Origin of the sequence: Pedobacter aquae (genome assembly GCF_008195825.1) — a bacterium.
Classification (GTDB): Bacteria; Bacteroidota; Bacteroidia; order Sphingobacteriales; family Sphingobacteriaceae; genus Pseudopedobacter; species Pseudopedobacter aquae.
On sequence record NZ_CP043329.1, the window covers coordinates 2,767,192 to 2,824,862 of the forward strand.

Sequence of the window (57,671 nt, forward strand, 5' to 3'; positions counted from 1 at the left end):
AGCAATACCAATTTTAGAAGGTCCAGTTAAGGACCCCGTAGAGGTAGTAAAAGTTTTATCTAAAACACCATCAATATACAAATTAACCTCTCCAGAAGTAGCATTTCTAGTTACTGTAATATAATGCCATAAGTTATCATTGATAGATTTTGTGGTGTAGGATGTAATGTCGTTTGCTCCGTTTCCAAAACCTAATTTACCGTTACCCATTACTACTGCATAATCATTAGTACCGCCGGGCATCTCACCTCCAAAAATAGAATAAGCCGTATAAAATTGGCCTGATCCACCCCCAGTCTGACTGGTTTTAATCCAAGCTGCCCAAGTCATATTATCTTGTACTGGTCTGGCAAGAGAGAATCCATTCGTACCATTAAAATTGAAATAACTAGCTGCTCCATTAACTGTGAATGTAGGATTACTTGGATTACTATACATAGTTGCATTATAGGTAGTTCCTCCAGTACCTTTATTTATCCAAGTGGTTCCGGTACCTGCATAGCTGGTTATATCTCCCGCATCTAAATTTAAAATTAGGCTATTGGTAACAATTGAAGGCACAGCGTTTCTTTGTAAAAAACTTATAGGTACTACTTGTGCAGCTCCTAACAATGGGACTAGTAGAAAAAGAAATAAAATACTTGATTTAATATTTTTCATCGTATTAAATTTACAAACCGTATTTAGCCTTGTTAGCATTAAAATTTTGTAGAATTTCTGAGTCGGAGAGCGCTCTATTATAAACTAATATTTGGTAAATCTGTCCGTTTGGCCCCCAAACCTCGCTACCAGTTACTCTATGTCCAATTCTAGCTTCGGCTATACCAGTGTTTATGGAAGCAGAAACACCTGATCCCTGCGAAACACCATTTATCCAAAATTTATGCAGTGTATTAGCATGAGTATAAGTTACTGCAAAAAATAATTTGTTGCAGTAGCAACCGTGGCACCCTGCCCTGGGTATGTGGCCCATGTGTGTGAATTTAATTGGCCATTAGATAATGCTAATCCAAATGTTTGATTGTTAGACGTAGAGCCCCAATGTATAATGTGATTTAAAATAATAAAACTTGTTGGGGTTTTTACAAAAGCAATAATTGTTCTATCGCTAGTACCTATGGGTAGCTTTGATGGATTTAAGCTAACATATTGGCCAGAACCGTTAAAATTAAAATATCCACCATTACTTGAATTGAAAGTAACTCCGTCTATTAAAGTACCATGATTAGCAGTACCACTTAAATCTGTCCAAACAGTACCAGTGCCAAGGTAAGACGCTTGATTACCTGCTTCTAAATGCAAAACCAATCCATTAGTATATGGAGCTTTTGGTATATAGGAGTTATTACTTCGAAATAAGCTTTGTTGGGCTTGTAAGTTTAAGTTAAACACTAAACAAACTAGAAGGGTTAATTTAAATTTCATGGCTGTTATATTATTAAAAAATAACTTCTATACTTAAACTAATCGATAACTTTTTACTATAAAATTGCCCATCTCTAATGATGTAGGATGGGCAATTTGTTTTTAATCTTAATATTTGTTAGCTGTAATTATTAAGATTTCCATTAGAAATTTTGCAAAATAGCTGCGTAATACGTTGTGCCATCATAAATAATGGTTACAATATCAGTTTTACTAGCCCCAGTTGTTATTGTAGGTATAGTACCCCGCTCCATTTCCAATTTGCAGGAAAAGTTACTGTTTTAGAACCAGTTCCGTCTTGTGTAAACTCTATAATGTAAGTTCCGGGAGTTGGATTTGTAAAAGACAGCGTACTAATATTAGTCCCTAAAGTAACTTGAAATAAGTTTCCATCAGATAAATTAAGCGTTGTTGTTGCCGCCGCTGCAACAGTTGGCGCTGTAATGGTATATTTTTTGGCTGTTACGCTACCTGCAACACCTACACCACCATTAACTACTAATGCTCCTGTGGTAGTACTAGTTGAAGCTGTTGTAGGTAAGACTGATACTTTACCAGGCGCAATTTCAAAAATTGAAGGCGCAACATTATTTGCAGTAGCTATACGGAATTTTAGAGTTGATATACGAGCTGGATTAGTAGTACCCTCATCTGGGAAATCATTAAACATCCCTGTATTTCTTGCCCAATCACCTCCTATAAAAGAGAATCCAACTGCCTCATTGTAAGTACTTCCAGCTGCGGCTCTCATTGCAGTCGCTGTTGGCGCCGCCCAAGTAGGCAAACCGCTGGCTAGGGTTAATACTTGTCCATCTGACCCTTTCCCTAATCTTGTTCCTGTACCGCTGGTTCCACCATAGATGATATCGCCTGAAGCAGTCATCGGAGATAAAGCATCAAAAGCAGCCGCTTTAGTAGTTGCATTAGTACCACCATTAGCGATTGATAATGTACCAGTAACACCAGTAGCTAAATTTGTTGCGGCTGCAGCAGGTGCTGCAGTACCATATCCTTGCCCAACATTCCAATAGTATGTAGAGCCATTATAATAAAAACTAACAATATCTACAGCATTACCTGCCGTTGATAAACCAACAGTAGTTGTTGAAGTAGAGCCTAATACTCTATGTGTACCTGAAGGTAATGTTAGAGTAGCGCCACCGCCTGCAGGTTGTGTTACTACTAATGTACCATAGGTACCGCTTGCTGGTGCAGAACTAAAAGCTAAAGTGCTATTTCCTGTTAATGTTACCGAAGCATTTAACCCTTTAGCTGGATCCCATGTAATGGTAGAGCCTGAAGGACTTATTGGGTTTGGCGTTGAAGCATAAATAGGTGAAGTAACCGTTCCGGTAAAGGTTGGTGAAGCTAATGGTGCTTTTGCATCTAAAGCAGTTTGAGTAGCCGTTGAAATTGGTTTACTTAAATCTGTAGTATTATCTACATTACCTAAACCTACCATGGTTTTTGTTATACCTGATACTGTTCCAGTAAAAGTTGGTGAAGCTAATGGCGCTTTTAAAGCTAAGTCTGTATTTGATGCTTTTGCATCTAATGCTGTTTGAGTAGCTGTTGAAATCGGTTTACTTAAATCTGTAGTATTATCTACATTACCTAAACCTACCATAGTTTTTGTGATACCTGATACTGTTCCAGTAAAGGTTGGTGAGGCTAATGGTGCTTTTAAAGCTAAAGCAGGTACTGTTGGAGATTCTGCACTTCCTGCTAAATCACCTGTTAGTTTAATAATGCCTTTAGTAGAACCATCAGCAGTTGGCACCCCTCCTGATGTAAAAGAATTATCTACATACTGTTTAATCGCTTTTACAGTTGGGTATTTATCATCAGAACTAGCATCCTCTGTAATATCGGTTGATTTATTCGATTTATCTTCTTTAGTTAACTCTGCTGCTTTTGCTCTATTCTCTTCAGCCACAATTGCATCGGCATTAGCTTGCTCTGCAGCTCTTGTTATTTCATTTGAAATTGCAGTTGAATTATCAGACTCCGCCAATTTAGCTCTAGTTTCTTCAGCTGCAATTGCATCGGCATTAGCCTGCTCTGCAGCTTTTGCTCTTGTTATTTCATTTGAAATTGCAGTTGCATTAACTTCTAAACCAGGTACCTTTGGTAAATCTGCAGTTCCACCTAAATCTCCCGCTAATTGTATTTTGCCTTTAACTGCAACACTAGCATCCGCTAAAATAGATCCATCAGCACCAGCTGGGCCTTGTGGCCCGATAGGTCCTGCTGGACCAGTTTCCCCTGTTTCTCCTTTGTCTCCTTTTAATCCTTGTGCACCGGCTACTCCATCTGCACCTGCTGGACCTTGCGGACCTGCTGGACCAGTTGCTCCTGTTTCTCCCTTATCTCCTTTCAATCCTTGTGGACCTTGTAGACCGATAGGGCCAGCTGGACCTTGAGGGCCTGTATCTCCTTTTATACCACTTCCTACTGAAGCGAAGGTATTATCTACATAACTTTTAACAGCTTTTTGTGTTGGATACAATACATCGCTTGTTCCTAAAGCAATAGACGAAGACTTATTAGCTATATTCTCTTTAGTATCTAGAGCAGTTTTTGTTGCATTACTTACAGGTTTATTTGCATCACTGGTATTATCAACATTACCTAAACCTACTTTTGATGGACTTATTCCAGATGCTATTTTAACATCTGTTATGGCTCCATCAGCTAATTTAACTGTCGTGATATTTCCATCACTTACTGATGCATTTTCTGAGAATAGCGCATAAGGAACAGACATAAAGGGCTGCTCACTAATCTTCGTATAAGAAGCACATGCTCCTGTAGTATTTAAGCTTACTACCAATTTCTTGTTTCCTAAAGACCAGCGGATTTTATCAAATGCCGATGCATAACCTCCAGTTTTAGTTCCTGTTCCAATCATCAGGTTAACCATACCAAACATATCTGTTGTTGTTTGTATAGATTCTTGATATTCTACTTGTGATGATCCATCAACAATCTCAAAAAGCATACAAATACCTTTATTGGCTAGAGGAGCACTAGGAATATCTGTACCAGGAGCTGATAAACCTTTTGGGTTTAGAATAACCGCTTGGTAGCTAATTCCTTTTTGTTGAGCGTAAACATTAAGTGTTATAAATGTTAAGAAGCTGAGTATAATTCTTTTCATATAAATGGAAGGATTAATTAATGTTGATGCTAAAGCCTAGACTAAGGCTATGGTTATTAAAAGATAGTTTTTGATTACTACTATTGGCTAAGCTATACTGTTTACCGTAATCATAATCTGCAAGAAGGTGAATATCATTGTTGATAGAGAAGCTATAAGATAAACCTAACTGTGTATTTAAGAATAAGCCTTTAAACTCTGTTTCCTTCAACAAGTCGTATCTGCCACCGTTAATTTGCTGACGACCATGTATTAATGTTGCAAAACCCAAACCTCCTTTAACAGCTAGTGAGTTTCTATCTATTTGTAGAAGCTTATAATAACCTAAGCCTTTAAAATTAGCATAGGAGGTTTCCCATACCAAGTTATTAGAAGCGTAAGAACCACTAGCATTGTATTCTTCTAAACCCAAACTAAAGCCGTAGTAGAAACGCTTTTTTTGTGGTATTTTACTGATATATCCAAACTCGTAGCTTTGTCCTATTTCATTCTGTAGGTTTGCAACTTCGTTACCACTACTGCTAAATATATAGTTATTAAGGTTTCTACCAGATTTAATAAATACTGATTGAGCTTTTAAAAATTGCATGCTAAGCAGCAATAAAAGACTCAGAAGGATGATTCTTTTCATTATAGTTTAATTAAAGTTTTAGAATGGGTATAATTTTTAGAGGTTAAGACTAGAATATAGCTCCCTGGGGCTAACTGTTCAAAGTTGAAGTCCATAGTAATTAAGGGAGCGTTATATTCCCTTTTATATACCATTACCCCAAACATATTGTACAAGGCCGCACTCATTTTTTCTGAAATGGTTTCAGAGAATTTGATGTTAAGGGCTGATAAAAATGGATTAGGATAAATAGTAGTTTCTATACTGCTGATATTGTAAACAGGAATGAATTTGGAAACCATACTTTGCTGGAAACCTTGCTGTATGATGATGTTTGATAAACTTGAACTCCCAATAACACTCTGCTGACCCACCGTTTGTCTTACAATCATCCCATTCTTTAAGATATTTGTGCTACCCAAAGAAGATAGCATTTGGTGATGAAGAGATTGAGCCTTTACCTGTAAACCAAAAAAGCCTAACAAGCAAAAGACTAAAATTTTTAATATTCCTTTTTTACACATAAGCTGTCTTAAAATTTTAAATGAAAGTTTTGTGATTATTTTCTAAAATGAATCACACTTTCACTTCAACAGCTTCAAAGCTAAGTGTCTAAAACCTGTGTCTAAAATATTAGCAGTAACCACAGAAATTACGTTGTTACTTTTTATGACGCTTTGGTTATCAACTACTTAAAAAAATCATAAAAGCAAAACGAAACCAAAGACTTATAGTTTTTTACGCTTATTGTTCTACAAATCAAATCCTTTATTTTTATTGCTAAAGCAAAATTAGATTAGGACAACCTTTTTTAACAAACCAACTTTACTTATAAGGAGAGTTCACAAAAATGATATTAAAAATTCTGTGATAAAACCTCTAATTAAAGAAAGTAAAGCATTAACTGCTTAATCTATTTGGTAAAAGGAGACAAAATAAGGTAGAAGAAATATGACTAAAACAATCCTATTTAATTTAGGGGAAGAGATTACTACATATAGTCTAAAGACTTCATAAAATCTGATGGTACACCACCATGAAATTTCTTAAATGGTTTATACAAATGGTGTCTAGAACTAAATCCTGCTAGTTGAGATAAAGCATCTATAGTATAATTGTTATGTTTTTTGCTTTTCACAATATCTATGAAATATCTTACTCTGTTTTCATTTACCAAATCGTTAAACCCAGATTTGTAATTTTTATAGATATATCTGTACAGGGTATCAGAAGAAATTTTTAATTTTTTACTTAAATCATCCATGGAAGCATCTGCATTAAGAAAATATAGATTGTCATAAAAAGCCTCATTAAATGCGATATGATCTATTTCTGAATCAGATTTTTTGTAAAATAATTACTTAAAGAGATACTCAGCTTAGATGTATTTAAAAACTTCGGTCTAAATAAAAGGGCTAAAATGGTTAAAAATAATACTAGGCTATTAAGATATCGGCTGATTTCATTGTTATATCCATTAAATACGCGGTTTACCCCAGATATAAAAATAATTATCACACCTACAATAAAAAAGCAAGCCCAACTTTTAATTCGCTTAAAGTAGATATTATCAGCCTGATATTTCGATTGCATTTTAAAATATAATGACCCACTTATGATTAGAAAAGCTATCATATATCCTAACTTAATATAAGAAACATATCCTCCTAATACATTTTCATCACTTAATGGGATTCCAGTATCTACTGGTTTTATAAAAAGATAATAAACAACAAAAACAAAATAGTTTATAAGGCTAATGGCTGAAAATACAACAACATAACTTTTAACTTTATTATAACATAAAGTAGAAAAAAACGTCATGAAACAGATAGATAATAAAGGAAAAGGGAGTTCTAATAAAATTCTGTTATACCCGTAATAGCTACAATACAAATGACTTGCACTGTACCATAAAACACCTGATGAATACCCTATTAGGATTGTTTTAAGAGATTTGTTTTTTTTAAGCACAAAAATCAACTCAAACAAAACAATTAAAGAGACAACAAAAAGTGCTGAGTAAATATGAACTAAGATATTGAACCCCATAGCTTCTAAATCAAGTTAATCTTAAAATATTTTTACTAACCTTTTTAGAAAAGCAATAATAATGATAAAGAGGACGCGTCTGATGCCTTAAAATAGGGATAGCTATATTTCATTAAAATTAATATTATTACTAATAATATAATTGAATGCTTATGGAGTTAATTTATAGACAAAACCTAGGCCTAGGAAATCTGCCTCGGCTTTATGAACATACATTTTAGCTTGTAGAGCAAGCTTTTTATTTAAGTGATAATCAGAATTTACAGTCCAATAAGTATGCATAGGTTTAAGACTATTAAAGTATAAATAATATCCATATTTAGGTTCTACTTCAAATTTCCCTATTCTAATACTTGGTCCAATAGCTGTACCAAGCCTCCATCTATCTAAGGAGCTTGCATAAGATTGATAAGTACCAAGATTATTATCAGGATGATAAACCTTATGATAATAAACAGCATCAAAACCTAAACTCAAAGCTAAAAAATAATTGAATCTGTAATTATAACCCAGATATAATCCATTTCTATATAATCCTTTTGAACTTTTATACGCTCCCCTTCTCCCTATATTTAAACCTAATTCTAATTCATGCTTATTTAATGTGCTATCTGGAAATGTTGTAAGACTTTCTTTAGATGGCTTAGCCTGATTATTCTTTAATTCTTTTGAAATTCCGAAGCTGATAGATGATTGATTGAAACCCATATTTGGAACACGAGTTGCAGCATTTGAGATATGCAAGAAGTTAATGCCGGTAAGCAATTTTGTTGTTGAAGTAATACTAATCTCGGTTTTAAGAGCTGCTCTTGAATACATATTTACATGGCTACCCATAATTCTGTTCTCATTGGTATAGATAGTTTTATTTGTATAACCCAAGCCAAATGCCGGTGAGAAGTTTAGATTTATATATTTTGTTTTTAACACAGAGAAGTTTAATCCGTAAAGTAGCGCATAAGAATCGCCAAATTGGTTTATATTTTCATTGATTTTAAGACTTCTTAATGTGTTAAATCTTAAAACCCAATCTTGACTTATGATATTTAATTTTCTCTGCAATAAGCTACTTGGTACTTTATGGTAAATAACCTCAGCGCCATAAACTTTACCTGATAAATGATTAGTGGAAGGAAAGTATTTTAAGCTAATCTCAGCATTAAACTCTATACTATTACCTATATTTTGAGCAAACACATGGTTAATTAAAGTCACAAGAATTAAGGAGATTAAAAGCTTTTTAAACACACAGAGCGATTAAAATTAAGGCTAAACAATTCTATTCATCATAGAGCCTGCGCTAAATTAATCTCCAAATACATGCTATTTACCCCTTAAATAAGTAGGTAAAAGCAATCTGGTAATTCTCTAAGAATATAAATTAGTTTCTATAATGGATAAAGTAGAGAGCCTTAAAAATAAGTTAGGTAAACTATTGTATCTCAGCAGACATTAAACCCATATCTAACTTTAAGCCCTTGTTCTTCAATTAAGTTTATAACTCATATTCTTACTTTACAAACCTAAAAAGAATAAATAAAACTAAAAACAACTTGATCTAAACTTCTTGAAAATGTGAATCCCAAATCAAACAAATGAATTAAAAAGATGTATAATATTGAATTATATTTGACCAGATTATAAACTTTAAATTAAACTCATGCAAAAAATTTTATTTTATCTATTGATGTTGACTTCTGTGCTATCATTTGCTCAAGAAGACACCACAGAAGTTGTAGATTATGGCAAATTTGGTGATGCAGAAGGGGTTAAACGTTACTGTAACCAAAAAGTAATTAATCAACTTCCTCAACGTATTATAAGTTTTGGTTATGAGCACCAAGGTGGTTTTACCATGCCAGGCGTTAGGGCATCAGCTTCATCATCAACAGTTCAAGATTTTACGGTAAATCAAGTTTCTTCACTAAGGGCTCAAGTTAACATTCCAGTTATATCAAATACCAAGATTATATGGCAAGTAGGAGCCAATTATTGGGCAAGTAGGTTTAATTTGGATAACCCTGGTAATAATTCATTTGCACAAGCATTAAATAGTAGAGCCTTAACTACCACAGGAATTAATACCACCATTTTTAAGCCTTTAAACGAGAAGAATTTTTTAATTGTTCAGGCTAGCGCCGATGCTAACGGCCTTTTTAAAAGTTTTAGTGATATTTCTAGCGACGCCATTACCATTAGCGGAGCTGCCATTTATGGATGGAAAACATCTGATAGAAATATGATAGGATTAGGTATCTCTCGTACTTATAGAGCAGGGCAACTTTTACATGTTCCTATCCTTTTCTGGAATAAAAGTTTTAACGACCATTGGGGGATGGAACTTTTATTACCTGCCCGCGGTCATGTAAAATATAATTTTTCTACATCCAATATTCTTCAACTAGGTTTTGAACTTGAGGGTAATCAATTCCTAGTAAATTTACCTAATAGCCAAAACGGAAAGGTTTTTTTACAAAGAGGAGAACTTAAACCACGAGTTGCATGGGATAAGAAATTAACTGGCTTTTTATGGATGAGTGCGCAAGCTGGTTATAGACATAATTGGCGTTTTGATGTTATGAACGGATATGATGCTAGAGAAACAAGCCAACGTTATTTCTCTAGCAACTTAGGTAATCCATTTTATTTTAACCTGAGTTTAAACTTGGTATCGCCTTAATTTTTAACAACTTGCTTGGTCCAAACATCTGTTCTGCCAATTAAAGAAACGCCAATATAACCTCTAACTTCAAGAGTGTTAGCATTGAGCATCTTAATAGTGCAAGAATAGGTGTTTCCACTTTTAGGATCGTAAATATTACCTTCATCCCACAAATTTTTCTCTATAAATTTAAAACCCCAAATATTTACCAAGCCTACTACTGGGCGGTTTTTAGAGGTTTCTGTAGGATTATTTTTGTCAAGTTTAGGTTTTCCAGTATCGGGGTCATGAGGTTCTTTTAACCATACAATTTTACCTTGATAGGTTTCCCCATTTTTATAAATACGAACAATTGCATTTCCATCTCCAGTCTTCCAAACACCAACTACCGCATCTGGGTTATTTACAATTGATGCTGCCGTTGCGCTGTTACCTAAAAATACAATCATAGCAGCTATGATGACGAAAAGAAACTTTTTAGTGGCTAAATATTTAGTTATCATATCATTAAAATGGTTAATTGAAAAGATTATAAACAAATATAAAAAAATTATACACTTGCTAAAATTAGTATCATGAAGATTTAATAAGCAAGTAGCTACAGGGCTTACAAAGCGTGAAAAGGCACTTTTGGTAAAAAAGAGCGACACCCAATAGGTATATAAAGTAAAAACACAAAGAAGTTGTCTCACCTACATCCAATAAGACAACTTCCTTGGCTTTGCCTATACTAGTCCTAATTAAAAGGAATCTACATTAATAAAATATAATGATAGCATAAACCTGAATCTACATTATGATATTTTACCATCCTCCACCTAAAGCTTTGTATAAATTTACAGCAGCAATATGCTGTCTTTTATTCACATTTATCAATTCAAATTTTGCTTGAAGAGAGTTTTGTTGAGCTAATAATACTTCTAAATAACTTGCTCTTCCTGTGCTAAATAGCTCAGTTGACATATCAACCGAGGTGTTTAGCACACTATTTTGTTCCTTTTTTAAAACATGCAAATTCTTTAAGTTTTCTAATGCCGATAATTGGTTCATAACTTCAGTATAGCCCGTAAGAATACTTTTTTGATAATGATGCATAGCGCTTAACTGATTGGCCTTTGCATAACTAAAATTGGCCTTTAAAGCGTTCCTATTTATTAGAGGTGTCATTAAACCTCCTAATGCTTGGTAAGTGATAGATGCCGGAGCTAAAAACAAAAACTCTGGCTTAAAGGCCTGAAAGCCTAGCCCAGCAACTAAGTTCATGCTTGGTAGAAACGCAGCTTTTGCAGATTTTAAATCAAACTTACTTGCTTCAAGTAATAATTCTGCCTCGCGGATATCAGGTCTGTTTTCAAGAAGTTGTGAGGGTAAGCCAGTTTTAATTTGACTAGGAACATCAGCTAAAAGGATTTCCTTTACTCTTTCAACTTTTTGGGGAAATCTCCCTAACAAAAAATTTATTCGATTTTCAAATTCTACAATTTGCTGTAATAACTCTTTCTCAATTGCTTGGGTGTTTAGCAGTTGAGCCTGAAATTGCTGCACAGCTAATTCATTTGTTCTACCTGTTTCTTTTTTGAGTTTTATGGTCTCTAAAGCATCTTTTTGCCTTTGAATAGTTTGCTGAATAATTTCTAACTCATGATCTAGCGCAAGCAATTCATAATAAGAAGTGGCAATATCTGAAACTAATGAAGCAGTAACACCTTTAGCCCCCTCTGCACTTGCAAGAAATTGATTAATAGCTGATTTTTGCTTGCTTTTTAATTTTTTCCAAAGATCTATTTCCCAACTTGCCTGAAAACCAAGAAAGATATCAGGTAAGTTAATAGGTACTATCCTACCCGGTGTCATTTCTGTAGCAATATTTCCAGCCCCATCCATAGTATAACGTCCAAAACGACGGATACCGCCATTAGTCCCTGCATTAACCTGAGGAATTAGGCTAGCTTTTGCATTTGTAACACCCGCTCTAGCAATTTCAATTTTTTGAATGGCGATGTTAAGATCATGGTTATTTACTAAAGCAGTATCAATAAGACCGCTTAATATAGGGTCGTTGAAATAGTCTCGCCAATTTATTTTCGATATTTCAGAACTATCTGAAACCTTATAAAAACTAGGAGGCAATGTTTTTTTTTGTATGGATAAATTTGTGTCTAAGGTTTTACAAGCATTAAATATCATACCCGTAAATAAACACAAGCCTACATATATTCCTTTAATTTTCATTTTCAAGGATTTAAATTTTCAGTAAAAGGTTTTTCATCATTTCTATTGGAGCTAAATTTCTCAGCTATTTTTGCGAAAGCAAAATATAATCCTGGGATTAAGATAACACCGCATACGGTACCAAAAAGCATCCCTCCGGCAGCTGCAGTTCCAATAGTTTTGTTTCCAATAGCCCCTGCGCCTGATGCAAGCATAAGCGGAATTAAACCGGCAATAAATGCAAAAGATGTCATTAATATTGGGCGTAAGCGTTGTTTAGAAGCTTCTATTGTTGCTTCTAAAACCGATTTACCTTGGCTATGGCGTTGTGCAGCAAATTCAACAATGAGAATAGCATTTTTTCCTAATAACCCTATTAACATGATCATAGCAACTTGAGCGTATATATTATTTTCTAGCTGAAAAATCATCAGCAACAGCAACGCACCAAATACCCCTGTGGGTAAAGAAAGAATAACGGGTAATGGTAGCAGAAAACTTTCATATTGCGCACAAAGAAGTAGGTAAACAAACAGCAAACAAATGATAAAAATGATGATAGATTCGTTTCCGGCATTTGCCTGATCACGTGATGATCCTGCCCAATCAAAATCATAACCTTTAGGCAATTTTTCAGCGGCAGTTTCTTTAATCGCACTTATGGCATCACCACTACTATATCCATTTGCAGGCTCACCATTTACCAATGCTGAGGAATACATGTTATATCTCGTAATTTGTTCTGGCCCATATATTTTATCTATCGTTATAAAAGAAGCTATAGGAACCATTTCCCCATCCCGATTTTTTACATGTAAATTCATTACATTTTCTGGAAGAGCTCTAAACTCTGGAGAGGCCTGAACCATTACTTTATACATTTGACCAAAACGGATAAAATTGGTAGCATATTCACTCCCTAGGTGAATTTGTAGTGTACTTAAAATATCGTCTACAATTACATTTTTCTGAGCGGCTTTAACATAATCGATATTGACCATCAACTGTGGGAAACTTGCATCAAAAGAAGAAAAGGAGTTATTTATTTCTGGCCTTTTATTAAGTTCTAACACAAAGCTTTTTGCAACCTGCTCTAATTGCTTAGCATCCCCTTTACCTGTTTTATCTAACAATCTTAACTCAAATCCGCTTGAGTTTCCATAACCAGGAACAGGCGGCGGTGTAAAAAATTCAATGCGAGCATCCTTAATTTGTGATGTTTTCTGTTTAAGCAACTCAATAACTTCCTTATCTGTTTTTTCTCTTTCATTCCAAGGTTTTAAACCAATAAGGTTCATTCCGTAACTCGCTCCCGTACCATCTGATAATATACTAAAACCTGCAAGCGTTGAAACTGAAGACACCTCGTCTAAAGACTGGGCAACTTGCTGAATATGATCAACTACTTTTTCTGTTCTTTCAAGGGTAGAGCCAGATGGGCTGGTTATATTGGTATAAATAGTTCCCTGATCTTCATTAGGTATAAAACCGCCAGGAACTATATTGCCTAAAATTCCTGTTGCTAAAAGGAAAAATATTAAGCTACCAAATGTTATAACTCTTCTATTTACTATTTTCTTTATTAACCTAGCATATTTGTTTTCTATACCATTATAGGAATGATTAAACCAATTGAAAAATCTATTCAGCATACCTTTAGAATGCGCTTCCCCATGAGTATTTTTAAGTAGAATAGCACATAATGCTGGGGTTAGTGTTAAGGCAATTATACCAGACAGAACAATAGCAACTGCCATTGTTAAAGAAAATTCTCTGTAAAAAATACCTGTAGGACCAGATATAAAAGATACCGGAATAAAAACAGCAGACATCACTAAGGTGATGGCTATAATGGCTCCAGTTATTTCATGCATAGCCAATTCTGTTGCCAAACGTGGTTTAACATTGCCATTGCTCATTTTAACATGGACGGCTTCTACTACCACAATAGCATTATCAACCACAATACCTATGGCCAGTACTAAAGCAAATAAGGTAATTAAATTCAAAGAAAAGCCCATCAGCTGCATGGCCAAAAGTGTACCTATTAAAGAAACTGGAACTGTTAGAATAGGTATTAATGTAGAGCGCCAGTCTTGAAGAAAAATAAAGACCACAAGCGCAACCAGAATGAATGCCTCAATTAGTGTCTTTATAACTTCTGATACGGAAGCGTCTAAGAAAGCAGAAACATCATAACTTACTGTATATTCCATACCAGCAGGGAAATTTACTTTCAGTTCTTCCATGCGGTTTTTGATGTTGCTAATTACTTCACGAGCGTTACTACCTGGCCTTTGCTTTAGCATAATGGCAGCAGAAGGTCTTCCATTTTCTTTAGAAAGTACATCATACTCTTGCGAATCAAATGCTACAGTAGCAATGTCTTTTAACTTTAGTAATTCGCCACCGCCATTACTTTTGATAATGATATTTTCATATTGCTCTACCGTATTGAATTTTCCGGTATATTTTAAAACATATTGAAGTGCTTGGGCCTTTCTTCCAGAACTTTCACCAACTTTTCCGGGTGCTGCTTCAATATTCTGTTCACGAAGACTATTAACAACATCTTCCGTAGAAATGGCATAGGTTGTCATTTTCGTTGGATTTAACCAAATGCGCATAGCATATTCTCTAGAGCCCATAAGGTCTGCAAAACCTACTCCTTCTATTCGCTTTAGCTCGGCCAAAAGATTGATATCCGCATAATTAAAAAGAAATTTCTCATCGGTTTCTTCATCTTTACTCAGTAGATTTAGGTATAATAACATACTGTTTTGTACCTTTTCTACAATAACACCGGCCTTAATAGCTTCTTCAGGCAGTTCATCCATTACTGATGAGACCCTATTCTGAACGTTTACAGCTGCGATGTTAGGATCAGTTTCTGAACTAAAAATAATTTGGATAACCCCTGTTCCATCATTTCCAGAAACAGAAGTCATGTATGCCATGCCAGGAACCCCGTTGATTGCTTTCTCAAGTGGCGTAATCACAGCTTTCACAACTGCATCTGCATTTGCGCCTGTATATTTTGTGGTCACAGTAACCTCTGGTGGTGCAATATCTGGAAACTGCGTCATAGGCAGTTGAACTAGGGCAAGTAGCCCTAATAAAGTGATAATAAGTGATATTACTATTGATAATACAGGCCTTCTAATAAATAACGATTTCATAATTTTCTGGTTTACCTGTAATTTTTAGTTTTTAAAAGCTTGGGATGCCGAAATCTTTTGGGTATTTATCTTGTCGCCATCTTTTACAAGCTGTATACCTTCATAAAGTATATGATCATTTAATTGAAGACCCGATTCAACCACGTAAAGATTTTCTAACCTAAGCTTAGGTATAAATCGTTTCATTTTTACCATGTTATTGGCATCTACCAAGAAAACGTAAAGATTTTCTTGAATCTCAAATGTTGACTTCTGAGGAATAATCATGGCATTTTTAAGTGCTGTATTGATTCTTATTTTACCACTACTTCCATGCTTTAAGAGATGCTCTGGGTTAATGAATCTAGCTCTAAAGGCAATATTACCGGTACTTTTATCAAACTCACTTTCAGAAGTTTCAATATTTCCCTTGTGCTTGTACACATCGTTATTAGCAAGTATGAGCGTTACCTGGTCCGTTTTACCTCGCTCTTTCGTTTTCGCAAATTCTAGGTAATCTATCTCAGATACATTGAAATAGGCAAAAACTTCCTTATCGTTAGAAATACTTGTTAGCAAAGCTTCTTCATCAACCAAACTTCCTATTTTATTAGGTATCCTATTTATTATTCCATTAAATGGTGCCTTAATTTGGGTGAATGATAAATTTAACTTAGCCTGCAAATTATTTGCTTTAGCTTCTTCAATTTTAGCCTTTACTATTTCAACCTTGGCTCGTAACATTTCAAGCTCGGTTTTTGAAACGATATTCTTATCTGCAAGTCTCCTGGTGTTTTGAAGCTCTATTTCCACAGCTTTTAATTCTGTGATTGAACTTCTTAACATAGCCTGTGCCTTAACTAAATCTTGCTCAAAAGAACTATTACTAATGGTAAACAAAAGTTGACCTTGCTTTACAATTTGCCCCTCATCCACATGAATTTTTTCTATAATTCCATGAATTCGTGAACGTATTTCTACATTTTGAACGGCATTAATTTCTGCAATATATTCCCTATTATATAGGGTATCCTTTAAAATAGGATTGAAAACTTGAAAATTTTGTTCTATTTCTTTTTTTGTATTTGTTGAGCATGCAATAAGAAATGTACATGCAATAACACTCAACATGGAGATTATTTTCATCTTTAATTTAACTTAATAATAATGATAGGTGCAAATAGGCATAAGCATCTTTTTATAAGATGCATGCGAATTAAAAAATAAAGAGCTAAAAAAATCTAACTAAACTTTGGTGGAGGGGGTGTTAGTTCTGGGTAGAAGTGTGCTATATAAAGTTCTTTGTATAATGTCACTTTAGAAATAACAATTTGATGAGAGACAAAAATAAATGACTGAATTAAAGGATCTTCAGGAGATTCATTTACCTCTATTAAAGAAAGATTTTCACTATTATCAGCATCAGAGGTGTGATTTTTATGATCTAAACCTTTATTGTCAAAAAAATCTTTAGCTACCTGCTCAAAAAAATCTGTTATTATATTACACTCATGAAAATTTCTATTGCCTTGAGATTTAGAATCAGAACCTACCAAAGTGTAATTTAAAATTACAATTGACATGATCATCCAACTTAACTGGATAAAGATATGGGTTCTAATAAATCGCATTTCGGCAGTAAATGTAAACATAGCTAAGGCTAGGATAATCAATTAATGCTTGAAAATATAATAATTGACCGTATTTTTACAAAGAGCATAAGGGAGCAAATAAGGCATCTAATTTAACTGGATTAGTAATTTGGAAAAATAAGTGCTAGGCGCCCTAGAAAAAGATAATCATTACAATGACTGAAAAAACGCTAATCAAAAATATAAGCATCGTTAACGAAGGCCAAATAATTGTTACCGATATATTAATTGGTAATGGTGTAATTCTAAAAATAGGACGAAATCATGATGCCTTAGATACAAAAGTAATTGACGGAACAGACAAATATTTATTCCCTGGTATTATAGACGCTCAAGTACATTTTCGTGAACCAGGGCTTACACATAAAGGTAATATTTATTCAGAAAGTAGAGCTGCCGTTGCTGGTGGCGTAACTTCCTTTATTGACATGCCAAATACATTTCCGAATGTTTTGACCATGGACATCTTAAATGAAAAATATCAAATAGCCTCAGAAAAATCTTTAGCTAATTATGGCTTCTTGTTAGGTGTTAATGATGATAATCTGGATTACGTTATTAATCTAGATACATCTAAATTGTTGGGCGTTACTGATGACGGACTTTACTTTACTAAAAAAGGGAACCTATTGGCAGACAATCCTGAAACCATGGAAAAACTATTTGCCAACTGTAAATCTATCATTGCTATCCATTCTGAAAAAGAACAAATAGTTGAAGAGAATGAAAACGTTTATCGTGAAAAATATGGCGATGATGTGCCTATTGCATTTCATCCTCAGATAAGAAGTGAAAAGGCATGTTACGAGGCCAGCAAAAGAGCCATAGACATTGCAAATAAACACAAAGCCCGACTTCATATTCTGCATTTGACCACAGAAGCAGAAACGCATCTCTTTCGAAATGATATTCCTTTGAAAGAGAAAAATATTACAACTGAGGTATCGGTTCATCACTTGTGGTTTTCTGATCAAGATTATCAGCGTTTAGGAACGCTCATAAAATGGAACCCAGCCATCAAAACAGAAAAAGATAAAAAAGGACTATTGAAAGCATTATTAGACGATAGAATAGACATCGTAACCACAGACCACGCTCCTCATACTTTGGAAGAAAAACAAAAACCTTACTTTCAATCCATGTCAGGCGCACCAATCGTTCAGCACTCCTTAAATATTATGCTTGAATTTTATAAACAAGGGCTTATCTCTCTAGAGAAAATTGCTGAAAAAATGTGCCATAACCCAGCAACATTATATAGTATTGAAAATAGAGGTTTTATACGTGAAGGCTACTTTGCAGACTTAAGTATTGTTGACCTCGATTCTGTTTGGACAGTTAGCAAAGAAAATATTTTATCAAAATGTGGCTGGTCGCCATTAGAAGGAACAACATTCCAAACGAAAGTGACTCATTCATTTGTAAATGGCAACTTAGTTTACAACAACGGACAGTTTAATGAAAGCATAAAAGGTAAAGCGCTAACATTAACAAATAATACCCAAAGAAAATAGATTGAGTGATACTTTCCATAGGTTGAAAAACAAATTGAGGTAGATTTTAATAGTGGTCCCCGCGGGAATCGAACCCACATCTAAAGTTTAGGAAACTTCCCTGCCTGCCGTTGAGTAGGTCTGTTTAACGGCAGGTAGATATTCTTATCCGTTGAACTACGTAAGCAATGATTTTAGAAATTCCTTACCAATGCCACTCTTATAGTACTTTTCTTTTTTTCTAGCAGAATCTCTGCCTTGTACCTCCTCAAAATATAATAATGTCCATGGTCTAAATCCCTTTGTTGATTTAGTTTTACCACTGTTATGCTCATGGATACGCTTATCTAAGTCACCACTAAAACCAACATAAATTCTTTTATCCTTTGCACTTATGAGAGCGTAAACAAAAAACTTATCTTCCATAGGTTGAAAAACAAATTGAGGTAGATTTTAATAGTGGTCCCGGCGGGAATCGAACCCACATCTAAAGTTTAGGAAACTTCTATTCTATCCGTTGAACTACGGGACCTAATTTAATATTTGTTTTTTTGTACCCCACAGTCTAAAGTTCAAGAAACTTCCCTACCTAACGGCAGGCAGGCCTACCTAACGGCAGGCAGGCCTACCTAACGGCAGGCAGGCCTACCTAACGGCAGGCAGGTATTCTATCCGTTGAACTACGGGACCTTTCAATTTTTGATTTACGAATTAAATCCAAACTCGTCAATCAAAAAATTACCTAATTACAGAACCGTTATTAATATCACTTTCTGTTGGTGCTACAAAACTAAGTTTTCCTGATGAATTTTCGGCCATTAAAATCATCCCTTGAGATAAAATTCCTTTAATTTCTCTTGGTTCTAGGTTTACAAGTATACTCACTTGCTGTCCAATGATTTTTTCTGCTTCGTAAAACTCTGCAATACCAGATACTACTGTTCTCACATCAATACCGGTATCAATTTTTAGTTTCAGCAATTTCTTTGTTTTAGCAACTTTCTCGGCTTCTAAAATAGTTCCCGTTCTTATATCTAAGCCAGAAAACTGCTCGAAACTGATATTTTCTTTAGCAGGAGCTACAGCACTAGCCTCCTCTTTTACTTGCTCTAAAGATGCTTTTTTTGCTATTAATTTTTGAATTTGGCGCTCTATCACCTCATCTTCAATTTTCTCGAACAATAAAGCTGCTGTATTTAACTGATGGCCGCCTTCAAAAACAATCTCGTCATCAAAAGATAAATTATTTTTAAGATTCAACATAGCAAAAATCTTTTCGGCAGTGTTGGGCAAAAATGCTTGTAAACAGGTTGCAGCATGCGCTATAATATGTAAACAATTATGTAAAACTTCTCTAGCAGCTTCCGGATTTTCCTTATAAGCTTTCCAAGGCTCATGCTCTGTTAAATATCGATTACCCAAACGGGCAATTTCCATGGCTGCTGTTTGTGCCTGTCTAAATTTATAAGACTCAAATGCTTGCTCTACCTCATCATAACAATTACCTATAGCTTCGTTAATAGCTTTATCAGAAAGGTCTATTTTACCCGAGCCAGCAACAATACCATCAAAGTATTTATGCATCAAAATCATGACCCTATTCACAAAATTACCTAAGATAGCCACCAACTCGTTATTTACTCTTGCTTGGTAATCTTTCCAAGTAAACTCGCTATCGCTGGTTTCTGGTGCAATGGCAGTGAGGTAATATCTTAACTCATCAATCTTATGAGGAAAATCTTCCAGATACTCATGCATCTCTATGCTCCAACCTCTAGAAGTAGACATTTTATCGCCTTCTAGGTTCATAAACTCATTAGCCGGAACGTTCTCAGGCAAAATAAATTCGCCCTGGGTATGCAACATCACCGGAAAAACAATACAATGGAAAACAATATTATCTTTCCCTATAAAATGCACCAATTTGGTTTCTTTATCTTTCCAATACAGCTCCCAATCTTTGTTATGGTCTAGCGCCCATTGTCTTGTTGCAGAGATGTAACCTATGGGTGCATCAAACCAAACATATAGTACCTTGCCATCTGCCCCCTCTGCCGGAACTTTAATTCCCCAATCTAAATCACGCGTAACGGCTCTTGGATGTAAGCCGCCATCAATCCAACTTTTACATTGGCCGTATACATTGGTGCGCCAATCATGCTTATGCCCTTCTAAAATCCACTCTTTCAGCCAGCCTTCATATTTATCTAAAGGTAAATACCAATGCTTAGTTTCTTTTCTTACAGGTTTATTTCCGGTTAAGGTTGATTTTGGATTGATTAACTCTTCAGGACTTAAAGAAGTTCCGCATTTTTCGCATTGGTCTCCGTAAGCACCATCGTTTCCGCAGCTAGGGCATGTACCTATAATATATCTATCAGCCAAGAATTGCTTAGCTTCTTCATCATAATATTGTTCTGATGTTTCAACTTTAAAAATCCCTTTTTCGTTAAGATTTCTAAAAAAATCCTGAGCGGTCTCGTGATGAATTGGCTCGCTGGTGCGATGATAAATATCAAAAGATATTCCTAACTTCTCGAAGCTGTGTTTATTAAGCTCATGATATTTATCAATAATAGCCCTGGGTGTAGTTTGCTCTTTCATAGCCTGATTAGCTATGGCTGTACCATGCTCATCAGAACCACATACAAAAACTACATCTCTCTTCTTTAAACGTAAATAACGTACATATAAATCTGCCGGAATATAAGCACCAGCTAAATGGCCAATATGTTTTGGTCCGTTAGCATAAGGTAGTGCAGCAGTAATGGTATATCTTTTAAATTTATCTTGTCCCAAAGCTATATATCTGTATTTCTATGAATTTGCAAAGATATATTATTTAGCATAAAGATGAGTAGTTTATCAGTTTGGAGTTGTTGGTTGTCGGTTATCAGTTGCTAGTTATCAGTTGCGAGTTGTGGGTTGCCGGTTATCAGTTACTTAGTAAGTATTTAAAACAAAAAAACAAATCCACATTTCATCACCTCTTATACTTTACGTTATATTTGATACATGTTACAAGCCCCATTTCTAAAAGCTGGCGATAAAATTGCCATCACTTGCCCGGCGAAATCTTTAATAAAGCCAATGGATGATGCTATAAAATTGTTATCATCTTGGGGATTAGATGTCATATTAGGGGATACTATTCATGCACAATTTCATCAATTTGCTGGCACTGATGAATTAAGAGCTCAGGATTTTCAGCGTTTTATTGATGACCAAGATATTAAAGCTATTATTGCTGCTCGTGGAGGCTATGGCTCGGTTAGGATTATAGATCAGATTGACTTTTCTCCCCTTTTATCCCACCCTAAATGGATTGTAGGTTTCAGTGATATTACGGTATTCCACATGCACTTGCAAAAATTAGGTTTACAAAGCATACATGGGCAAATGCCTGTTACCATTCCTGATAGTACCGCTTTAGGTTTAGAGAGCCTCAGAAAAGCACTCTTTGGAGAAGCTTTACAATATGAATTCCCTAGTCATCCACTCCACATCCCAGGTACTTGTACTGGCGAATTGATTGGAGGTAATCTAAGTATCCTAATTTCTTTACTAGGTTCTGCCAGTGATATCGATTATAGAGATAAAATCCTGTTTATTGAAGATGTTGGAGAGTATTTATATGCTATTGATAGGATGATAAGAGCGCTAGATCGAGCTGGCAAACTATCTCAATTAAAAGGATTACTTGTGGGTGGTTTTACCGATTTAAAGGATAATGACATCCCTTTTGGATTTTCTGTAGAAGAGATTATACATACTGTTGTAAAGAAATATGATTACCCTGTAGCCTTTAATTTCCCTGCTGGGCATATTAAAGATAATTGTGCTTTGAGGCTGGGTGAGGAGGTTAGGGTTGAGATAGGAGAGCTTTGCAAGCTAAGTTTTTAAACAAAAAAAGGAGGTCAAATTGACCTCCTTTTTTTTGTTATAGCTACTTAGTTACTATTGATTAAGTAATGGATTATTAATTACTTCAGCTTGAGGAATTGGAAAAGTTAAATCCACAGAGTTATAAGCAAAAGATTGTCCATCTAAAAATAAATGATTAGGCCCACGTGTTACTGTTGCCTTATTTCTTTTCATCGCTAAATATGATTTACCTTCACCCCAAAGTTCTAACCTAGTTTGTAGATAAATCTCATTTCTTAACGCTTGACCACTTAATGCATCAACATAAGCAGTACCATTTGTTAGTCTTAAATTCAATAATTGTTTTAACCTAGCTCTAGCAGGAGCATCTTGATTCAATTTAGCATTAGCTTCTGCATTTAATAGATAAAATTCATCAACACGCATATAGATATAATCTGTAGTCACATTTAATTGACCATCTAATTGCCTTCCTGGATCAAAGAATTTATTTATAGGTATTAGTCCCGTCAAACCAAATTGAGGTAAATCGTCAAATTGACCTCTTCTTATGTCATCAGGTCTCATAGTGTTATAGAGATTTTCATCTATGACTTTTGTATCTCCAACAGATGGGTAACCATAGGTAAATACATCAAAAGCACCCCACCAAGAAGTAATATCAACATTAGAAGCAATAGTGATATCTACACCCCACATCCAACTTGGAGTAGCAACATTATTGAATCCTGATTGTGAATTTATTACATTACCATTTGCATCAAACCTTGCAACTGTCTCATCCTGATTAGTTAGGCGATAATCGTAATCTTCTATTATATCATTTGTGAGCGTAACCACCTGTTGTAAATCTGCATTAGTTCCTCTTGCAGATAGAGCATAAGCCAATAAGCCTTTTGCAACTGATTGATCAATTTGATCTTTTGATCTCCTATTAAAATCACTTAGATAATCTACAGCCTTAGTTAAATCATCAATTATTAAACTATAAATTTCAGCTGATGTACTTAATGGTACGTTATTAGATACCGTTTTATACAATGGGAGAATTTTTTCATTACCAGTTCCATATCCTTCTCTTGCATATAGCTGAGTTAAGTAAAAATATGCATAGGCTCTCATAGCTTTGGCTTGCCCCATGATATGCTTTTGAGCAGTTGCAGTTGGTACGGCATCTGTTCCACCTAAGGCGTCAATAACATTATTAGCACCGAATATAATCCTGTAGTAATAACGCCATGGCATATAAGCCTCATTTCGAGTAAAATCCCTTGTTGGTTGAAGCTGTGCAATACCAGAATACCAACCATAAGTGACACCTCCTACAGCAACATCGGCAGACAAAATATCACTGAAAAGATCATAAGATTTTTGTCCAAAATCATCATCTCCTGATGTACCACCAGTATATTCTGTATACATTGTTGCATAAAGTCCAGCAATACTTCCATTCAACAAAGATGGATCTTGCTTTGCAGCTTCACTAATTTGCTCAGTAGAAAGGTCCTCATTTGGTAATTTTTCCAAAAAATCCTTTTTACAGCTTACCATTAAAATGGAAAAAACTGTAGTTATAGAAATATAAAATATTTTTTTCATCGTAATGTATTTTTTAAAGTTTAACTCTCAAACCAGCAGAAATAGTTGTTAAAGGAGCATATAAATATCTACTTTGACTACCGGCTCTTGCTGAACTACCTGCTTCTGCAACTGAAGGATTTAAACCATCTCTAGAAGTTGTAATCCATAAGTTGTCTCCTGAAACCCAAAGTGATAATCCGCTCACGCCATATTTACTTATATATTTCGCAGGTATAGTATATCCTAATCTAACATTATTTAAAGCTATATAATTGGCTTTTGTTAAGAAACGAGTTGATAAAGAGTTAGTATTTACATCAAAATCATTAGATAATCTAGGAACTTCTCCATTTCCGGGATTATCAACACTTTGCCATCTATTTAAGATATCAGTATGCCAATTATTACTACCTCCAAAACCACTGTGCATTAAGTCAGCGTAGTTATAATCATATGCATAGCCTCCAAAACTATAAAGAAACTGTACATTAAGTTCTAATCCTTTATACCCTCCAAATAAATTCAAGGCCCCTCTTAAATCTGGGATTGCTGATTTACCTGTATAATCTGAGGTAGCCTCAGAATAAGTTTTAGTAGTAGATTGTAAAATATCATTAGCCTGATTAGGATTTTGAGATAAGAAAAGCGGTAGATTAACAATTTCCTCTCCACTATCAAATGTAGAATTACCATTACCATCTATGTATTTGACAGTCCAAGTTGGTGCACCATCAGCAGGATCGACTCCAGCCCATTCTCTCATGTAGAAGTCAAATATTGACCTTCCTACACCTAAAGCATATGGAGATTGAACATCAATAACCTTTGGAAGACCAGTAGCTGGCTCAATAGGCATTTTTGTTATTTTATTACTAAAAATCTCGCCGTTAATACTAACTCCTAATTTTGCATTGCTTTTTCTGATGAAATTAGATGTTAATTCAAACTCTAATCCATTATTTCTTAGTACTCCATCATTTACTTGTATAGAGGCGTAACCAGCAGAAGGACCAACACCTCTTAAGAAAATTAAATCTTTGGTATTCTTTAAATAATATTCTACAGTTCCTGATAAATATTGCCCTAAGTCAAATTCAAGTCCAGTTTGAAAAATTTGAGATGTTTCCCAAGTTAAATCAGGATTACCAACTCTAGGAGGAGCGATTGCAGGTTGATCGTTCAAATTATCTATAGTAGATAAATTAAGTCCTGGATAAAAACCTACACCAGCTTGATCTCCTATCAAACCATAACTAGCTTTTAGTTTTAAGCTTTCGAAGATATTCTGATTAGCCATAAAGTTTTCCTTCGTGATTAACCATCCAGCACCTATTGATCCAAAAGTTTGCCATTTATCTTTGGTGAATCTTGAAGATCCATCTCTCCTTACAGTAGCTGATAAGAAATACTTCTTATCAAAGTCATAATTTAACTGTCCAAAATAACTTTCTATCGAATATCCCTCTGTATAACCCTCATTTGGATTTGAAACAACAGCATTGCTTAAATTAAGAAGATTATTATCAACTAAATTAAACCCTGAACCTTCAGTAAAATCACGATTCCAATCTGTAGCTTCATGTGCTGCTAGAGCTTCAAAACTATGATTACCTAAAGTTTTATTATATCTCAATAAATTCAATAAATTATATGAAGATAAATCTGTAACCTGTTGAACTATTCTTCCATTAGAAGAAGATGCCGCTCCATAAAATTTATTAAATCTACTTATGCCCTTATTAGTAAAATATTGTACCCCTAACCTGTTTTCAAAGGTTAATCCCTCAGCAATTTTAAAATCTAAATTAGCATTTCCATTAATTTCGTTCCTATTATTTCTTATAACATTATAAGTAGCATCGGCTATTGCATTAGTTAACCCGGCAAAACCTCTACCTGAACCATAATCAAATTGATTACCTCCAAATATTGGATCTGCAACGAAGCCTCCACTAGCATCTCTTAAGAATAGCGGATAAACTGATGGCATATTATCTGCCAACCAAAAAATACTATTTGAAGTCTCTCCTTGACCATTATTATTACTCTCAGATCTAGCATAGTTAATATTTAGACCAGCTTTAATCCATTTATTAACTTGCTGAGTCAAGTTTAAACGAGCAGATAATCTTTCAAAATCTGTATTTATTGAATAACCTTGATCGTTTAAATAGCCGAAAGATGTGTAATAATTAGTTTTATCTGATGACCCACCAAATTTTAAATTGATTTCCTTTCTGTTAGAAGCTTGAAAAGCATAATCTTCCCAATTTTCTGGATCATATTTCCTTGTTATACCTGCTCTTACAGACTTAGTTGCTGGATCAATTAAAGCAGCGGCGTTAGCAGCATTCCATATATTATACGGGCCAATTCCTTGGCTAGTGAACAATCTGGCGTTAGCATAATTCACAGGATTTGCATTATTTATAATCCTACCTCTATTAAAAATACTTTCCCAGCTTAAACCTATATGCTGTTCAGGAGATCTGATAACATCATATCTTGGCAATTCAGCGCTATTAGTTCCAAAGTTTGCATCAACTTCTATAAAAGATTGCTGACCTAACCCATTTTTTGTAGTTATAACAACAACACCATTTGAACCTCTAGCACCATAGATAGAGGTTGCGGCAGCATCTTTTAATACAGTTACAGATTGAATATCTGAAGGATTAATTGAATTTAATCCTCCGGAAAAAGGGACCCCATCAACAACATATAATGGATCTCTATTTCCATTAACAGAACCAAGCCCTCTAATACGAATTGTAGCTACCGTTCCTGGCTGACCACTAGTATTAATAACTCTTACACCGGCAACTTCACCCGCTAATGCTTGAGAAACATTTGAAACATTTTTTCTATCTAAAGCTTCTCCGCTAACTACTTTAGCAGAACCAGTAAATGCTTCTTTTGTACTAGTTCCATAACCAACAACAACGACTTCACTTAATTCTGAAGAACTTGCTTTTAGACTAACATTGATTAAACTTAATGTAGAAACATTTACTTCTTTAGTTTCTGTTCCTATAAAAGAGAAAACTAATACCGCAGAAGAAGAAGAAGAAATACCAATACTGTATTTACCATTGGCATTCGTTTGGGTAGCTGCACTACCTCCTTTAACTTTTACACTTACACCAGGAAGAGGCAGTCCATCCTCAGTGGAAGTTACTGTACCAGTTACGGTACGCTCTTGCGCAATTACATTTACTGCAAAAAGCAACAAGATGAATAAACTCTGTACAAGTTTTTTCATACGATTTGAAATAAGTTAGTTAATAAAAAGTGTTAATTAATGTTAAATATAATGTTATTTTTTATTTTTTATAATGTTATTAAAAAAAAAATATTGATATCATAATAAAAGAGGCTTAACAATACAATAATTTTATTATTAAGGTTTAACATATTTAAGGTAAATTAAAAAAGTCCTTTAGAATTAAATTCTAAAGGACTTAAGCTTTAATATAAATAACTATTAAGGATTTTGCTGTCCTACTAAACCAGTATTAGATTCCATTTCTCTTCTAGGAATTAAAAACTGCCATTGATTAGTTCCGGCAGGTTCTGAAATTTTATTTAGAAATGATGCAGAAACAAAATTAGGAAATGCAGTTGCTGATCTATCCAATGGTAAGTTTAGTCTTTTTAAATCTAAGAATCTAAATCCTTCACCCCAAAGTTCAACTCTTCTATTTAAAAGAATCTCTTCGATTAAAGCATCTCCGGTATTTGTAGACTTAACTGTACTAGCTTCTCTCCTTGATGTTAATACAAATAGAGCATCTTGTGCTAAGGAAGTTTGCGCAGGAGTAGATCTTGCATACGCTTCTGCTAAAATTAAATGCAACTCAGCAGATCTCAATAAAGGTACATCACCTAAAGTTGGCTGCCCTACCACTTTTACAGAGAATTTTCTACTCATGAAAGGAGCTCTTGAAAAAGTAGCTGCTGGTAAAGGAAAATTTGTAGCAGTTGCCACTGGCTCCCACATTCTCCTTCTAACATCAGTTGAAGACATTCTATTGTAGGTTGCAGAATTGATACTTTTTGGATTCCCTCTCATGTAAGTTGTATTGGCATTAAAAGCAATTTGAGAAAAGAATGAACCAAAAGTATCGGCTTGATCTGCTGATGGCATTGATGCCCACATCCATTCAGAAGAAGCAGTTGCATCATTAAAACCAGATTGATAAACAGCGCTAGTCATTAAAGGAAAAAGATTAGCATCAATAACTTCTTTAGCAAATCTAATGGCATTAGGATAGTCTTGCATAGTTAATGCAACCCTTGCTCTTAGACCTTTAGCTACATTAACATTAATATGACTTTTATTTACTCTAGTAGAAACATTTAAAGCAATTACATCATCTAAATCCTTTACTATTTGAGCATAAACTTCTTCAACAGTTGCTCTTGGTTTATTAGATTCAGTTGAAGAAATCATTAAAGGAACACCTAATTGAGTATTTGGCTTAGCAGAAGCATCATATCTTTTGCCATATAATTGCACTAAAAAGAAGTGAGCATAAGCTCTTAATGTCAAAGCTTCCGCTTTAATTCTTGTTTTTTCACTATCAGTACCTGTTGCCCCATCAATATTATCAATGATATAATTGGCATTACCAATTACACGATAAAAGAAACGGTAACAATAGCTAGTAAAAGCGCTTATTTCATTTCTATGAGAAACCCAAGAACCAGAGTCGTTCGAATACCAAGCTGCACCTGGCTGTGTAATATCGTCACCCATAAAATCCATGTGTAGCATAATACCTCCAACCCCTGGTTGATTTTGAGCATCATATCTTTCGAACATATATCTCAAAATTCCATTTAGAGCAGTATTTGCATTAGTAGTTGTTGTAAATACTGATGCATTATCAACCTGATTCGTAGGTGTTGTTTCTAAATAATCTTCTTTACAAGAAGCGAGCGAGAGGATTAAAGCCCCCGCAACTGTAACAAATATTTTATTTTTCATAATTATCTTTTATAAATTAACACTTAACCCAAATACAACAGTACGGCTTGGTACATACGTAGTACTATTAACACCTGTGAACGCCTCTGTTGGGTTTAATCCTTTTCTTTTAGCAAATAATGCTAAATTTTCTCCAGAAGCAAACACTCTTACATTACTTAAATCTAACTTACTGATGTACTTTTTAGGTAATGTATATGATAAGTTAACATTACTAATTGATAAATAAGAAGCATCTATTAACCATCTTGAAGATTGAGCTGTAAAGAAAGTGGAGCTACTAACATCCAGTCTTGGGAAAGGAGAATTAGTATTTGTCTCCGTCCATGCGTTTAAAGCGTCTGTATGTAAAGATTTACCATAAGTATTGATAGCCATTAAACCTGCGTACTGGCCATCATAAAACTTGCCACCAATTTGGTAATTAATCAACACAGATAGTTGAAGATTTTTGTAATTAAAGGTATTAGTTACAGCACCAAACAAGTCTGGTATAGCAGAACCCATATAAGCAAATTCAGCATTATTAAAATTTGTGGTATACGTTTTTCCATCAATTGTTCTTAACTCTGTTGTAGCAGTTGCTGTAGGGATAAATAAAGCCGAACCATCCGAAGGATCTACCCCAGCATACTGACGTAAATAGAATTGATAAAGATCTTGACCTACCTCATAACGCTTAGTTCCAGCTGTTATGGTTGGAGTCTCAGCTGGTAGCTTGGTAATTTCATTTCTAATAATAGAAGAATTAGTTAAAATATTCCAAGTAAAATTTTTCTTTCTTATAAGATCACCACCCAATTGTAATTCAATCCCTTTATTACTCATGTTACCCACATTTTGCCTTATTGAAGTAACAGGATTAGACAAAGGTAGTGGAACAGAAAATAATAAGTCTGTAGTAGCTCTATTAAATACTTCTAACTCCCCTGTCAATCTACTTTTAAATAATGAAAAAGCTACGCCAACATTCAAAGTTTGAATAGTTTCCCACTTCAAATTAGGGGTAGGTAAGCTACTTAATAGATAACCTGGTTCTGTATTATTATTAAATCCTAAATCATATAGCGCTTGATAATTATAATAGCTATCTAAATTATCATTTCCTACTTCTCCAAATGATGCTTTTAATCTTAAATCATCAATCCATGTAGCTTTCTCCATAAAACTTTCTTTATTGATTGACCATGAACCGCCTAAAGAAAAGAATGTTCCAAATCTTGCATCTTTAGAAAATCTAGAAGAACCATCTCTCCTTAATGAAGCATCAAAAAAGTATTTCTCATCGTAGTTATAAGAAGCTTTACTTAAATAAGACTCTATTCTATAAGTATCCCTAAAACCACCTGTACTTAGAGGAGTTACGAAATTTGCAAACTCTGTATTACCAGCAGATGCCTGATTTACTTTTGAAGCATCATTTCTTTGAAAGAGATAATCATAATTTTCATGTCCTGCTAAAACATTTATATTATGTTTTCCAAAAGATTTATCATAAGTTAAAATTTGGTTAAATGTATATGAAGTTGTTAAATCATTTCTTCTAAATACAAAACCATTACTCCCGTTTCCATCACCTACAATTGGATTTCTAAATTCTGTAGAATTAGATTGACGCAAATCAATATTAACACTAGGTCGAAATGTAAAATCTTTTAAAAATTTAATCTCGGCATAAGTTCTTGCATTTAATGCTACACGTTTGTTTAACACATCATTTAATAAGGTTTCATAAATTACATGTCTACCCGGACTTGCACCAGCAGGTCTATTAACAGCGCCTGGATGTTGTCCATAATCATAAAAATGTTGACCTGTAGGAGTTAGAACTGGCTGACCAGTTGAATTATACGCTCTTACAGGATATATTGGTCCCATGTTCCTAGAAAACTGAAAAGGGTTCACAAAAGAAGCTGCATTATCTGTAGAAGCATCTTGTGCTAAGCTAGCATCAGAAAGATTACCGGCTAAATTTAAACCAGTTTTAAACCATTTCTTAACCTGCGTATTAACGTTCATACGAGCGTTAAATCTTCTAAAATCAGACTTTTCTAAATAACCCTTATCATTCAAATAGCCTAATGATACGAAGTAATCAGATTTCCCGTTGCTACCACTATAACTTAAATCAGCATTAGTTCTAGAACCAGTTCTTTCTAATGGGGCAAACCAATCGAAATCATTGTATAGTAGAGTTGCATTAGGGTTCATTTTACCACTAGCATCTAATATTTGATTAGCTGGAACATTAAACGGATTATATACCAACTGTGTTGGTGTATTATTAGATGCGAAAGTAGCTGCTGCTGCCGGCGTTAAGGCTGTATTACCTGGTCTTGGATAAACTCTACTATTTCTTAAAGCTTGCCAATACAATGGATAATAGTCGTAAGCACCAACAGTTTCATATTCTTCTATTCCTCTCTCAGAGAAACCTTGAGTAACATTAACATTTAGCTTACTTTCACCTAATTTACCTCTCTTAGTATTAATAATGATAACCCCGTTTGCACCTCTTGCCCCATATAACGCAGAAGACGAAGCATCTTTCAATAAGGAGACACTTTCAATATCGTTTGCATTAATATCTCCAATATTCCCATCATAAACAGAACCGTCTAATACGTATAATGGAGAATTGGAGGCCGAAATTGAGCCAAATCCTCTGATTCTCACAGCAGAACTAGTACCAGGTTGCCCGTTTGTTGCGCCAATTTGTATACCCGGAGCAACACCTGCTAGAACATTTGTAATATTAGTTACAACACGGTTTTCTATAGCACTTGCATTAAGTGTTGCAACAGAACCCGTAATAGCTTCTTTCTTGGCAGATCCGTAAGCTACAACAACAACTTCAGAAAGCTGTTTAGCATCCTCCTCTAAAGTAACATTTAAATTACCTGAGTTAGGGATAGATACATCCTTAGTTACAAACCCAATAAAAGAAAATGTTAAAGTATTGGTAGATGATGGAACTTTTAAAGTGAATTTACCATCAAAATTGGTTTGAGTTGAGGTATTAGCTCCTTTTACTCTTACACTTACTCCCGGAAGGGGCAATTTGTCTCCTGCGGAAGTTACCGTACCAGTTACGGTACGCTCTTGTGCTATTGCATTTACCGCAATAAACAACAAGATGAATAAACTCTGTACAAGTTTTTTCATACGATTTGAAATAAGTTAGTTAGTTAATAAAGTGTTAATTAATGTTAAATATAATATTATGTTATGCTTACATACAAATTTTTTACACAAAAAATTTGTTTTTTAACATTAAAACCTTAAAAATCAGCTATTTAAAAAATTTTAATATTTACAATCATCAAATAATATTATTGATGAATTTTCAATAAAACAATTGATTTATTAAAAAAAATCATTTTTAAAGATTAAATTATTAAATTATTATGATTTAAATCATGATAATTCAATAAAATCACCAAAAAGAATTATTTAATTTAAGCTTTAGTATTCTTTATAGGCTTAACTCTAAAACTATAGGGCAATGGTCAGAATGTTTGGCTTCTGGTAATATAGAGGCTCTTTTAAGATGAGGCTCTAAGGCTTTGGTAGCTAGGTGGTAATCTATACGCCAGCCTAAATTTTTAGCTCTGGCTCCAGCTCGGTAGCTCCACCAAGTATAATGGTGCGGGTCTTCATTAAAATATCTAAAAGTATCTATATAGCCACTTTCTATGAATTTCTCCATCCAAGCTCTTTCTTCGGGTAAAAACCCAGATGAATTAGCGTTAGATTTTGGATTGTGTATATCTATAGCTTTATGGCAAATGTTATAATCGCCGCAAATGATGAGTTTTGGGAACTGCTCTTTTAATTCTTGTGCGTAAACATAAAAGTCATCCAAAAATTTAAATTTAAAATCCTGACGCTCTTCTCCGCTAGAGCCTGAAGGGAAATAAGCACTCATTACAGAAAAATCATCAAAATCTGCTCTTATGGTTCTTCCTTCTGCATCATACTCGGCTATACCGCAACCATACTCAACATGATTGGGTTCTTTTTTACTTAAAATAGCGGTACCACTATAGCCCTTTTTTTGTGCCGGATACCAATAATGATGATAACCTAATTGTTCTATTAAAAATAAATCTGCTATTTGGTCTGGCGTAGCTTTTATCTCTTGTAAGCAAACAATATCAGCATTTGTAGCTTGCAACCATGATAACCATTCTTTATTTATAGCTGCTCTTATTCCGTTTACGTTATAGGATATAATTTTCATGATTGTTGTCTGTTATTGGTTGTCTGTTATGAGTTTAAACTAAAAGAGATAAGCTTCTTTAAATTTTCAATTTTAGTTTCTTAACTTCTTTTGGTTTCATAAGCGTCACTTGCATTTTTATGTCTTCTAAAGGTCGGTTATTTCCATCAACCTTTACATCAGCGATAGCGTCTACCATTTCTAATCCTTTTACAACTTCCCCAAAAACGGTATAATTTCTATCTAGGAAAGGGGTACCACCAATGCTTTTATAAATTTCTCTTTGGTAGGCTGGTATTTTTTTACCTTCTAATCGATATTGCTCTATCTGATCAAGCTCTTTATCTGTATACTTTTTACCTTGCACAATGTAAAACTGACATGAGCTAGATGCTTTAGCCGGATTGTTATCTCGGGCAGCAGCCAAAACTCCTCTTTTATGAAAAAGGGTAGTATCAAATTCAGCATCAACACGGTAACCTAAATCTCCTTCGCCTAAAACATCTCCTGCTTTAGCTGTTTTTGATGTTGGATCTCCGCCTTGTATCATAAAATTCTTAATAACTCGGTGGAAAAGTGTTTGATTAAGCGTTCCATCTTTAACTAATTTCAAGAAATTATCTCTATGCTTTGGTGTTTGATTGTACAACATCAAATAAACCTCACCTTTGCTTGTACTAATTTTTACATATTGATTTTTAGGTTTTGCTGCAAAAAGAAAAGTACTTATACAGATGAAAATGAATATTAAAGAGGTGGTTTTTGATAATTTATACATGTTTAGTTTGTTAGGTGGTTAGTTGGTTAGGTGGTTAGTTGGTTAGGTGGTTAGTTTGTTAGGTGATTAGTTGGTTAGGTGGTTAGTTTGTTAGGTGGTTAGGTGATTAGTTTGTTAGGTGGTTAGTTGGTTAGGTTATTAGGTGGTTAGGTGATTAGTTGGTTAGGTGGTTAGGTGGTTAGTTGGTTAGGTGGTTAGTTTGTTAGGTGGTTAGGTGATTAGTTTGTTAGGTGATTAGTTGGTTAGGTGGTTAGTTACAAATCAAATAAATTTTCAAAATAGGAGACAATCAAAGATTTTAAAATCATTTCTTGTTCTAATAAAGTGTAATTAGGAATGGGTTTTATTTTTTTCCAATGTGGCCAGCCGTCTTGGTCTAAACCTTCTAACTTGTAAAAACCCATTTCAGAAAATAGACGACAAGTTGCAATATGCATCAATTCTTCTTTTTGTCTTTTACTAAACTTTTTTGGGCCTTTTCCTAACTCTTGTACACCAATAAGAAAGAGAATTACTTTCATATCTGGCTTTTCATTATCAAAATCGCTAGCCAGAATTTGCTGTAACTTATTAAACTTATGATTGATTTCTGCTGGTATCATTACAACAAAGATAATTTAATACCTACAAATAAAGAGAGAAACTATGTATGATTAATTTTACAAAAACCTGTAATGAAACATTGTTGCATGTTATGCGTTAATAACTATATTTGCAGCAGTTTATAATGATGAGTAATAAAAAAGGAATAAAGTTATTAAGTTTATTACTGCTAGTAGCAGTAATGCTTTCTGCCATTCCTTTGCACCAGCTATTACATCAGCATCAAAACTTAAAAGAGCAAACCCATACTTGCGAGCTGAATAAATATGAGCAACATTGCTGTAAACCTGCAAATGTATTTCATAAAAATGCTGCTCTTCTAAAGCAAGATTTTTTTCTTTTTGTATTGCAACAAGAAACGGTTTATCACAGGATTTACCAAGATGCTATCATTACAAAAAGCTTATCTTTTTCTAATAAAGCCCCTCCTTTCTATCTGTCTTAAAACATCTCTTTAGTTTTTTACAGATAATTTTTTGCACTTAATGAGGTATTTATTAATACTTATTAACCTATTTATTTTTACAGAATTGAGCTTGGCTCAAAATTGCGACTTCTCCATCTTTGGAACTGTTAAAGATGCTGCAGATGGCAAAGTTTTGCCTGGTGCTAGCATTAAACTGATAAAAGAAAACCAGGCTACAGTTTCTGAAATTGATGGGCATTTCCACTTTTATAAGTTATGCCCCGGAAATTACACTCTGGAAGTATCTTTTGTAGGTTATAGCTCAAAAATGGTTGCTATTGATGTTAAAGGAAAAACAGACTTAACCATCAGTTTAGAGCCTTCTTCATCTTTATTGAATACCGTAAAAATTATTGGTTCTAAAGTTAATGAAACGCCACTGCAAAGTACAGCTAAATTAAAAGACCGTGACTTGGCTTTAACCAGAGGCGAATCTTTAGGCGAATCTCTTAAAAAAATACCCGGCTTAAACTCTATTCAAACCGGACCAAGCGTTTCTAAACCCGTGATACATGGCATGCACTCTAACAGGGTATTAATTTTTAATTCGGGAGTGCGTTTAGAAGGCCAACAATGGGGAAGCGAACATGCACCAGAAGTTGACCCATTTTTAGCTCATGAGATTAAAGTAGTAAAGGGAGCTGCTAGTGTGCAATACGGACCAGATGCACTAGGCGGAGTAATTTTAATAGAGCCTGCTTCACTTGACTTTCACAATACATTTAAAGGTGAAGTAGATTTTGCTGCCATGAGTAATAACCAAATGGGAGCCTTATCTGCCAAAGTTGAAGGTGCTAACAAAACCCATACTTTTGCGTGGCGCTTACAAAGTACCGTAAAACAAGCTGGAAACGCCAAAACAGCAGATTATGTTTTAGCAAATACCGCTTTTAGAGAACTTAATGGTTCTTTAACATTAGGTTATCAAAAGGGACATTTAAGTACAGAACTTTTTGCGAGCTCTTTTAATACTAAATTGGGCATTTTTACAGGCTCTAATATTGGCAGTACTACAGATTTACAAGAAGCTATCCAAAGACCTCGCCCAGATATTATTGGAGAACGTTCTTATAAAATAGGCAGGCCTTATCAGGATGTGCAACATCAAACTATAAAATTAAAATCAACATATTTATTTGATAAGCTTGGTAAAGCTGGTTTACAATATAGCTTTCAGCGTAATATACGCGAGGAATATAGCTTGGTAAGAGCCGCTAGCAGAAGTGGTTACCAATTACAATTTGAACTAAATACTCAGAATCTTGATTTATATCTTGAGCATAAACCCATAGGTAATTTTACCGGAAAAGTTGGCCTTACAGGTATGTTTCAACAAAATTTTTATGATGGAAGTTACCTGATACCATTTTTTGACAGCTATAATACCGGAGCTTACTTTATAGAAAAATGGTCTAAAAAGCGCTGGGAAATTGAGGCTGGATTAAGGTTCGATTATAAACATATGCAGGCTAAATTAAGAGAAGTTCCGCTTGATAATAATAGCCCAATTATTACACCTGCATTTAATTTCAACCAAACAGTAGGTACTTTAGGAAGCTCTTATTTATTGAAAGAAGGTTTAAAAGTTCATGCTACTATTGCTCAAGCATGGCGTCCGCCTGCAATAAGCGAGTTGTTTATTGATGGGATTGTACAAGCACAAGCAGCTTATATTATTGGAGATAGGAATTTAAAGGAAGAATCTTCTTTGAACCTAAGTACTGGAATAAGTAAAACATCGGGTAAACTTACCGGAGATTTAAACTTTTATTATGATTTTAATCAAGATTATATCTACCTACAACCTACCCAAGAATTAAAACTTACCACCAGAGGCGCTTACCGGGTTTTAAGATATGTACAGGTTGATGCTCGCTTTTATGGTACCGATGCTTTTTTAGCGTATCAGCTTCATGATAATTTAAATATTAGCGTAAAATATTCTGGTGTAAGGGCTTATAATAAGGCAAACAATAACTTTTTAGAACTTATACCGGCAGATAGAACATCAGCTACTTTGAGCTTTAAAATCCCTGATTTAAAAATCATGAAAAGCAATCTTTTAGATTTTAATGTACAGCATGTTGCCCAACAAACCAGAGTAAACCCTAATGCAGAACCCTTATTACCACCGGCAGCCTACACACTTTTTGGTGCTGATTTTACCAGTAACATCAAATTTGCTAAGCAAATGATTGGTTTAGGCTTAAGTGCACAAAATTTATTTAATAAAAGTTACAGAGACTATTTAAACAACTTCAGGTATTTTAATGATGACCTCGGACGAAACATCATTGTAAGATTAAACATGAAAATTTAACTCAAATTATTAACATTAAAACAAGTAAGAACATGAAGAACAAATTTAAATTTTTAGCTTTTGCAGCCCTATTAGTTGGAAGTATTTCGGCATGTAAAAAAGATGAATTGCCACATGTGCATGAAGAAGAATTAATTACAACTGTAACTTTAAGATTTACCAACACAGCCAATGCTAATGATGTGGTAACGGTTACAGCTAGAGACATTGATGGAGATGGTGGAAATGCTCCAGTTATTGGCGCATTAAACTTACGTCCTAATACAACTTATAATTGGTCTGTAACACAGATTTTAGATGAATCAGAAAGCCCTGCTGAAGATGTCAGAGAAGAAATTGTTGAAGAAAATTATGAGCATTTATTGGTTTACACGGCTACACCAGCAAACTTAATCACTGTAAATATTACTGATAGAGATAGAAACAATTTACCCGTAGGCTTAACCGGAACAGCAACCACAACGACTGCCGGAACTGGCACTTTAAGAGTTACTTTAAAACACCAGCCAAATGGTACTAAAAACGGTACAGCTGCTCCTGGAAGTACTGATTTTGAATTTACTTTCCCTTTAAATGTGGTAAATCCTATTTAATACGAAGATTTTGAAAAACATAAAAAAGCCCTAGGATAAAATCTTAGGGCTTTTTGATTTAGAATTACGAATGTTGTGCTTAAAAAGCTAATTGGAATTTGGCTGCATAATCACTAGGGTTATCGCCTATAACAGCCTTAAAAGTTTTACTAAAAGCACTTCTACTAACAAAACCACATTCCCAAGCTAAAGCTTCTATTGTGCTTTCGCACAAAAAGCCCTCTTGTATTAATTTTATTGCATGCTCCATTCTTAATTTATTACGATAGGCAGCAAAACTTAAATTATAGTGCTGATTTAAAAAATATGATAAATGATGAATAGGTATTTCAAGATAGCTTGCCAAAACATTAATATCAAAGTTTTGTGATAGATATAACTGTTCATTTTCAAACTTATTGAGCTTATCCTTAAAGATTTCTATATCTAAACCGAATTTTATTTTATCATCCTCAGATTTACAAATCTTCAATGCCTGAACATCATTTTTTAAACCTTCTAGCTGTACTTTAGCCTCAAAAAAACCATATAAAGTATTGGGAAAATAAAAAGGAAGTGCCGATAAGAGTATAAAGCCAACAAATAATACTGTTAAGATTTTTGAATAATGAACGCCTATTATAACGAGACTTAGAGGATAGCAATTTTGCAACACCAAAAGAAAAGTAGAAAACACTATAGCAGATAAAACTATAAGAAAACTCAAAATCCATTTATTAGTAGTTTTTTGATGCTTCTCTAAACCTTTATTTAGTAAAAGAGGCATAAATTTGATCCAAATTAAGGCAAGAGCAAACAGAGACCAAGTATAACGTATCAAAAAATGCTCTTTTAAAGCAAACAGTCCATATTGCTTTTCAAATCTATCTGCCGGATTTAAAATAGCATCATTGATGATAGCTATTTTTTCTGTAGCTGGTTTTAAGGAGAATAAGAAAACATCTAGCAATGCTAAAAGAAAAGGAATAAAAAGGAGTATATATGATGCCTTCCAAGTAATACTTTTATCTAAGATGCATTTAAAATAGAAGAATATAACCACATGCATTAATGCATAAATGGGTAGTGGCCAAACGTAAAACCAAGGTAAATCTTTTAAATACCCAGCTTCAATAACAAAACCTTGAAGCGAATATAAAAATACAATGAAAAAGAAAATTGATAGTAAAGAATTGGCTTTTTTATCGCCCGCTTTTCTCAGTAATAGGATAGAAACCTTTACTAAACTTAATACAGCAACAATGATTAAAACTGAACTAAAGAAACCCATTAAGCCTTATTATTTTGATTATCAGCAGATTAAAAACTAAAAACATCACTTTAAAAAGAGATATTTTATGCTACGATTTTAATCAAAATAAAAAGGGGCTTTCTCCCTTAAATTAGGCATACCCTTTTAATGTAATCTAAACATTACAAAAGGGAGTCTTAAGAAACCATCACTTTTTTCATTATTTCATCAACGCTTAACTGCTCTTGGGTGCCGCTTTGCATGGTTTTGAAAGTCAATTTTCCGCTTTGCATTTCATCGCCACCAATAACAATAACATAGGGAATGTTTTTGTCATTAGCATATTGCATTTGCTTTTTAATTTTAGCTCCAAATGGGTAAAGCTCTGCATGAATATTTTGTGCTCTTAATGACGCCAGGAGCGGTAAAGCGTATTTTTCTTCTTCTTTACCAAAAACACATATCAAAACTTTGGTGCTTTCTTGTGTAGTATGAGGGAAAAGGTTTAACTCTTCTAAAACGTCATAAATTCTATCGGCACCAAAAGAAATACCAGCACCAGTGAGGTTTTGTAAACCAAACATCCCGGTAAGGTCATCATACCTGCCGCCGCCACCAATAGAACCCATAGCAACTTCGTTGGTTTTAACTTCAAAAATACAGCCTGTGTAATAATTTAAGCCACGGGCAAGTGTTAAATCGAGTTCAATTTTAGCTTTGTTGAGCTTAAAACTAGCTAGGTAATCAAATACTTCTCTTATTTCTGCAATACCTTTTAAACCACTATCTGATGCTTCTAAAATAGTATCTAATTGCGCTAATTTTTCTTCGTTAGAGCCAGCTAATAATATGACAGGTTTAAGCGTTTGCAAATCTTCGGCTGTAAAGCCTTTGCTTAGAAGCTCTTTTTCTACCCCTTCTAAGCCAATTTTATCTAGTTTATCTATCGCAACTGTTAAATCAACAATTTGTGATGGTTTGCCAATAAGTTCTGCAATGCCGGTTAAAATTTTTCGGTTATTGATTTTGATGGTGAAATCTGTTAAGCCTAGCTTGCTTAAAGCTTCATCGTAAATGCAAATAAACTCGGCTTCATTAAGTAAAGAGTTTGAGCCAACCACATCGGCATCACATTGGTAAAACTCGCGGTAACGCCCTTTTTGTGGTCTATCCGCCCGCCATACGGGCTGTATCTGGAATCTTTTAAAAGGAAAAGCTATTTCGTTTTGATGCATCACCACGTACCTGGCAAATGGTACGGTTAAATCATATCTTAAGGCTTTTTCTGAGATTAGTGGTAATAAGTTTTTAGATGATAACTCTTCGCCTTTTTGCTTTAAGCCATCCGCTTTAAGCATATAATCTCCACTATTCAAGATTTTGAAAATCAATTTATCGCCTTCATCGCCATATTTACCGGTTAAAGTATCTAAGTTTTCCATCGTCGGCGTTTGTATTTCTTGGTAGCCAAACTTTTTGAAAACGCTTTTAATGGTATCGTAAATATGGTTTCTACGAATCATTTCTACCGGACCAAAATCTCTTGTACCTTTTGGGATGGATGCTTTAATACTTGCCATGCGGCAAAAATAGAAAAAAAGCTTTAGGAAAGCACAGGCCTAAGCCGATGTTGTTTTACTTCAACATATCAGAAAAATACCATTTATCTATGATATTTTGTCTTTCTGCTGGTGTGAGTTTATAAAATTCTGGATTTTTCTTGATGAAAGTTTTAAGTGCATTTAACTGGTTAAACCAGATTTTGGCATAATCGCCGCCGTTTTTCATTCCGTATTTATTTAGAAACTCGGCATAACTTTTCTCATTTTTAAGAATTTTAGCCTCATTAGCCTCTAATTCTTTTACGGCTTCCTTTGAAACCGGAAGTTTAAAATCGACCTTTTTACTTTCAAATTCTTTTCTTGCTTTAAGGTAAGACATAAAGCTTTCATCCTGATTAAGATAGTAATAAAAGTATTTGATGTCTTTTTCCTGCTTTTGAGCAAAAACTTGTAAGCCTGCAAATAAGAATAATAGTAAAATGAGATTTTTCATTAAAGCGCTATTTTTTACAATGCTAAAGCTTTTACTTACTTAATTCTTGCAAAAGTTTTTCACATTGTGTGTAAACCAAATCAAAAACAAGGGGAAATTCTTCGTCGTTATAATAAGGGTCTGGCACAAAACCATCAGGAATAAAGAGCTTTACTTTTTCTTCTTGTTCAGGCGTTTTGGCTTGTGCTATAACATCGCGGTAGTTTTGCTTATCCATCACCAAAATAAGATCAAAAGTCTCAAAATCTGCAGAGCTAAATTGCCTTGCTCTTTGGTTGGTAATATCTATGCCGTTTGCTTTAGCTACTGCAATAGAACGTCTATCTGGCTGGCAACCAATATGCCAAGAACCTGTACCGGCCGAGTCTATTTCCCATTTAAAACCTTTTTGTTTAACCAAATCCTCCATCACGCCATGGGCTAAAGGCGATCTGCAGATATTGCCTAAACAAACCATTAAAATTTTCATAAAAGCTTTACTTATAATTTACAAGAAGTTCTTTCTTTAAGAACTATGAAGTGTGGCAAGGTTTGTAGTTTACTTTTAATTTGTAGGGTATCCTGATGTTTTTTAAGCATCAAAAAATCATACTCAAACTTTCCAAAGCGGTAGCAACTGTTCTCGGGCTTATACTTGTAATCTTGGTTTACAAAAGCTCCGTTAAGTTTCAAAGTATCGGCTACAACAGTGTATGTTCCTTTTACATACTCTCTCCATGTATCGGTATTATAACACTCGCCACCATATAAATTTACTTTAGAGTGGGTGTTTATCTGGAGGTAAAAAGAATCGCAAGTAAATTTAAATTGATATTGCTCGTAATTAACCAATTGGTTTTTAAGCGGGATGCTATCTTCTGTCCAGCTACCTTGTAAAAAAGCATCTCCTGCACTAGGTACTTGCTCATTAAAAGAACATGCTTGTAGAGAAATAAAAAATACGGCATACAGTACCCTAGATTTATGATATCCTATCATCATCTCATTAAAAAACCCAACCGTAAAATTTAGCATGTATTTGTACTTTTTATAAAAGCAGAGGCTTTTTCAAACCTCTGCTGTATGAAATTACTTATGTAACTATTTAAGCGAGCCCACCATATCTTCTGGCTTAACCCACTCTGTAAACTGCTCGCTGGTTAATAAACCAAGCTCTACAGCAGCTTCGCGTAATGTTTTATTTTCTTTATGCGCCTTTTTAGCAATTTTAGCAGCATTTTCATAACCAATATATGGGTTTAAAGCGGTAACCAACATTAAAGAGTTTTCTAAATGCTTTTTAATTTCTGGTAAGTTAGGCTCTATACCAACCGCACAATTGTTATTGAAAGATACGCAAGCATCTCCAATTAAACGGGCAGATTGCAATACGTTAGACGCTATTACAGGTTTGAAAACGTTAAGCTCGAAATGTCCATTTGAACCTCCAAAAGAAACGGCTACATCATTACCTATAACTTGTGCACAAACCATTGTTAAAGCCTCTGGCTGTGTTGGGTTTACTTTACCTGGCATAATAGAAGAACCTGGTTCATTATCTGGGATAATGATTTCGCCAATGCCGCATCTTGGGCCAGAGCTTAACATCCTCACATCATTACCTATCTTCATTAAAGAAACTGCCGCTCTTTTTAATGCTCCTGATAATTCTACCATAGCATCATGTGCTGCTAAAGCTTCAAATTTATTAGGCGCTGTTACAAAAGGTAAACCTGTTAAATCTGCAATATGTTTAGCTACCAAAACATCATAACCTTTTGGTGTATTTAAGCCTGTACCAACTGCTGTGCCACCTAAAGCCAACTCTTTTACTGCCTCTAAAGCTTGCTTAACAGTTTTTATGCTATTGGTAAGCTGTTGCGCATAACCAGAAAACTCTTGCCCTAAGGTTAAAGGTGTAGCATCCATAAAATGGGTGCGCCCGGTTTTTACAATTTCTGCAAAATCTTGTGATTTTTTTACCAAAGTAGCTCTTAAAAGTTCTAAGCCTGGTAAAGTAATTTCAACCACTTGCTTGTAAGCAGCAATATGCATGGCTGTTGGAAAAGTATCGTTAGATGATTGTGATTTATTTACATCATCATTTGGATGCAACACTTTTTTATCATCATTTAAAGACCCACCGTTTATAACATGTGCTCTGTAAGCGATTACTTCATTAGCATTCATGTTAGACTGCGTACCAGAACCTGTTTGCCAAATCACTAATGGAAACTGATCATCCAATTTACCTTCTAAAATTTCTTCACAAGCTTTTGCAATTAAATCTCTCTTTTCTGTAGAAAGTACACCTAAATCGCAATTAGCCATTGCTGCTGCCTTTTTTAAATAGGCAAAAGCATAGATAATTTCTTTAGGCATAGATGCCTCTGGACCAATTTTGAAGTTGTTTCTTGAGCGTTCTGTTTGTGCTCCCCAGTATTTATCTGCCGGAACTTTAACTTCGCCCATGGTATCATGTTCTATTCTGTATTCCATTTCGCTAATTAATTTTTAAATGCGTTCAAATTTATAATTTTTGTCCGTTTTATATGATATAAACAAACAAATACCCGAATGTTTAAAACTCATTTCTGTTTTCTTTTATATAATTTCTAATTTTCCCTCGTTTACAATTGCGAACCATATTTTTTTTAGATGATACAACGTAGCTTTTTCATAGCCTCTATTTGCGCCATTTTATGCTCTTCCTGCTCTTCTAACACAGAAAACAAGGATAAAGACCCTAAAGTTAGAACTATTGATGATGATAAAACTGATAGCCTTCTTTTAGTTTACGATCAAAAAAAGGAAGATAAATATATTGCCGAGTTTGCCCAAAGACTTCATAAACGCTCTGGTTTTAACGGAAATATACTGGTAGCTAAAAAAGGAAAAATCATTTATCAGAAATCTTTAGGCTGGGCAGATTACCTTCATCGCGATAGCTTAAAAATAAATTCGGTTTTTGAACTGGCTTCTGTTACCAAAACTTTTACCGGCGTAGCCATTATGCAGTTGATAGAACAAGGAAAACTTTCTTTAACTGATGATGTAAAAAAGTTTTATCCAAACTTCCCTTATGATGGCATTAACGTAAAGCTATTACTTACCCACAGAAGCGGTATGATGAATTATGTTTACTTTGTTGATGATATCTGGCGTAAAGAAAAGCGAGACATGAAAAAAGGCATCACCAATGATGAGGTGATGCATATTATTGCAGAACGTAAACCCAACCCTTATACCAAACCCGATAATCGTTTCCATTATAACAACTCTAACTATATGGTTTTAGGCGCTATCATAGAAAAAGTTACAGGTATGAGCTACGCCGATTATATGATGGAAAATGTTTTTAAACCAGCAGGGATGAAAAATACCCACGTATATTCTAAAGCGGTTTATGATAAAATTCCGGTAGATGTTGTTGGGCATGACCGTACTTGGCGCTACTCGGTTGCACAAAATTTCTTAGATGGCCCAGTGGGCGACAAAGGTATTTACAGCACCATTCATGATTTAGTTTTGTACGATAATGCCTTAAAAACTGGCAGATTATTAAGTAAAGAAAGTTTAGACTCGGCCTATACCGGAAGAAATACCCCAGTTAACGGTCATTTTAACTACGGCTACGGCTGGAGAATTTTTGATGGCGATAAAGGCGAAAAAGTAGTTTACCATACCGGATGGTGGCATGGATTTAGACACATCTATGTAAGAGATATTAAAAAAGACATTGTTATTGTTTTGTTAGGCAATTTAACCAATGGCAGCTTGCTACATTTAGATGATTTATACAAACACCTAAAAGTACCTGTGATTAGAAAAAATGCTTATCACGGCAGCGGAAGCCTACCCGGAAGCGATGAAGATTAACATGATTTAAAACATTTCACCCATAAAATTTATTTAATCCTTTAACAAAAGAGCCAACATGTTTGATAAGTTATTTGAAGCACAAAAGAAAGCAGAAGAAGTTAAGAAAAGACTAGAAACCATTAGCGTAACTGGCGAGGCAGAAAACGGTGCTATAAAAGTTATTGCTACTGCTGGTAAAACCATTAAATCTATAGCTATTGCCGATGATTTTTATACATCAACAGATAAAGAGGCTTTAGAAGAATTAATAGCCCTTGCCGTGAATAAAGCTTTAGAACAAGCAGAAAAAATTTCGCAAGCAGAAACTGCCGCCATGACACAAGAAATGCTAGGCAGCATGGGTGGCTTAGGTGCATTAGGCAATCTATTTGGTAAATAAATAAACATTTTATGAAGGTAAATTATTTAGGACACTCTTGCTTTTTACTACAAACAGGAGGAAAGAAAATTTTAATTGATCCATTCATTTCTCCTAATGAATTGGCAAAACATATTGACATCAATACCATTGAATGTGATTATATTTTAATCTCTCACGGCCACGGAGACCATGTAGCTGATGTACAAAGCATAGCGCAAAGAACAGGAGCAAAATTGGTAAGCTCCTATGAAATTGTAGAGTGGTTTGCCAAACAAGGTGTAGCTGGCGGGCATCCATTAAACATAGGCGGTTCTTGGAATTTTGATTTCGGGACGGTTAAAATGACTTATGCCGCACATTCTAACTCTTTACCAGATGGCACTTACGGAGGCACAGCAGGTGGTTTTATCATTAAAACAGAAGGAAAATCTTACTACTACGCTGGCGATACCTCTCTTACCCAAGACATGAAGTTAATTGGCGAGTTTCATGATATTGAACATGCCTTTCTGCCTATAGGCGATAATTTTACTATGGGTGTTGAGGAAGCCACCATTGCTGCAAAGTTTGTAGGCTGCAAAAAAGTTATTGGTATGCATTACGATACTTTTGGCTATATCAAAATAGATAGCGATGCTGCTAAACAAAAATTTACTGATGCCGGGCAAACGCTTACGCTGATGAAAATAAGTTTAAAAGATGAGGATAGTATAGAGATTTAAGTAAATCCCAACTCCATAAAAAAAGCGTATCTCATTAATTTGAAACACGCTTTTTTTTGAATTTTTTTATCCTTCACACAAGGCTTTCCTACTTCATGACCGGCCATCTTGATATTTAAGTGATTGGAAATGTTGAGAGTTAAAATTTTAATGGTCTTATTTTAATTGTTTTTGTCATCTTTAAATATTATTATAATCATTGTTTTTAAGCTCATGAATCAACAATTTTCTGAAATAGTACAACTAATTAGACAATCCCGAAATAACGCTTTAAAAGCTGTTAATACTGAACTGATTAATTTATATTGGAATATTGGAGCTTACATAGCCAAACAAATTGATAATGCAAATTGGGGGCAATCAGTTGTAAAAGAATTAGCTGATTTTATAGCGCATAAAGAACCAGAACTAAAAGGTTTTTCTGATAAAAATCTTTGGAGAATGAAACAGTTTTACGAAGCTTATAAAGATTTTCCAAAACTCTCACCACTGGTGAGAGAAATTAGTTGGACAAATAATTTAATCATTCTTTCAAGAACCAAAACAAAAGAAGAAAAAGAGTTTTACTTAAATATTTGCAAACAAGAAAATTATAGTAAAAGAGAATTAGACCGCCAAATTTCAGCAGGTCTTTTTGAGCGCACTATGTTAGGAAATACAAAACTCTCACCAGTGTTGAGAGAATTACACCCTAACTTTAATAACAGCTTTAAAGATGCTTACATCTTAGAATTCTTAAACCTCAAAGAAACACATAAAGAAAGCGATTTACAAAAAGGATTAATCAAACAAATGAAAGATTTTGTTTTAGAGTTAGGAAAAGACTTTTTGTTTATTAGTGAAGAATATAAAATACAGGTAGGCAACAGTGATTTTTATATTGATCTTTTGTTTTATCACAGAGGCTTACAATGTTTGGTAGCGTTTGAATTAAAAGCCGATAAATTTAAGCCAGAGCATTTAGGTCAACTTAACTTTTATCTAGAGGCTTTGGATAGAGATGTTAAAAAGCAAAATGAAAACCCAAGCATTGGAATACTTCTTTGTAAAGATAAAGACAATGAAGTAGTAGAATATGCTTTGAGTCGCAGCCTTTCTCCTACCATGGTTTCAGAATATCAAATTCAACTGCCTGATAAAAAATTGCTTCAACAAAAGCTGCATGAGTTATTTGAGGAGAAAAACTAGCCTAAGTAAAATCGAAACAATTAAAACATGACTATAATTCAGTTCTGCAAAATGGATGTAGTATTTTAAATTGGTTTATCGCTAACAAATGAATTGATAAAACAATACGAGAATAAATATAGATTAAACTAACTGTAAAAATTTAAAAAAACCCTTGAAAAATATTTATTTACAAGGGTTTATTTTTGTTAAAGTGATTCCAAAGAAACTTTCTTTGAAGGAAAGGGATTGAGGGTAAGACTATCTCTACCCTATAACCGTTCCATCCGCAATGATTGCTTTTTTCTTGATGACGATGATACCATCTTTACAAGTATGGGTATCAAAATCTCCATCTTGTAAATGTGGACCACCATTAATTACAACGTTATTACCAATAAAGCAATTCTTATCTAAAATGGCATTGTTAATCGTACAATTTTCGCCAATACCGGTTAAAGGTTTATGGGTTTGCTTTAAACCTTCAATTTCTTCAAGGGTTTGGTAATAATCGCTACCCATAACATAACAGTTAGAAATTTTTGTGCCTGCGCCTATTCTGGTTCTGATACCTATAACCGCTCTGCTAATTTCTTCTGCATTAATGATACAACCATCAGCAATAACCGTGTTGTTTAATTTTGTTCCTGATATTTTTGATGGTGGAAGCATCCTAGCTCTGGAAAAAATAGGGCAAGGACTAAACAAATTAAATTCTGGAACTTCATCTGTGATGCCTAAATTGGCTTCAAAGAACGAGTCTATATTTCCGATATCTGTCCAATAACCTTCGTATTGGTAACTAACAATTTTATTTACACCAACAGCCTGTGGGATAATTTCTTTACCAAAATCATGACGCTCATTACCCTCCAACATACTAATCAATACATCTTTATTGAAAAGATATATACCCATAGATGCTAGGTAATGTCTACCTTGTTTTGCCATCTCCTCGCCTACTTCAGATTCCCAACCAATAATTTTCTCGGCATTTGGTTTCTCTGTAAAAGCTGTTATAGAAAGGTTTTCATCAGCCTTTAAAATGCCAAAACTGGTTCCGTCTTTAGCGTTAACCGGGATGGTAGCAATAGAAATATCAGCTCCTTTTTCAACATGCGAATCAACCATAGCTTCAAAATCCATTTGGTAAAGCTGGTCGCCAGATAAGATTAATACATATTCAAAATCATGCTGTTTTACATGATGTAAACTTTGTCTTACAGCATCAGCTGTACCTTGGTACCAGGTTGTATTTAAAGGAGTTTGCTCTGCTGCCAAAATATCCACAAAAGCATCACTAAAAACACTAAAATGATAGGTGTTTTTAATGTGTTTATTTAAAGATGCCGAGTTAAACTGAGTTAAAACGAAAATCCTTTTTAAGTTAGAATTTATACAGTTAGAGATAGGAATATCAACCAAACGATATTTACCAGCAATAGGAACTGCCGGTTTAGAACGTGTTGCTGTAAGAGGATAAAGACGAGAGCCTTGCCCGCCACCTAGGATAATTGAAATGACTTTAGATGGTACCATGTTGTAGTGTTAAGCTGCTGTATAAATGAATATATTGCTGTGCCGATTTATTCCATGAAAAGTCTAAACTCATCATAGATTTTCTTATTTGTGTTAGTTTTTTATTGTCTTGATAGAGGTAGATAGCCCTTTCGATAGCTTTTACTATATCGCTTACCTCACAATTATCAAATCTTATACCATAGCCACCGGTATCATCAATATCAATAATAGAATCTTTTAATCCGCCGGTTGCCCTTACAATAGCTACTGTGCCGTATTTTAAAGCGTATAATTGGTTTAAACCGCAAGGCTCTACTCTTGATGGCATCAAAATAAAATCTGCCGCTGCATAAATCTGATGGGAAAGCTCCTCGTTGTAACCGATATAAACATTATAGTCTTTAAATTCTTCTTTTAAATCTACAAGTTGCTGCTCTATGTATTTCTCGCCAGAACCTAAAACCAACACACTTATTTGCCCATCAAAAGCTTTTAAGCTATCTCTTATAGCATCGGCAAGTTTATCTGCCCCTTTCTCTAAAACTAACCTACCTATAAATGTAAAAAGTGGTTTTGTTTCATCTAAACCAAAAGCTCTACAAATTTCTGCCTTATTAAAAGCTTTACCTTGCACTACACTGCTAGCCGTATAAGTTTTAGCAATCATTTTATCTTTAGCAGGATTCCAAACGGCTGGGTCTATACCATTTAAAATACCTATTCCTTTTTGCTGCTCCAACTCGAATAAAAATTCTAGTCCGTTTGCTTGATGTTTTAGCTCGGCCAAATAACTTGGCGAAACGGTAGTGTAAGCCCAACAACATTTTACTGCTGCGGCCAAAGAATTAATACAGCCACCCCAATCTAGAAGACCTGTTTTGCTCGTATCGGCATCTGGTAGATAGTAGAATTTATCCCATCCCAACCAACCTTGGTATTGCCCATTATGTATAGTTAAAACTGTAGGGATATCTTTTAAGGAGTTAAATCTGGATGAATGCTGCATGAGAAAAGGCACTAAACCAGCATGATGATCATGACAATGTACCAAATCTACTTCAACATTTGCTTTTACCAGCCAATCTACCACAGCAATTTGATAGGCTACAAACTGCTCTATTTCATCTGGATAGCAATATATTTCTTCGCGATCTAATAAACTTGGTATTTTAACCAAATAAAGCTCAAAACCTAGTACATCTTTTTCTTCTTTCAGGATTTCATAATCGAAAACCCTTTGCCCTAAATGAGAAGAACTGCTAAAAACGTTTATTAAATGATGCTCTTGCGTAAATTTCCGATTATAAAAAGGCATCACAACGCTTGCTTGTACGCCTTCTTGTTTTTGATATTTTGGAAGTGCACCCACAACATCGCCCAGGCCGCCTGCCTTGGCTACCGGATAACATTCTGCACTTAAATGTAATACATTCATTAAAGATAAATTGGTGCTTTAATTTAGTATTTTGTTATTTAAATGAAGAATTATTTCTTAATAAATTATGATTTTAATGTGCCTCTAACCAGTTTTGTCCTTCGCCAATTTCTACCACAATAGGTACAGTTGTTTTAAGGGCATTTTTCATCCTGTTTTGGATAATGGTTTTCATTTGCTCTTTCTCAGAAATCAGCACATCAAAAACCAACTCATCATGTACCTGCATGGTCATTTTAGATTGCAGCTTTTGGCTGATGATATCTTGATGTATTTGAATCATGGCAACCTTAATCATATCTGCCGCAGAACCTTGTATAGGTGCATTAATGGCATTTCGCTCTGCAAAACCTCTTACAGTTTGGTTGGCCGAGTTGATATCTCTTAAATATCTTCTACGCCCCATAATGGTTTCTACATATCCATTTTCACGAGCAAAATTCATGGTATCTGCCATATATCTTTTGATGCCTGCGTATTGTGTGAAGTAGTTTTCTATAATTTCTGCCGCTTCTTTTCTTGGGATACCTAAATTTTGCGATAAACCAAAAGCAGATTGGCCGTATATAATTCCAAAGTTTACCGCCTTAGCATTTCTTCTTTGTTCTGATGTTACTTCTGATAACGCTACACCATAAACCTTAGCTGCGGTTGCGGTATGGATATCTAAACCATTTACAAAAGCTTCCATCATGTTTTCATCTTTACTTATTTCTGCAATGATGCGTAGCTCTATTTGAGAATAATCGGCAGATAAAAGGATATGATTTTCATCTCTAGGGATAAATGCTTTTCTTACTTCTCTGCCTCTTTCTGTCTTTATGGGGATATTTTGCAAGTTTGGATTATTAGAACTTAACCTACCTGTTGCAGCTACCGCTTGATTATATGAAGTATGCACCCTATTGGTTTTAGTATTTATCATCAGCGGAAGCGCATCTACATAAGTAGACTTTAACTTACATAACTGGCGGTAATCTAATATATCTCTAACAATGTCTGATTTATTGGCGAGTGCAAGTAAAACATCTTCACCAGTTTGGTATTGCCCGGTTTTAGTTTTCTTGGCTTTATCATCAAGCTTAAGCTTATCAAATAAAACCTCGCCTAGTTGTTTTGGCGAGCCAATATTAAATTTAACACCCGCTTTATCAAAAACTGTGGCTTCTAAACGGTTTATCTCTACCTCTAAATCTTTAGAATAGGTTTGCAATTGCTGAATATCTATACGCACCCCTTCTTTCTCCATATCTGCTAAAACGTAGATTAATGGATTTTCCAAGTTTTGAGCTAAATTATCGGCTTGAACTTCTTTAAGTAAGGGCTCAAAAACTTCTTTTAGTTGTAGCGTAATATCGGCATCCTCGGCAGCATAATCTTTTGCTTTCTCTAGCTCAACATCACGCATATTGCCCTGGTTTTTTCCTTTTTTACCAATCAGTTCGGTAATAGAAACAGGCGTATAACCCAAATAATTTTCTGCCAATACATCCATATTATGGCGGGTATCAGGGTCTAGCAGGTAATGGGCCAGCATGGTATCAAACAATTCGCCTTTTAGGTTAATGTTATACCATTTTAGAATAAGTAAATCGTACTTAATATTCTGACCAATTTTTCTGATGTTTTCATTTTCAAAAACAGGTCTAAACTCCTCTAAAATAGCTTTACAATCATACTGATTCTCTGAAAGCGGCACATAATAGCCATCGCCAACTTTAAAACTAAAAGATAAACCCACCAATTCGGCTTCATGCGCATCTAAACCAGTGGTTTCTGTATCAAAACAAATTTCTTTTTGTTTTAAAAGTTCTTGGATAAGGTTTTGCCTACTGGCTGCATCATTAACCAAATGATACTCATGTGGCGTATTATCAATATTTTTTGATGGTATTATAGCTTCTGCTAGCTCTGTAACTGGTTTTTGTACTAAATTGCCAGCTGCTGGGCTGCTAAACAAATCCATTTGTCCGCTGCTGCTGATTTTTGCATCATTTACAGAAAAATCTTCTCCGAAAACACGTTTACCTAAAGTTCTAAATTCCAACTCGGCAAATAGAGGTTCTAATTGCTCTTTATCTGGTTTATCTAACCTAAAGCTTTCTTCATGAAACTCTACCGGAGCATCTAATAAAATTGTTGCTAACCTTTTAGACAACAAACCTTGAGCCGCAAAAGCCTCCACATTTTCTCTTTGTTTGCCTTTAAGCTCATGACTGTTGGCTATGATATTTTCCATAGAGCCGTATTGCTTAATTAAAGCTTTAGCGGTTTTTTCTCCAATACCTGGTATACCCGGGATATTATCTACAGCATCGCCCCAAAGGCCTAAAATATCTATCACTTGGTGGATATGTTCTATCTCCCATTTTGCCAAAACTTCTTTCACCCCTAAAATCTCCATATCATTACCCATTCTGGCGGGTTTGTAAATGAAGATATTTTCTGATACAAGTTGGGCAAAATCCTTATCCGGTGTCATACAAAAAACGGTAAAACCTTCTTTTTCTGCCTTTTTAGCTAGGGTTCCAATCACATCATCGGCTTCGTAACCATCAGAAGTAATTACTGGGATGTTAAAACCTTCTATCAGTTTTTTCACATAAGGCAAGGCAAGAGATAAATCCTCTGGCATGGCTTGCCTATTGGCTTTATAAGCTAAAAAATCGGTATGCCTTTCTGTTGGAGCTTCAGTATCAAAAACTACCGCAATATGCGATGGATTTTCTTTCTTTAAGACTTCTAATAAGGTATTAGCAAAACCCATTACTGCCGAGGTATTGATACCCGTTGAAGTAAAACGTGGGTTTTTACTTAATGCAAAATGGGCTCTATAAATTAAAGCCATCCCATCTAAAAGAAAGAGTTTTTTCATTTTTATTGAATTGAGTGATGATACCCGCTTGGTTTAAAAGAGGCATCTTCCAAATTTATAAATATATTAAAGATTATGGCTGTTGCCGATGCTATTTATGTGTACAAGTAATTAAATGATCATTTACCATACCAGTTGCCTGCATGTGTGCATAACAAATGGTTGTACCAAAAAATTTAAAGCCTCTTTTTTTCATATCCTTGGCGATAGCATCAGAAATTTCTGTACGGGCAGGAACATCCGCCATACTTGAAGGGAAATTTATCACGGGTTTTTGGTTAGGCATAAAGGAGTACAAATAGGTATCAAAAGAACCAAACTCTTGCTGCACCTTTAAAAACAGCTTTGCATTGTTAACCGCCGAAACTACTTTTAAACGATTACGAATGATGCCCGGGTCTTGTAAAATACGTTCTATATCGGCATCCGTAAATTGAGCCACTTTTTCTGCATCAAAATTGGCAAAAACCCTGCGGTAATTTTCTCTTTTACGCAATACAGTTATCCAACTTAAACCTGCCTGTGCTGCTTCAAGAATTAAGAATTCAAAAAGTATTTTATCATCATGAACTTCTTTTCCCCACTCTTCATCGTGGTATTTTACATAAAGGGAATCTGTGCCACACCATGGGCAACGAGGGTTTAATTGGGGGTGGTTCATGAGATGATAGCTTTCATTTCATCCAAGCTAATGAATTTACCTTCAGCAATTTGCTGTTGACTTTTTTTTACTTTTTGTACAACAACATCTGGAAGTTGTTCTTCTACACCAGCTTTTAGACACTCAAAATCTACTTTAAGCGCTTCTAAAACCGCTTTTAATGCCTTTTCTTGAGCTTTAGTTTGAGGATGTATGATATAAGAATCCATGAATTAAATTTAAGCTTTTATAGTAAAAGAAACAAACAGTGTACTAACCGGCATTCAACTCGTCCCAATACTCTACTGCCCTTCTATAATGTGGAATAACAATAGAGCCGCCAACCAAATTGGCAATCATAAATATTTCGTTCATTTCGGCGTGGTTTACGCCAGCTTCATAGCATTTTCCTAAATGATATTTGATGCAATCATCACAACGTAAAACCATAGAGGCAACCAAACCCAGCATTTCTTTGGTTTTTACATCTAAAGCACCATCAGCATAAGTGGTAGTGTCTAGTGCAAAAAAACGTTTGATATTAGTATTTGCACTTTCCATTATCCTATCGTTCATTTTTGTACGATAGCTATTAAAATCATCAACCAGTTTTCCCATGTTATTTTTTTATTACGAATATAAAGATGCTACAACCTAACCTTGCTATAGCCTTGTGTAAAAAAGATGATGCTTACTTTTCTAAATCAATTTCTACTGCCGGATCCCAAAAAAGCTGTTTAAAGTTTATAATTTGGTCGTTTTCTACCTTGATACCCTCTTTTTCTAATAATTCTTGCATCGCGGTAGCAGTACCAAAATAAAACTTACCGGTTAGTAAACCATTTCTATTCACTACCCGATGCGCCGGAACTGGCGGATGCGCTGTAAAAGAACTATTCATGGCATAACCTACCATTCTGGAAGAACCCTTTGCACCTAAAAAACCTGCAATTGCCCCGTAAGAAGTAACCCTACCTTTTGGAATAAGCCTCACCACCTGATAAACCTGTTCAAAAAAAGTAGCTTTATCCATTTAAATAAATTTAAACCTTACGTAATTGATGTTTTTTCCCTTTTGCAGATACAAACGTTCGTAATGCGTTTTTATAGATAAAATCTCATCAGTGGGATGCGTTTTGTAAACATCTGTAGTTTGCTCTTCTATAGGGAAATTAAGTTCTGTAATTTTTTCTAGCGTGTAATCGTAAAAACCATCATTATCGGTTTTTAGATGCATAGCACCATTGGCTTTGGTTACGGTTTTATACTTTTCTAAAAATGTAAGATTGGTTAATCTTTTTCGCTCTAAAGGGCTTTGCGCTTGTGGGTCTGGGAAGGTAAGCCATATTTCATCAACTTCGCCAACCTCAAAATAATCTAATAAATTTTGAATTTGTATTCTTAAAAAACCTACGTTATCCAAATTTTCATCTAGTGCCATTTTTGCACCAACCCAAATTCTGTTGCCTTTATAATCTATCCCTAAAAAATTCTTATCAGGATATTTACGGCCTAAATTAACGCTATACTCGCCTTTTCCACAGGCCAGCTCCAATATCAAGGGATTATCATTTTTAAAAAACTCTTTCTTCCAATTTCCTTTATAAGGCTTTCCGTTTTCTAGCTGCACCACATTTTTAAAAGTGCCTATCTCTGTAAAACGCTGTAATTTTCTTTTTGCCACGTATCAAGTATTTCCACAAAAATAACCTTTCTTTAAAATTTAGCGCTAACAATAATAGCAACTGCCAAAAGAATTATATTTTTGCACACATCTTAATATAAAGTTTTGGAAAAATCAGCAAAAATTTATGTAGCAGGTCACCGTGGTATGGTTGGCTCTGCCATCACCAGAAAACTTCAAAAAGAAGGTTATACCCATATCATTACCAGAACATCTGCCGAACTTGATTTAAGAAACCAGCAAGCCGCTACTGATTTTTTTGCTGCCGAAAAGCCAGAATATGTTTTTCTTGCCGCTGCAAAAGTAGGTGGTATTGTGGCTAATAATACTTACCGGGCCGAGTTTCTGTATGATAATTTACAGATACAAAACAACATCATCCATAACGCTTATTTAAATGGCGTAAAGAAATTATTGTTCTTAGGTTCTAGCTGTATTTATCCTAAATTGGCCCCTCAGCCTTTAAAAGAAGAGTATTTATTAAGTGGCTATTTAGAAGAAACTAACGAGCCTTATGCTATTGCCAAAATTACAGGCATAAAAATGTGCGATGCTTACCGCAGTCAGTATGGTTGTAATTATATTTCTGCCATGCCTACCAATTTATATGGCTATAACGATAATTATCATCCACAAAACTCGCATGTTTTACCTGCTTTAATTCGTAAATTTCATGAAGCTAAGGTTAATAACTTACCTGATGTTACCATTTGGGGAACCGGAAGCCCTATGCGTGAGTTTTTATTTGCTGATGATTTAGCAGATGCTTGTTATTACCTGATGTTAAATTACAATGAGCCTCATTTAATTAATATTGGTACTGGTGAGGATATTACCATTAAAGATTTGGCTTTAACCATTAAGGAAATTGTAGGTTTTGATGGCGAATTAAATTTTGATACTTCTAAACCCGATGGTACGCCACGTAAATTGATGGATGTAAGTAAACTACACAGCAAAGGCTGGAAATATAAAATAGAGCTAAAAGAAGGCATCCAATTAGCTTATGAAGATTTCTTAAGCAAATATGCTTAAAACAAAAAAGGTGGTTGAAATTTCAACCACCTTTTTTTATGCATTCTGCAAATTAAACTGCTTCGCTTTTAATATCTTCAGACATCGTCTCGTCAATTAAGATACGTCCGCAATGCTCGCAAACAATAATTTTCTTACGTTGACGAATGTCAGACTGACGCTGAGGTGGAATTTTGTTAAAACAACCAGAGCAAGAATCTCTCTCGATAGTTACTACCGCTAAACCATTTTTAAAGTTTCCTCTTAAACGGTTATAAGCAAATAATAAACGCTCATCTATTTTCTCATTTGCTTTCTCAGCTTGAGTTAATAAAACTTCTTCTTCTTTTTGAGTTTCAGAAGTAATAGTTGCTAGCTCTGCTTTTTTTACTTCTAAGTCTTTTTTACGGTCTTCTAAGTTTTGTGCAGCACTTTCATAAACATCAGTTTTAGTTTTAATCTCATACTGATATTCTTTAATCTTCTTCTCGCAAACTTGTATTTCTAAACCTTGAATTTCAATCTCTTTAGCAAGAGCATCAAACTCACGGTTATTTTTTACATTGTTTTGCTGAGTTTCGTATTTCTTGATTAAAGCCTGAGCTTCTTTAATCATATTTTTACGATTTACAATCGCATCTTCCAGATCATCAAGCTCTGCTTTGATTTTTTGTATACGGGTTTCTAAACCAGCAACATCATCTTCTAAATCAGCAACTTCCATTGGAAGCTCGCCTCTTGTCTGACGAATTTTATCAATTTTAGTATGAATTGTCTGCAGTTCGTATAAAGCTTCAAGCTTTTGTTCTACGGTTTGTTCCATTAAGACAAATATTTTATTGGGTTTGTATTATGTACAGTTAAACGGAGTGCAAAGTTAGGAAAATTATTTTGAATTATTTCCAATAGTAAGTCTTGCGTAAATTGCTCACTTTCAAAATGTCCGATATCGGCAATTATAATTTTTCCATCGGCATCAAAAAACTCATGGTACTTAAAATCTGCGGTTATAAATATATCGGCCCCAGCCTGTATAGCTTGTTGTAATAAAAAGCTTCCAGAACCACCACAAACCGCTACTTTACTTATTTTTTTGCCTAAAAGTGCGGTATGTCTAATCACAGAAACCTGCATATTTTGCTTCAAAAGCTTTAAGAACTCTGCCTCATCCATAGCTACTTCTAATTGGCCAAACATACCTGCACCTACTGTTTTTAAAGTATTAGAAAGTGGAAATAAATCGT

49 protein-coding genes, 2 tRNA genes and 1 pseudogene (2 of these 52 only partly in view) are annotated in these 57,671 nt (G+C 34.6%); 11 read left to right on the top strand and 41 right to left on the bottom strand.

The window, feature by feature from the left end:
* The 9 genes from FYC62_RS12130 to FYC62_RS12170 all read right to left on the bottom strand — a co-directional run.
* Window positions 1-660, bottom strand: the 5' portion of a protein-coding gene (locus FYC62_RS12130) for a LamG domain-containing protein (RefSeq protein WP_168199439.1). Its footprint begins 132 nt before the window's first position; 660 of the gene's 792 nt are visible here — the first part of the coding sequence; it begins with the start codon at window positions 658-660; the stop codon falls past the left edge of the window.
* A 10-nt stretch (window positions 661-670) separates the two neighbouring features.
* On the bottom strand, window positions 671-973 hold the full coding sequence (locus FYC62_RS18190) for a LamG domain-containing protein (protein ID WP_149075112.1): 303 nt from the start codon (window positions 971-973) through the stop codon (window positions 671-673).
* On the bottom strand, window positions 910-1,425 hold the full coding sequence (locus tag FYC62_RS12140) for a hypothetical protein (protein ID WP_149075113.1): 516 nt from the start codon (window positions 1,423-1,425) through the stop codon (window positions 910-912). Before FYC62_RS12140 ends, FYC62_RS18190 begins: the two co-directional genes overlap by 64 nt.
* A 226-nt stretch (window positions 1,426-1,651) precedes the next feature.
* Window positions 1,652-4,585: a hypothetical protein gene (locus FYC62_RS12145; protein WP_149075114.1), complete on the bottom strand. Its 2,934-nt coding sequence runs from the start codon at window positions 4,583-4,585 to the stop codon at window positions 1,652-1,654.
* 13 nt (window positions 4,586-4,598) lie between these two features.
* Window positions 4,599-5,216: a hypothetical protein gene (locus tag FYC62_RS12150; RefSeq protein WP_149075115.1), complete on the bottom strand. Its 618-nt coding sequence runs from the start codon at window positions 5,214-5,216 to the stop codon at window positions 4,599-4,601.
* Window positions 5,216-5,719, bottom strand: coding sequence for a T9SS type A sorting domain-containing protein (locus FYC62_RS12155; RefSeq protein WP_149075116.1), 504 nt, complete (start codon window positions 5,717-5,719; stop codon window positions 5,216-5,218). The genes FYC62_RS12150 and FYC62_RS12155 overlap by 1 nt, the downstream gene beginning before the upstream one ends.
* A 467-nt stretch (window positions 5,720-6,186) precedes the next feature.
* Complete coding sequence (locus FYC62_RS12160; RefSeq protein WP_149075117.1) at window positions 6,187-6,459, bottom strand: helix-turn-helix domain-containing protein; 273 nt, start codon at window positions 6,457-6,459, stop codon at window positions 6,187-6,189.
* A gap of 62 nt (window positions 6,460-6,521) precedes the next feature.
* Window positions 6,522-7,247, bottom strand: coding sequence for a hypothetical protein (locus FYC62_RS12165; RefSeq protein WP_149075118.1), 726 nt, complete (start codon window positions 7,245-7,247; stop codon window positions 6,522-6,524).
* Window positions 7,248-7,397: 150 nt separating this feature from the next.
* Window positions 7,398-8,462, bottom strand: a complete 1,065-nt coding sequence (locus tag FYC62_RS12170) for an acyloxyacyl hydrolase (RefSeq protein ID WP_168199440.1) — start codon at window positions 8,460-8,462, stop codon at window positions 7,398-7,400.
* Between the two features lie 445 nt (window positions 8,463-8,907).
* Here FYC62_RS12170 and FYC62_RS12175 point away from each other — a divergent pair, with 445 nt between their 5' ends.
* Window positions 8,908-9,927, top strand: a complete 1,020-nt coding sequence (locus FYC62_RS12175) for a DUF6268 family outer membrane beta-barrel protein (RefSeq protein WP_149075120.1) — start codon at window positions 8,908-8,910, stop codon at window positions 9,925-9,927.
* On the opposite strand, the gene FYC62_RS12180 is transcribed toward FYC62_RS12175, so the two are convergent.
* From FYC62_RS12180 to FYC62_RS12200, 5 genes are all read right to left on the bottom strand, one after another.
* Window positions 9,924-10,412, bottom strand: coding sequence for a DUF2147 domain-containing protein (locus FYC62_RS12180; RefSeq protein ID WP_149075121.1), 489 nt, complete (start codon window positions 10,410-10,412; stop codon window positions 9,924-9,926). The genes FYC62_RS12175 and FYC62_RS12180 overlap by 4 nt on opposite strands.
* A 301-nt stretch (window positions 10,413-10,713) precedes the next feature.
* Window positions 10,714-12,141: a TolC family protein gene (locus tag FYC62_RS12185; protein WP_168199441.1), complete on the bottom strand. Its 1,428-nt coding sequence runs from the start codon at window positions 12,139-12,141 to the stop codon at window positions 10,714-10,716.
* Window positions 12,142-12,143: 2 nt separating this feature from the next.
* Window positions 12,144-15,299 carry an efflux RND transporter permease subunit gene (locus FYC62_RS12190; RefSeq protein WP_149075122.1) on the bottom strand — a complete coding sequence of 1,052 codons (3,156 nt, stop codon included), beginning with the start codon at window positions 15,297-15,299 and terminating at the stop codon, window positions 12,144-12,146.
* A 24-nt stretch (window positions 15,300-15,323) separates the two neighbouring features.
* Window positions 15,324-16,424, bottom strand: coding sequence for an efflux RND transporter periplasmic adaptor subunit (locus FYC62_RS12195; protein ID WP_149075123.1), 1,101 nt, complete (start codon window positions 16,422-16,424; stop codon window positions 15,324-15,326).
* Window positions 16,425-16,519: 95 nt separating this feature from the next.
* Entirely contained in the window at window positions 16,520-16,861 is a 342-nt protein-coding gene (locus tag FYC62_RS12200; RefSeq protein ID WP_149075124.1) for a hypothetical protein, read from the bottom strand.
* 224 nt (window positions 16,862-17,085) lie between these two features.
* Between FYC62_RS12200 and FYC62_RS12205 the strand changes: the two genes are divergently transcribed.
* Window positions 17,086-18,444 carry a dihydroorotase gene (locus FYC62_RS12205; protein ID WP_149075125.1) on the top strand — a complete coding sequence of 453 codons (1,359 nt, stop codon included), beginning with the start codon at window positions 17,086-17,088 and terminating at the stop codon, window positions 18,442-18,444.
* Window positions 18,445-18,497: 53 nt separating this feature from the next.
* On the opposite strand, the gene FYC62_RS12210 is transcribed toward FYC62_RS12205, so the two are convergent.
* From FYC62_RS12210 to metG, 4 genes are all read right to left on the bottom strand, one after another.
* Window positions 18,498-18,562: transfer RNA gene (locus FYC62_RS12210), tRNA-Arg, on the bottom strand.
* A gap of 38 nt (window positions 18,563-18,600) precedes the next feature.
* A complete protein-coding gene (locus FYC62_RS12215) occupies window positions 18,601-18,849 on the bottom strand; it encodes a GIY-YIG nuclease family protein (protein ID WP_039454169.1) in 249 nt (82 codons plus the stop codon).
* Between the two features lie 34 nt (window positions 18,850-18,883).
* Window positions 18,884-18,955 (bottom strand) — tRNA-Arg (locus FYC62_RS12220).
* 206 nt (window positions 18,956-19,161) lie between these two features.
* On the bottom strand, window positions 19,162-21,222 hold the full coding sequence (gene metG / locus FYC62_RS12225) for a methionine--tRNA ligase (RefSeq protein ID WP_149075126.1): 2,061 nt from the start codon (window positions 21,220-21,222) through the stop codon (window positions 19,162-19,164).
* A gap of 216 nt (window positions 21,223-21,438) precedes the next feature.
* Between metG and FYC62_RS12230 the strand changes: the two genes are divergently transcribed.
* Complete coding sequence (locus tag FYC62_RS12230) at window positions 21,439-22,326, top strand: S66 peptidase family protein (protein ID WP_149075127.1); 888 nt, start codon at window positions 21,439-21,441, stop codon at window positions 22,324-22,326.
* A 54-nt stretch (window positions 22,327-22,380) separates the two neighbouring features.
* Here the strand turns inward: FYC62_RS12230 and FYC62_RS12235 are convergent, their stop codons facing one another.
* The 7 genes from FYC62_RS12235 to FYC62_RS12265 all read right to left on the bottom strand — a co-directional run bounded on the left by FYC62_RS12235 (window position 22,381) and on the right by FYC62_RS12265 (window position 34,481).
* Entirely contained in the window at window positions 22,381-23,907 is a 1,527-nt protein-coding gene (locus FYC62_RS12235) for a RagB/SusD family nutrient uptake outer membrane protein (RefSeq protein ID WP_149075128.1), read from the bottom strand.
* Between the two features lie 13 nt (window positions 23,908-23,920).
* Entirely contained in the window at window positions 23,921-27,151 is a 3,231-nt protein-coding gene (locus tag FYC62_RS12240; RefSeq protein ID WP_149075129.1) for a SusC/RagA family TonB-linked outer membrane protein, read from the bottom strand.
* Between the two features lie 222 nt (window positions 27,152-27,373).
* Entirely contained in the window at window positions 27,374-28,879 is a 1,506-nt protein-coding gene (locus FYC62_RS12245) for a RagB/SusD family nutrient uptake outer membrane protein (RefSeq protein WP_149075130.1), read from the bottom strand.
* A gap of 9 nt (window positions 28,880-28,888) precedes the next feature.
* Window positions 28,889-32,044 carry a SusC/RagA family TonB-linked outer membrane protein gene (locus tag FYC62_RS12250; protein ID WP_149075131.1) on the bottom strand — a complete coding sequence of 1,052 codons (3,156 nt, stop codon included), beginning with the start codon at window positions 32,042-32,044 and terminating at the stop codon, window positions 28,889-28,891.
* Between the two features lie 310 nt (window positions 32,045-32,354).
* Window positions 32,355-33,122, bottom strand: a complete 768-nt coding sequence (locus tag FYC62_RS12255; RefSeq protein WP_149075132.1) for an exodeoxyribonuclease III — start codon at window positions 33,120-33,122, stop codon at window positions 32,355-32,357.
* 58 nt (window positions 33,123-33,180) lie between these two features.
* Entirely contained in the window at window positions 33,181-33,879 is a 699-nt protein-coding gene (locus FYC62_RS12260) for a peptidylprolyl isomerase (protein ID WP_149075133.1), read from the bottom strand.
* A 254-nt stretch (window positions 33,880-34,133) separates the two neighbouring features.
* The gene (locus tag FYC62_RS12265; protein ID WP_149075134.1) at window positions 34,134-34,481 is read right to left on the bottom strand and encodes a hypothetical protein; all 348 of its coding nucleotides are present in this window, start codon (window positions 34,479-34,481) and stop codon (window positions 34,134-34,136) included.
* A gap of 128 nt (window positions 34,482-34,609) precedes the next feature.
* On the opposite strand from FYC62_RS12265, the gene FYC62_RS12270 reads away from it, so the two are divergent.
* The 3 genes from FYC62_RS12270 to FYC62_RS12280 are packed head-to-tail and all read left to right on the top strand — an operon-like array spanning window position 34,610 to window position 37,861.
* Window positions 34,610-34,927: a hypothetical protein gene (locus tag FYC62_RS12270; RefSeq protein ID WP_039454140.1), complete on the top strand. Its 318-nt coding sequence runs from the start codon at window positions 34,610-34,612 to the stop codon at window positions 34,925-34,927.
* Between the two features lie 40 nt (window positions 34,928-34,967).
* A complete protein-coding gene (locus tag FYC62_RS12275) occupies window positions 34,968-37,268 on the top strand; it encodes a TonB-dependent receptor (RefSeq protein WP_149075136.1) in 2,301 nt (766 codons plus the stop codon).
* Window positions 37,269-37,300: 32 nt separating this feature from the next.
* A complete protein-coding gene (locus FYC62_RS12280; protein WP_149075137.1) occupies window positions 37,301-37,861 on the top strand; it encodes a hypothetical protein in 561 nt (186 codons plus the stop codon).
* Between the two features lie 79 nt (window positions 37,862-37,940).
* Here the strand turns inward: FYC62_RS12280 and FYC62_RS12285 are convergent, their stop codons facing one another.
* The 6 genes from FYC62_RS12285 to fumC form a co-directional block, all read right to left on the bottom strand.
* Window positions 37,941-39,131, bottom strand: coding sequence for a helix-turn-helix domain-containing protein (locus FYC62_RS12285; protein WP_149075138.1), 1,191 nt, complete (start codon window positions 39,129-39,131; stop codon window positions 37,941-37,943).
* A 158-nt stretch (window positions 39,132-39,289) separates the two neighbouring features.
* A complete protein-coding gene (gene hisS / locus FYC62_RS12290; protein ID WP_149075139.1) occupies window positions 39,290-40,672 on the bottom strand; it encodes a histidine--tRNA ligase in 1,383 nt (460 codons plus the stop codon).
* A 55-nt stretch (window positions 40,673-40,727) separates the two neighbouring features.
* Window positions 40,728-41,147, bottom strand: coding sequence for a hypothetical protein (locus tag FYC62_RS12295; RefSeq protein ID WP_149075140.1), 420 nt, complete (start codon window positions 41,145-41,147; stop codon window positions 40,728-40,730).
* A gap of 31 nt (window positions 41,148-41,178) precedes the next feature.
* Window positions 41,179-41,616, bottom strand: a complete 438-nt coding sequence (locus FYC62_RS12300) for a low molecular weight protein-tyrosine-phosphatase (RefSeq protein WP_149075141.1) — start codon at window positions 41,614-41,616, stop codon at window positions 41,179-41,181.
* An 11-nt stretch (window positions 41,617-41,627) separates the two neighbouring features.
* The gene (locus tag FYC62_RS12305; protein ID WP_149075142.1) at window positions 41,628-42,161 is read right to left on the bottom strand and encodes a fumarate hydratase; all 534 of its coding nucleotides are present in this window, start codon (window positions 42,159-42,161) and stop codon (window positions 41,628-41,630) included.
* 66 nt (window positions 42,162-42,227) lie between these two features.
* On the bottom strand, window positions 42,228-43,625 hold the full coding sequence (gene fumC / locus FYC62_RS12310) for a class II fumarate hydratase (protein ID WP_149075143.1): 1,398 nt from the start codon (window positions 43,623-43,625) through the stop codon (window positions 42,228-42,230).
* Between the two features lie 159 nt (window positions 43,626-43,784).
* Between fumC and FYC62_RS12315 the strand changes: the two genes are divergently transcribed.
* From FYC62_RS12315 to FYC62_RS12330, 4 genes and pseudogenes are all read left to right on the top strand, one after another.
* Window positions 43,785-45,005: a serine hydrolase domain-containing protein gene (locus FYC62_RS12315; protein WP_149075144.1), complete on the top strand. Its 1,221-nt coding sequence runs from the start codon at window positions 43,785-43,787 to the stop codon at window positions 45,003-45,005.
* A 55-nt stretch (window positions 45,006-45,060) separates the two neighbouring features.
* Window positions 45,061-45,387: pseudogene (locus FYC62_RS12320) on the top strand (YbaB/EbfC family nucleoid-associated protein); the annotation flags it as partial.
* Between the two features lie 11 nt (window positions 45,388-45,398).
* Window positions 45,399-46,091, top strand: a complete 693-nt coding sequence (locus FYC62_RS12325; protein WP_149075146.1) for a metal-dependent hydrolase — start codon at window positions 45,399-45,401, stop codon at window positions 46,089-46,091.
* A 213-nt stretch (window positions 46,092-46,304) separates the two neighbouring features.
* Window positions 46,305-47,279: a PDDEXK nuclease domain-containing protein gene (locus FYC62_RS12330; RefSeq protein WP_149075147.1), complete on the top strand. Its 975-nt coding sequence runs from the start codon at window positions 46,305-46,307 to the stop codon at window positions 47,277-47,279.
* A gap of 246 nt (window positions 47,280-47,525) precedes the next feature.
* Here FYC62_RS12330 and FYC62_RS12335 read toward each other — a convergent pair whose 3' ends face one another.
* The 8 genes from FYC62_RS12335 to trmB form a co-directional block, all read right to left on the bottom strand.
* Window positions 47,526-48,797: a glucose-1-phosphate adenylyltransferase gene (locus tag FYC62_RS12335; protein WP_149075148.1), complete on the bottom strand. Its 1,272-nt coding sequence runs from the start codon at window positions 48,795-48,797 to the stop codon at window positions 47,526-47,528.
* The gene (locus FYC62_RS12340) at window positions 48,784-50,214 is read right to left on the bottom strand and encodes a glycogen synthase (RefSeq protein ID WP_149075149.1); all 1,431 of its coding nucleotides are present in this window, start codon (window positions 50,212-50,214) and stop codon (window positions 48,784-48,786) included. Before FYC62_RS12340 ends, FYC62_RS12335 begins: the two co-directional genes overlap by 14 nt.
* A gap of 73 nt (window positions 50,215-50,287) precedes the next feature.
* Entirely contained in the window at window positions 50,288-53,089 is a 2,802-nt protein-coding gene (gene polA / locus FYC62_RS12345; RefSeq protein ID WP_149075150.1) for a DNA polymerase I, read from the bottom strand.
* 91 nt (window positions 53,090-53,180) lie between these two features.
* Window positions 53,181-53,750: a DNA-3-methyladenine glycosylase I gene (locus FYC62_RS12350; RefSeq protein ID WP_149075151.1), complete on the bottom strand. Its 570-nt coding sequence runs from the start codon at window positions 53,748-53,750 to the stop codon at window positions 53,181-53,183.
* Window positions 53,747-53,959, bottom strand: a complete 213-nt coding sequence (locus FYC62_RS12355; RefSeq protein ID WP_149075152.1) for a DUF2683 family protein — start codon at window positions 53,957-53,959, stop codon at window positions 53,747-53,749. The genes FYC62_RS12350 and FYC62_RS12355 overlap by 4 nt, the downstream gene beginning before the upstream one ends.
* 43 nt (window positions 53,960-54,002) lie before the next feature.
* Window positions 54,003-54,347, bottom strand: coding sequence for a carboxymuconolactone decarboxylase family protein (locus FYC62_RS12360; protein WP_149075153.1), 345 nt, complete (start codon window positions 54,345-54,347; stop codon window positions 54,003-54,005).
* 73 nt (window positions 54,348-54,420) lie between these two features.
* Window positions 54,421-54,762, bottom strand: coding sequence for an MGMT family protein (locus FYC62_RS12365; RefSeq protein ID WP_149075154.1), 342 nt, complete (start codon window positions 54,760-54,762; stop codon window positions 54,421-54,423).
* Entirely contained in the window at window positions 54,763-55,413 is a 651-nt protein-coding gene (gene trmB, locus FYC62_RS12370) for a tRNA (guanosine(46)-N7)-methyltransferase TrmB (protein ID WP_149075155.1), read from the bottom strand.
* 105 nt (window positions 55,414-55,518) lie between these two features.
* On the opposite strand from trmB, the gene fcl reads away from it, so the two are divergent.
* Entirely contained in the window at window positions 55,519-56,448 is a 930-nt protein-coding gene (gene fcl, locus FYC62_RS12375; protein ID WP_149075156.1) for a GDP-L-fucose synthase, read from the top strand.
* Window positions 56,449-56,500: 52 nt separating this feature from the next.
* On the opposite strand, the gene FYC62_RS12380 is transcribed toward fcl, so the two are convergent.
* A complete protein-coding gene (locus FYC62_RS12380; protein ID WP_149075157.1) occupies window positions 56,501-57,250 on the bottom strand; it encodes a zinc ribbon domain-containing protein in 750 nt (249 codons plus the stop codon).
* Window positions 57,250-57,671, bottom strand: partial view of a Nif3-like dinuclear metal center hexameric protein gene (locus FYC62_RS12385; protein WP_149075158.1) — the end only. 676 nt of this gene lie beyond the right edge of the window; the window shows 422 of its 1,098 coding nt (coding positions 677-1,098); its start codon lies off the right edge, out of view; it ends in the stop codon at window positions 57,250-57,252. The genes FYC62_RS12380 and FYC62_RS12385 overlap by 1 nt, the downstream gene beginning before the upstream one ends.

Coding starts and splice junctions, on each gene's coding strand:
- FYC62_RS12245 (WP_149075130.1), bottom strand. CDS start 28,879: ATGAAAAATAAAATATTTGTTACAGTTGCGGGGGCTTTAATCCTCTCG.
- FYC62_RS12160 (WP_149075117.1), bottom strand. CDS start 6,459: ATGGATGATTTAAGTAAAAAATTAAAAATTTCTTCTGATACCCTGTAC.
- FYC62_RS12285 (WP_149075138.1), bottom strand. CDS start 39,131: ATGGGTTTCTTTAGTTCAGTTTTAATCATTGTTGCTGTATTAAGTTTA.
- FYC62_RS12315 (WP_149075144.1), top strand. CDS start 43,785: ATGATACAACGTAGCTTTTTCATAGCCTCTATTTGCGCCATTTTATGC.
- hisS (WP_149075139.1), bottom strand. CDS start 40,672: ATGGCAAGTATTAAAGCATCCATCCCAAAAGGTACAAGAGATTTTGGT.
- FYC62_RS12305 (WP_149075142.1), bottom strand. CDS start 42,161: ATGCTAAATTTTACGGTTGGGTTTTTTAATGAGATGATGATAGGATAT.
- FYC62_RS12325 (WP_149075146.1), top strand. CDS start 45,399: ATGAAGGTAAATTATTTAGGACACTCTTGCTTTTTACTACAAACAGGA.
- FYC62_RS12175 (WP_149075120.1), top strand. CDS start 8,908: ATGCAAAAAATTTTATTTTATCTATTGATGTTGACTTCTGTGCTATCA.
- FYC62_RS12255 (WP_149075132.1), bottom strand. CDS start 33,122: ATGAAAATTATATCCTATAACGTAAACGGAATAAGAGCAGCTATAAAT.
- FYC62_RS12140 (WP_149075113.1), bottom strand. CDS start 1,425: ATGAAATTTAAATTAACCCTTCTAGTTTGTTTAGTGTTTAACTTAAAC.
- FYC62_RS12260 (WP_149075133.1), bottom strand. CDS start 33,879: ATGTATAAATTATCAAAAACCACCTCTTTAATATTCATTTTCATCTGT.
- FYC62_RS18190 (WP_149075112.1), bottom strand. CDS start 973: ATGGGCCACATACCCAGGGCAGGGTGCCACGGTTGCTACTGCAACAAA.
- FYC62_RS12230 (WP_149075127.1), top strand. CDS start 21,439: ATGTTACAAGCCCCATTTCTAAAAGCTGGCGATAAAATTGCCATCACT.
- FYC62_RS12275 (WP_149075136.1), top strand. CDS start 34,968: ATGAGGTATTTATTAATACTTATTAACCTATTTATTTTTACAGAATTG.
- FYC62_RS12350 (WP_149075151.1), bottom strand. CDS start 53,750: ATGAACCACCCCCAATTAAACCCTCGTTGCCCATGGTGTGGCACAGAT.
- fumC (WP_149075143.1), bottom strand. CDS start 43,625: ATGGAATACAGAATAGAACATGATACCATGGGCGAAGTTAAAGTTCCG.
- FYC62_RS12330 (WP_149075147.1), top strand. CDS start 46,305: ATGAATCAACAATTTTCTGAAATAGTACAACTAATTAGACAATCCCGA.
- FYC62_RS12250 (WP_149075131.1), bottom strand. CDS start 32,044: ATGAAAAAACTTGTACAGAGTTTATTCATCTTGTTGTTTATTGCGGTA.
- polA (WP_149075150.1), bottom strand. CDS start 53,089: ATGAAAAAACTCTTTCTTTTAGATGGGATGGCTTTAATTTATAGAGCC.
- FYC62_RS12195 (WP_149075123.1), bottom strand. CDS start 16,424: ATGAAAATAATCTCCATGTTGAGTGTTATTGCATGTACATTTCTTATT.
- FYC62_RS12380 (WP_149075157.1), bottom strand. CDS start 57,250: ATGGAACAAACCGTAGAACAAAAGCTTGAAGCTTTATACGAACTGCAG.
- FYC62_RS12335 (WP_149075148.1), bottom strand. CDS start 48,797: ATGGTACCATCTAAAGTCATTTCAATTATCCTAGGTGGCGGGCAAGGC.
- FYC62_RS12165 (WP_149075118.1), bottom strand. CDS start 7,247: ATGGGGTTCAATATCTTAGTTCATATTTACTCAGCACTTTTTGTTGTC.
- FYC62_RS12355 (WP_149075152.1), bottom strand. CDS start 53,959: ATGGATTCTTATATCATACATCCTCAAACTAAAGCTCAAGAAAAGGCA.
- FYC62_RS12215 (WP_039454169.1), bottom strand. CDS start 18,849: ATGGAAGATAAGTTTTTTGTTTACGCTCTCATAAGTGCAAAGGATAAA.
- FYC62_RS12185 (WP_168199441.1), bottom strand. CDS start 12,141: ATGAAAATTAAAGGAATATATGTAGGCTTGTGTTTATTTACGGGTATG.
- FYC62_RS12240 (WP_149075129.1), bottom strand. CDS start 27,151: ATGAAAAAACTTGTACAGAGTTTATTCATCTTGTTGCTTTTTGCAGTA.
- FYC62_RS12205 (WP_149075125.1), top strand. CDS start 17,086: ATGACTGAAAAAACGCTAATCAAAAATATAAGCATCGTTAACGAAGGC.
- FYC62_RS12365 (WP_149075154.1), bottom strand. CDS start 54,762: ATGGATAAAGCTACTTTTTTTGAACAGGTTTATCAGGTGGTGAGGCTT.
- FYC62_RS12280 (WP_149075137.1), top strand. CDS start 37,301: ATGAAGAACAAATTTAAATTTTTAGCTTTTGCAGCCCTATTAGTTGGA.
- FYC62_RS12300 (WP_149075141.1), bottom strand. CDS start 41,616: ATGAAAATTTTAATGGTTTGTTTAGGCAATATCTGCAGATCGCCTTTA.
- FYC62_RS12200 (WP_149075124.1), bottom strand. CDS start 16,861: ATGTCAATTGTAATTTTAAATTACACTTTGGTAGGTTCTGATTCTAAA.
- FYC62_RS12340 (WP_149075149.1), bottom strand. CDS start 50,214: ATGAATGTATTACATTTAAGTGCAGAATGTTATCCGGTAGCCAAGGCA.
- FYC62_RS12360 (WP_149075153.1), bottom strand. CDS start 54,347: ATGGGAAAACTGGTTGATGATTTTAATAGCTATCGTACAAAAATGAAC.
- FYC62_RS12265 (WP_149075134.1), bottom strand. CDS start 34,481: ATGATACCAGCAGAAATCAATCATAAGTTTAATAAGTTACAGCAAATT.
- FYC62_RS12150 (WP_149075115.1), bottom strand. CDS start 5,216: ATGAAAAGAATCATCCTTCTGAGTCTTTTATTGCTGCTTAGCATGCAA.
- FYC62_RS12190 (WP_149075122.1), bottom strand. CDS start 15,299: ATGAAATCGTTATTTATTAGAAGGCCTGTATTATCAATAGTAATATCA.
- FYC62_RS12295 (WP_149075140.1), bottom strand. CDS start 41,147: ATGAAAAATCTCATTTTACTATTATTCTTATTTGCAGGCTTACAAGTT.
- FYC62_RS12180 (WP_149075121.1), bottom strand. CDS start 10,412: ATGATAACTAAATATTTAGCCACTAAAAAGTTTCTTTTCGTCATCATA.
- FYC62_RS12155 (WP_149075116.1), bottom strand. CDS start 5,719: ATGTGTAAAAAAGGAATATTAAAAATTTTAGTCTTTTGCTTGTTAGGC.
- FYC62_RS12145 (WP_149075114.1), bottom strand. CDS start 4,585: ATGAAAAGAATTATACTCAGCTTCTTAACATTTATAACACTTAATGTT.
- FYC62_RS12235 (WP_149075128.1), bottom strand. CDS start 23,907: ATGAAAAAAATATTTTATATTTCTATAACTACAGTTTTTTCCATTTTA.
- FYC62_RS12270 (WP_039454140.1), top strand. CDS start 34,610: ATGAGTAATAAAAAAGGAATAAAGTTATTAAGTTTATTACTGCTAGTA.